The organism is Herbaspirillum frisingense GSF30 (assembly GCF_000300975.2).
Lineage (GTDB): Bacteria > Pseudomonadota > Gammaproteobacteria > Burkholderiales > Burkholderiaceae_D > Herbaspirillum > Herbaspirillum frisingense.
On record NZ_AEEC02000029.1, the window covers coordinates 1 to 57,465 of the forward strand.

The 57,465-nt window shown below is 59.4% G+C and carries 50 protein-coding genes and 4 tRNA genes (1 of these 54 only partly in view); 40 read left to right on the forward strand and 14 right to left on the reverse strand.

Annotation, left to right across the window (positions count from 1 at the left end; translation table 11 throughout):
• Positions 1–276 precede the first annotated feature (276 nt).
• On the reverse strand, positions 277–831 hold the full coding sequence (locus HFRIS_RS17830) for a DUF2242 domain-containing protein (RefSeq protein ID WP_006712670.1): 555 nt from the start codon (positions 829–831) through the stop codon (positions 277–279).
• A 369-nt stretch (positions 832–1,200) separates the two neighbouring features.
• On the opposite strand from HFRIS_RS17830, the gene HFRIS_RS25855 reads away from it, so the two are divergent.
• Entirely contained in the window at positions 1,201–1,344 is a 144-nt protein-coding gene (locus HFRIS_RS25855) for a hypothetical protein (RefSeq protein ID WP_233207655.1), read from the forward strand.
• Between the two features lie 138 nt (positions 1,345–1,482).
• Here HFRIS_RS25855 and HFRIS_RS17840 read toward each other — a convergent pair.
• Positions 1,483–1,575: transfer RNA gene (locus HFRIS_RS17840), tRNA-Leu, on the reverse strand.
• Positions 1,576–1,814: 239 nt separating this feature from the next.
• On the opposite strand from HFRIS_RS17840, the gene HFRIS_RS17845 reads away from it, so the two are divergent.
• The 6 genes from HFRIS_RS17845 (at position 1,815) to HFRIS_RS17870 (ending at position 6,465) form a co-directional block, all read left to right on the forward strand.
• On the forward strand, positions 1,815–2,681 hold the full coding sequence (locus HFRIS_RS17845) for an alpha/beta fold hydrolase (protein WP_006712675.1): 867 nt from the start codon (positions 1,815–1,817) through the stop codon (positions 2,679–2,681).
• A gap of 70 nt (positions 2,682–2,751) precedes the next feature.
• A complete protein-coding gene (locus HFRIS_RS17850) occupies positions 2,752–3,102 on the forward strand; it encodes a RidA family protein (protein ID WP_006712677.1) in 351 nt (116 codons plus the stop codon).
• Positions 3,103–3,108: 6 nt separating this feature from the next.
• Positions 3,109–5,361 (forward strand): RelA/SpoT family protein, encoded by a 2,253-nt coding sequence (locus tag HFRIS_RS17855; protein ID WP_006712679.1) that lies wholly within the window; start codon positions 3,109–3,111, stop codon positions 5,359–5,361.
• Positions 5,362–5,485: 124 nt separating this feature from the next.
• Positions 5,486–5,562, forward strand: a tRNA-Val gene (locus HFRIS_RS17860).
• 102 nt (positions 5,563–5,664) lie between these two features.
• Positions 5,665–5,741 (forward strand) — tRNA-Val (locus HFRIS_RS17865).
• Positions 5,742–6,057: 316 nt separating this feature from the next.
• Positions 6,058–6,465 (forward strand): response regulator, encoded by a 408-nt coding sequence (locus HFRIS_RS17870; RefSeq protein ID WP_006712681.1) that lies wholly within the window; start codon positions 6,058–6,060, stop codon positions 6,463–6,465.
• Positions 6,466–6,548: 83 nt separating this feature from the next.
• Here the strand turns inward: HFRIS_RS17870 and HFRIS_RS17875 are convergent, their stop codons facing one another.
• Positions 6,549–6,734 carry a hypothetical protein gene (locus tag HFRIS_RS17875; RefSeq protein WP_006712683.1) on the reverse strand — a complete coding sequence of 62 codons (186 nt, stop codon included), beginning with the start codon at positions 6,732–6,734 and terminating at the stop codon, positions 6,549–6,551.
• A 372-nt stretch (positions 6,735–7,106) separates the two neighbouring features.
• Here HFRIS_RS17875 and thrS point away from each other — a divergent pair, with 372 nt between their 5' ends.
• The 10 genes from thrS to HFRIS_RS17925 all read left to right on the forward strand — a co-directional run bounded on the left by thrS (position 7,107) and on the right by HFRIS_RS17925 (position 17,052).
• The gene (thrS, locus tag HFRIS_RS17880) at positions 7,107–9,014 is read left to right on the forward strand and encodes a threonine--tRNA ligase (RefSeq protein WP_006712685.1); all 1,908 of its coding nucleotides are present in this window, start codon (positions 7,107–7,109) and stop codon (positions 9,012–9,014) included.
• A 73-nt stretch (positions 9,015–9,087) separates the two neighbouring features.
• Positions 9,088–9,609 carry a translation initiation factor IF-3 gene (gene infC / locus HFRIS_RS17885; RefSeq protein ID WP_077237003.1) on the forward strand — a complete coding sequence of 174 codons (522 nt, stop codon included), beginning with the start codon at positions 9,088–9,090 and terminating at the stop codon, positions 9,607–9,609.
• 251 nt (positions 9,610–9,860) lie between these two features.
• Entirely contained in the window at positions 9,861–10,058 is a 198-nt protein-coding gene (gene rpmI, locus HFRIS_RS17890; protein WP_006712688.1) for a 50S ribosomal protein L35, read from the forward strand.
• A gap of 25 nt (positions 10,059–10,083) precedes the next feature.
• The gene (rplT, locus tag HFRIS_RS17895; RefSeq protein WP_006712690.1) at positions 10,084–10,446 is read left to right on the forward strand and encodes a 50S ribosomal protein L20; all 363 of its coding nucleotides are present in this window, start codon (positions 10,084–10,086) and stop codon (positions 10,444–10,446) included.
• 189 nt (positions 10,447–10,635) lie between these two features.
• Entirely contained in the window at positions 10,636–11,664 is a 1,029-nt protein-coding gene (gene pheS, locus HFRIS_RS17900; protein ID WP_006712692.1) for a phenylalanine--tRNA ligase subunit alpha, read from the forward strand.
• 66 nt (positions 11,665–11,730) lie between these two features.
• Positions 11,731–14,157, forward strand: coding sequence for a phenylalanine--tRNA ligase subunit beta (gene pheT / locus HFRIS_RS17905; protein ID WP_006712694.1), 2,427 nt, complete (start codon positions 11,731–11,733; stop codon positions 14,155–14,157).
• A 64-nt stretch (positions 14,158–14,221) separates the two neighbouring features.
• Positions 14,222–14,635 (forward strand): integration host factor subunit alpha, encoded by a 414-nt coding sequence (locus tag HFRIS_RS17910; protein WP_077237224.1) that lies wholly within the window; start codon positions 14,222–14,224, stop codon positions 14,633–14,635.
• Between the two features lie 3 nt (positions 14,636–14,638).
• Entirely contained in the window at positions 14,639–15,040 is a 402-nt protein-coding gene (locus tag HFRIS_RS17915) for a MerR family transcriptional regulator (protein WP_006712697.1), read from the forward strand.
• A 178-nt stretch (positions 15,041–15,218) separates the two neighbouring features.
• Complete coding sequence (locus tag HFRIS_RS17920) at positions 15,219–15,740, forward strand: GNAT family N-acetyltransferase (protein WP_006712699.1); 522 nt, start codon at positions 15,219–15,221, stop codon at positions 15,738–15,740.
• A 229-nt stretch (positions 15,741–15,969) separates the two neighbouring features.
• Positions 15,970–17,052, forward strand: coding sequence for a choice-of-anchor A family protein (locus tag HFRIS_RS17925; RefSeq protein WP_006712701.1), 1,083 nt, complete (start codon positions 15,970–15,972; stop codon positions 17,050–17,052).
• Between the two features lie 105 nt (positions 17,053–17,157).
• On the opposite strand, the gene HFRIS_RS17930 is transcribed toward HFRIS_RS17925, so the two are convergent.
• Positions 17,158–17,766: a phosphatase PAP2 family protein gene (locus HFRIS_RS17930; protein WP_006712703.1), complete on the reverse strand. Its 609-nt coding sequence runs from the start codon at positions 17,764–17,766 to the stop codon at positions 17,158–17,160.
• Positions 17,767–18,165: 399 nt separating this feature from the next.
• Between HFRIS_RS17930 and epsL the strand changes: the two genes are divergently transcribed.
• From epsL to HFRIS_RS17985, 11 genes are all read left to right on the forward strand, one after another.
• Positions 18,166–19,401, forward strand: a complete 1,236-nt coding sequence (epsL, locus tag HFRIS_RS17935) for an XrtB/PEP-CTERM-associated polysaccharide biosynthesis outer membrane protein EpsL (RefSeq protein WP_006712705.1) — start codon at positions 18,166–18,168, stop codon at positions 19,399–19,401.
• Positions 19,402–19,411: 10 nt separating this feature from the next.
• Entirely contained in the window at positions 19,412–20,821 is a 1,410-nt protein-coding gene (locus tag HFRIS_RS17940; protein WP_006712706.1) for an undecaprenyl-phosphate glucose phosphotransferase, read from the forward strand.
• 158 nt (positions 20,822–20,979) lie between these two features.
• Positions 20,980–21,882, forward strand: coding sequence for an EpsD family peptidyl-prolyl cis-trans isomerase (locus HFRIS_RS17945; protein ID WP_006712707.1), 903 nt, complete (start codon positions 20,980–20,982; stop codon positions 21,880–21,882).
• Between the two features lie 70 nt (positions 21,883–21,952).
• A complete protein-coding gene (epsE, locus tag HFRIS_RS17950; protein ID WP_081626883.1) occupies positions 21,953–22,747 on the forward strand; it encodes a polysaccharide export protein EpsE in 795 nt (264 codons plus the stop codon).
• 71 nt (positions 22,748–22,818) lie between these two features.
• The gene (epsF, locus tag HFRIS_RS17955; protein WP_006712709.1) at positions 22,819–24,216 is read left to right on the forward strand and encodes a chain length determinant protein EpsF; all 1,398 of its coding nucleotides are present in this window, start codon (positions 22,819–22,821) and stop codon (positions 24,214–24,216) included.
• A 51-nt stretch (positions 24,217–24,267) separates the two neighbouring features.
• Positions 24,268–25,146, forward strand: coding sequence for a chain length determinant protein tyrosine kinase EpsG (gene epsG, locus HFRIS_RS17960; protein ID WP_039876320.1), 879 nt, complete (start codon positions 24,268–24,270; stop codon positions 25,144–25,146).
• Between the two features lie 29 nt (positions 25,147–25,175).
• On the forward strand, positions 25,176–26,819 hold the full coding sequence (gene xrtB, locus HFRIS_RS17965; protein ID WP_006712711.1) for an exosortase B: 1,644 nt from the start codon (positions 25,176–25,178) through the stop codon (positions 26,817–26,819).
• Between the two features lie 128 nt (positions 26,820–26,947).
• Positions 26,948–28,420 carry an O-antigen ligase family protein gene (locus HFRIS_RS17970; RefSeq protein WP_006712712.1) on the forward strand — a complete coding sequence of 491 codons (1,473 nt, stop codon included), beginning with the start codon at positions 26,948–26,950 and terminating at the stop codon, positions 28,418–28,420.
• An 86-nt stretch (positions 28,421–28,506) separates the two neighbouring features.
• Complete coding sequence (locus tag HFRIS_RS17975; RefSeq protein ID WP_006712713.1) at positions 28,507–29,748, forward strand: glycosyltransferase family 4 protein; 1,242 nt, start codon at positions 28,507–28,509, stop codon at positions 29,746–29,748.
• Complete coding sequence (locus tag HFRIS_RS17980) at positions 29,745–30,803, forward strand: acyltransferase family protein (RefSeq protein WP_006712714.1); 1,059 nt, start codon at positions 29,745–29,747, stop codon at positions 30,801–30,803. Before HFRIS_RS17975 ends, HFRIS_RS17980 begins: the two co-directional genes overlap by 4 nt.
• Before the next feature lie 28 nt (positions 30,804–30,831).
• Entirely contained in the window at positions 30,832–32,871 is a 2,040-nt protein-coding gene (locus tag HFRIS_RS17985; protein WP_039876323.1) for an acyltransferase family protein, read from the forward strand.
• Positions 32,872–32,917: 46 nt separating this feature from the next.
• Here the strand turns inward: HFRIS_RS17985 and HFRIS_RS17990 are convergent, their stop codons facing one another.
• The gene (locus HFRIS_RS17990) at positions 32,918–34,321 is read right to left on the reverse strand and encodes an Atrophin-1 multi-domain protein (RefSeq protein WP_237022610.1); all 1,404 of its coding nucleotides are present in this window, start codon (positions 34,319–34,321) and stop codon (positions 32,918–32,920) included.
• Positions 34,322–34,767: 446 nt separating this feature from the next.
• Here HFRIS_RS17990 and HFRIS_RS17995 point away from each other — a divergent pair, with 446 nt between their 5' ends.
• The 4 genes from HFRIS_RS17995 to HFRIS_RS18010 all read left to right on the forward strand — a co-directional run bounded on the left by HFRIS_RS17995 (position 34,768) and on the right by HFRIS_RS18010 (position 39,810).
• Positions 34,768–35,958, forward strand: a complete 1,191-nt coding sequence (locus HFRIS_RS17995) for a glycosyltransferase family 2 protein (RefSeq protein ID WP_006712717.1) — start codon at positions 34,768–34,770, stop codon at positions 35,956–35,958.
• A 40-nt stretch (positions 35,959–35,998) separates the two neighbouring features.
• Positions 35,999–37,120, forward strand: a complete 1,122-nt coding sequence (locus HFRIS_RS18000; RefSeq protein WP_039876350.1) for a WecB/TagA/CpsF family glycosyltransferase — start codon at positions 35,999–36,001, stop codon at positions 37,118–37,120.
• 126 nt (positions 37,121–37,246) lie between these two features.
• Entirely contained in the window at positions 37,247–38,383 is a 1,137-nt protein-coding gene (locus HFRIS_RS18005; protein ID WP_006712720.1) for a nucleotidyltransferase family protein, read from the forward strand.
• Entirely contained in the window at positions 38,383–39,810 is a 1,428-nt protein-coding gene (locus HFRIS_RS18010; protein WP_006712723.1) for a mannose-1-phosphate guanylyltransferase/mannose-6-phosphate isomerase, read from the forward strand. The genes HFRIS_RS18005 and HFRIS_RS18010 overlap by 1 nt, the downstream gene beginning before the upstream one ends.
• 85 nt (positions 39,811–39,895) lie before the next feature.
• Here HFRIS_RS18010 and HFRIS_RS18015 read toward each other — a convergent pair whose 3' ends face one another.
• The 5 genes from HFRIS_RS18015 to kdsB form a co-directional block, all read right to left on the reverse strand.
• Positions 39,896–41,254, reverse strand: a complete 1,359-nt coding sequence (locus HFRIS_RS18015) for a capsular polysaccharide export protein, LipB/KpsS family (RefSeq protein ID WP_006712725.1) — start codon at positions 41,252–41,254, stop codon at positions 39,896–39,898.
• Positions 41,255–41,279: 25 nt separating this feature from the next.
• Positions 41,280–42,710: a lipopolysaccharide biosynthesis protein gene (locus HFRIS_RS18020; protein ID WP_006712728.1), complete on the reverse strand. Its 1,431-nt coding sequence runs from the start codon at positions 42,708–42,710 to the stop codon at positions 41,280–41,282.
• Positions 42,711–42,813: 103 nt separating this feature from the next.
• On the reverse strand, positions 42,814–43,653 hold the full coding sequence (kdsA, locus tag HFRIS_RS18025) for a 3-deoxy-8-phosphooctulonate synthase (protein ID WP_006712729.1): 840 nt from the start codon (positions 43,651–43,653) through the stop codon (positions 42,814–42,816).
• A gap of 92 nt (positions 43,654–43,745) precedes the next feature.
• Positions 43,746–44,693, reverse strand: coding sequence for a KpsF/GutQ family sugar-phosphate isomerase (locus HFRIS_RS18030; protein ID WP_174616859.1), 948 nt, complete (start codon positions 44,691–44,693; stop codon positions 43,746–43,748).
• A gap of 30 nt (positions 44,694–44,723) precedes the next feature.
• Positions 44,724–46,004: a 3-deoxy-manno-octulosonate cytidylyltransferase gene (gene kdsB / locus HFRIS_RS24975; protein ID WP_006712733.1), complete on the reverse strand. Its 1,281-nt coding sequence runs from the start codon at positions 46,002–46,004 to the stop codon at positions 44,724–44,726.
• Positions 46,005–46,654: 650 nt separating this feature from the next.
• Between kdsB and HFRIS_RS18045 the strand changes: the two genes are divergently transcribed.
• A complete protein-coding gene (locus tag HFRIS_RS18045; protein ID WP_006712736.1) occupies positions 46,655–47,185 on the forward strand; it encodes a serine O-acetyltransferase in 531 nt (176 codons plus the stop codon).
• Positions 47,186–47,361: 176 nt separating this feature from the next.
• Here HFRIS_RS18045 and HFRIS_RS18050 read toward each other — a convergent pair whose 3' ends face one another.
• Both HFRIS_RS18050 and HFRIS_RS18055 read right to left on the reverse strand, forming a co-directional pair.
• Positions 47,362–47,916 carry an FxDxF family PEP-CTERM protein gene (locus HFRIS_RS18050; RefSeq protein ID WP_006712738.1) on the reverse strand — a complete coding sequence of 185 codons (555 nt, stop codon included), beginning with the start codon at positions 47,914–47,916 and terminating at the stop codon, positions 47,362–47,364.
• Between the two features lie 669 nt (positions 47,917–48,585).
• Positions 48,586–49,746 carry a glycerate kinase gene (locus HFRIS_RS18055; RefSeq protein ID WP_006712740.1) on the reverse strand — a complete coding sequence of 387 codons (1,161 nt, stop codon included), beginning with the start codon at positions 49,744–49,746 and terminating at the stop codon, positions 48,586–48,588.
• A gap of 312 nt (positions 49,747–50,058) precedes the next feature.
• Between HFRIS_RS18055 and HFRIS_RS24980 the strand changes: the two genes are divergently transcribed.
• The 5 genes from HFRIS_RS24980 to HFRIS_RS18075 all read left to right on the forward strand — a co-directional run bounded on the left by HFRIS_RS24980 (position 50,059) and on the right by HFRIS_RS18075 (position 53,313).
• Positions 50,059–50,313, forward strand: coding sequence for a hypothetical protein (locus HFRIS_RS24980; protein ID WP_077237027.1), 255 nt, complete (start codon positions 50,059–50,061; stop codon positions 50,311–50,313).
• A gap of 588 nt (positions 50,314–50,901) precedes the next feature.
• Complete coding sequence (locus tag HFRIS_RS25860) at positions 50,902–51,351, forward strand: hypothetical protein (RefSeq protein ID WP_006712742.1); 450 nt, start codon at positions 50,902–50,904, stop codon at positions 51,349–51,351.
• 155 nt (positions 51,352–51,506) lie between these two features.
• Positions 51,507–51,583, forward strand: a tRNA-Pro gene (locus tag HFRIS_RS18065).
• A gap of 218 nt (positions 51,584–51,801) precedes the next feature.
• Positions 51,802–52,899, forward strand: coding sequence for an acyltransferase family protein (locus HFRIS_RS18070; protein WP_006712743.1), 1,098 nt, complete (start codon positions 51,802–51,804; stop codon positions 52,897–52,899).
• A gap of 171 nt (positions 52,900–53,070) precedes the next feature.
• Positions 53,071–53,313, forward strand: coding sequence for a hypothetical protein (locus HFRIS_RS18075; protein ID WP_039876334.1), 243 nt, complete (start codon positions 53,071–53,073; stop codon positions 53,311–53,313).
• A 114-nt stretch (positions 53,314–53,427) separates the two neighbouring features.
• Here the strand turns inward: HFRIS_RS18075 and dmeF are convergent, their stop codons facing one another.
• Both dmeF and HFRIS_RS18085 read right to left on the reverse strand, forming a co-directional pair.
• On the reverse strand, positions 53,428–54,420 hold the full coding sequence (gene dmeF, locus HFRIS_RS18080; RefSeq protein ID WP_006712745.1) for a CDF family Co(II)/Ni(II) efflux transporter DmeF: 993 nt from the start codon (positions 54,418–54,420) through the stop codon (positions 53,428–53,430).
• A 9-nt stretch (positions 54,421–54,429) separates the two neighbouring features.
• A complete protein-coding gene (locus HFRIS_RS18085) occupies positions 54,430–54,705 on the reverse strand; it encodes a metal/formaldehyde-sensitive transcriptional repressor (protein WP_006712746.1) in 276 nt (91 codons plus the stop codon).
• Positions 54,706–55,036: 331 nt separating this feature from the next.
• Between HFRIS_RS18085 and HFRIS_RS18090 the strand changes: the two genes are divergently transcribed.
• Positions 55,037–56,683, forward strand: coding sequence for a methyl-accepting chemotaxis protein (locus HFRIS_RS18090; protein WP_039876355.1), 1,647 nt, complete (start codon positions 55,037–55,039; stop codon positions 56,681–56,683).
• A 195-nt stretch (positions 56,684–56,878) separates the two neighbouring features.
• On the forward strand, positions 56,879–57,465 hold the 5' portion of the coding sequence (locus HFRIS_RS18095; protein WP_006712748.1) for a CheR family methyltransferase. It continues 286 nt past the right edge of the window; only the first 587 of its 873 coding nucleotides appear in the window; its start codon is at positions 56,879–56,881; its stop codon lies beyond the right edge, outside the window.

Genomic DNA, 57,465 nt, shown 5'->3' on the forward strand with positions numbered 1-57,465 from the left:
ATTTTGCTTGGTTCTCTTCAAACCATCTGAAACCGTTCGGACTGAGTAGGCCCTTTAGGGCCGTATCGAAGGCGCTGCTCAGCTTGTGGTGCGCCTTCGATACGCGGCTACGCCGCTACTCAGGACGAACGGTCAGCGGTGGTGCAAACAAAGTCTGAGCGAGCTTTCGAGCTGGTAACAAGCTTAACTGAACGGCATTACGGCCGAGGCCGCCATTGTCGTATCCGCGATGTGAGCCGTGCGCCGGGCGTGGTGAGCTTAACGCCTGAGTCCGGCCTACTTCTTGGCCGGAGCGGCTTCGTCGTCGACGTCGACCAGCAGATAGCGCTCTGCCGCGCCGAAGAAGCGATCGTAGAAATCGGGCGAGCGGATGGTCTCGCTGGAGACGCGCACCATGGAGTCGTCGCTGGCGGCGAAGGGCATCGACACCGAGCCCAGCACGCTGACCCCGAGGCTGGCCGAACTGTTGCTCTTCTTGATGCCGTAGCCATCCTGGGTAGCGCTGGCAAACATGGTCGAACTCTTGCCGTTGCCATTGGAGGCGCAGACGACGTGAAAAGCGATTTCCATGTGCTTGTCGCTGGCCGGCTGGAAGCTCTTGTTGCCATCCATGGTGTTGTCGGTGGAACGGCTGATGACGTAGCCTTGGCCCAGTAGGGCGCGTCGAGCCGCTTCGCAGACGGCCTTTTCGCTACCGGGGAAGCTGCGCGAGAAGGCGCTGGTATCGCTGAATTCTTCCTGGTGGTAGAAGGCGGTCTTGCCGGTGGAGCAGGCGGTCAGTCCAAGGGCGAGGACCAGGGTGAGCGGGACATAAACACACGGGCGCGACATGCAGCTAATCTCCGGCGACAGAAAATGGTGGCTGAATTGTAAAGGATTCGCCTGACGCAGGGTTTGGGCAGATGGTAAAGATCGGTAACAGAAGGCTTATCGTCGAGTGAGAACAGATGTGAAGAGATTCGCAAGTCCCTTGCGTGAAGGTAAAATCACTTGTGAAATTGCCTGACTGAAAGTATCTTTAGGTGAGTCAAGAAAGTGGCGTTCGGGAGTGGTCTTCCATCGGGACGATCATGAATCTGCGCAGCGAGCTGGGCAAATTCGCATACGGCCTCGTCAAGGATAATGGATAAAAATCAGAAAGCGGAATTGGCGCGCATCCAGAAGGAACTGGTGGATGCACACAATAAGGCTGCGTGGCAGATGGCTGCTACGATCATCAAGGCTTCGCTGGTCAAGAATGGCATGGATCAGCCGCCCACCGCTGCTGAACTGGCCGACCTCAATGCCACCATCACCAATCTGCGCAGCGTGGCCGAGGATGCGCTGGAGTTGCTCAAGCGCTGACCGGTGACCAGGGCAATACAAGCTCGTCCGGCCATGCCGATCACGGGGCATGCCACACCAGGAAAAATTCGTAGCAGGAAATCGATAACTGAAGATGGAAGCGAAGAACCGGCACGACGTGCTGTCATCGCATTCTTCTGGTGCCTGAGGCCGGGGTCGAACCGGCACGCTCCCTTCCGGGTAGGCGGCGGATTTTAAGTCCGCTGTGTCTACCAATTTCACCACTCAGGCATGAGGATGCCGGCGAGGGTCGCCGGAAAAGGGACGCATTATAGCAGCGACTTGCGCAGCTTCATCTGTTTTTTGCTGGGGAAAAGGCAGGATGTCCTGATCATCCTTGCAGCGCGGCGCGCGCTCCGGTTTAGTCCTGTCATGCAGAGCGTTTTAAGTCCATGGGGCAGTCCATTTCCGGGTGATAAATCGGTTCGGGATAGTAGAATGACGACTTCTTTCACCAGAAAGCCGTCATCATGACTGAAGCCGTAGTCAAGACAGTGCAATGCATCTCGCCCGCCGGGCTGCATACCATGGCCTACAAGGAATGGGGCGATGCCCGCAATCCCAATGTGCTGGTGTGTGTGCACGGGGTGACCCGGGTCTCCGACGATTTCGACCGCATGGCCCGTGAGCTCTGCGATACCTATCGCGTGATCTGCCCCGACGTGGTCGGTCGCGGGCGCTCCGGGCGCCTGGCCAATCCGCAGTTCTATACGGTGCCGCAGTACGTCAGCGACATGGTCACCCTGCTGGCGCGGGCCGATGCCGAGATCGTGGACTGGTTCGGCACCTCCATGGGCGGACTGATCGGCATGGCGCTCGCGTCGCTGCCGGGTAATCCCATCCGGCGCCTGGTGCTCAACGATATCGGCCCCTCCATCAATGGCGCGGCGCTGGCGCGCATCGGTGACTACATCGGCCAGGATGTGCGTTTCGACAGCTTCGAGGAAGCTGCGCAGTACATTCGTACCATCTCGGCCAGCTTTGGTCATCACAGTGATGAAGAGTGGCACAAGCTGGCCAGGGACGTGCTGCGCCAGAATGAGGATGGCAAGTGGGTGCGCCATTACGATCTGGCGCTGGCGGTGCCGTTCAAGCTGACCACGCCGGAAGCGGCCAGTGCCGCCGAGCAGATGCTGTGGGCTGCCTATGACGCCATCACCTGCCCGACGCTGCTGGTGCGCGGCGCCCAATCCGACCTGCTGCTGCCCGAAGTGGCGCAGGAGATGACCCGTCGTGGCCCCCAGGCCAGGCTGGTGGAATTCCCCGAGGTCGGTCATGCGCCGACCTTCATGCATGCCCCGCAAATCGAGGTGGCGCGTCAGTTCCTGCTGGATTGAACGTTCAATCCGGTAAATTTTTGTCATGTGCCGGTTGCTGCTGAGCCGGCTTACCTATAAGGAAAATCCCATGCCCATTCAACGCCTGCACGTCGGCAAGCGCCTCTCCGAAGTGGCCATCCACAACGGCACCGTCTACCTGGCCGGCCAGATCGCCGAAGACGCCACCCAGAACATCGAAGGCCAGACCCGTGAAGTCCTGGGTCATATCGACCGCCTGCTGGCCGAAGCCGGCAGCGACAAGACCAAGATCCTGTCGTGCCAGATTTTCCTGTCCGATGTGAAGGATTTTGCTGGCATGAATTCGGTCTGGGACGAATGGGTCGCCCCCGGCAACGCGCCGCCGCGCGCCACCGTCGAAGCCAAGCTGGCCCGTCCTGAACTGCTGGTGGAAATCATCATCGTCGCCGCACAGAAGTAATCGTTTATGGTTTCGGTAGCAAGTACACAGGGCGAAGGCCTGGCGGCGATCACCGCCGGCCTCGCCCCCGAGGATGTGACGCGGGTCGAGCAGGCGCTGGCCGAGCTCGAACCGTTGTATGCCGACAGGCAGATCCTGTCTGGGCAGAACGCCTTGCAATTCGCGGTTTCCGTGGCCACCGTGCTGACGGCGCTCAATGTCGATGCGGCTACGCGTATCGCCGGCCTGGCCTTCGAGGCGCAGATGCTGCATCCGGAGCTGGAAGAAAAGCTGGAAGAGCGCTTCGGCAAGGAGATCGCCGAGCTGGTGGGTAACGTGCGCCAGTTGATGCGCTTCCATAGCCTCAGCTTCCAGCCGCAGAACCAGGAGGTCCTGCGCGGCAAGAACGCCGCCCAGCAGGCGGCTGCCCAGGTGGAAACACTGCGCAAGATGCTCCTGGCCATGGCCACCGACATGCGGGCGGTACTGGTGCGCCTGGCCTCCCGCGTGGCGACCTTGCGCTACTTTGCCGAAACCAAGCAGGAGAACGAGGCCAGTGCCCAGTATGCGCGACAGACCTTCGACCTCTATGCGCCGCTGGCCAACCGCCTGGGCATCTGGCAGCTGAAGTGGGAGCTGGAGGATCTGTCGTTCCGCTTTCTGGAGCCGCAGACCTACAAGCGCATCGCCAAGATGCTGGAAGAAAAGCGCCTGGAGCGCGAGGCCTTCGTGGCCAGTGCCATTGCGCGCCTGCGCTCGGAAATGGCGGCCCAGGACATCCGGGCCGAGGTCAGTGGCCGGCCCAAGCACATCTACAGCATCTGGAACAAGATGCGCGGCAAGTCGATCGACTTTTCCGAGCTCTACGATGTGCGCGCCTTCCGGGTCATCGTCGACGACGTCAAGACCTGCTACGCGGTGCTGGGCATCGTGCACGATATCTGGACCCCGATTCCCGAAGAGTTCGACGACTACATCTCGCGCCCCAAGCAGAACGGCTACCAGTCCCTGCACACGGTGGTATTGGCCGAGGACGGTCGCGCCCTGGAGGTGCAGATCCGCACGCACGAGATGCATCACTTCGCCGAGTACGGCGTGGCGGCGCACTGGCGTTACAAGGAAAGTGGCGGCTCCAATTTCTCGGCGCAGAAATACGACGAGAAGATCGCCTGGTTGCGTCAGCTTCTGGCCTGGAAAAATGAAGTCACCGACGCCGTCGTGGATCAGGAAGAGGTCCGTCGAGACTGGGTGCAAAAGCTCAAGTCGGCCACGCTGGATGAGCGTATCTACGTGCTCACGCCGCAGGCGCGGGTGATCGAGCTGCCAAGCGGCGCCACGCCGATCGACTTCGCCTATCACCTGCACAGCGATGTCGGCCATCGCTGCCGCGGCGCCCGCGTAGATGGGGTGATGGTGCCGTTGAATACGGTGCTCAAGAACGGTCAGACGGTGGAGATCATCACGGCCAAGAGTGGCGCCGGTGTCGGGCCGTCGCGCGACTGGCTGAGTCCCGGTTATGCCGCTAGCTCACGCACCCGGTCCAAGATCCGCGCCTGGTTCAATGCCATCGAGCAGCAGGAAACCCTGTCGGTCGGTCGCGGCCTGCTGGAAAAGACCCTGCAGCGCGAGGGCAAGACGGCTGTCAACCTGGAAGAGCTGGCGCAGAAGCTGGGCTTTGCCAAGGTGGACGACCTGTGCCTGTCGTTGGCCAAGGAAGAGTTCAGCCTGCGTCATGTCGAGCAGGCTTTGCATGAAGGCCAGGACAAGAAGCCCGAGATCGATGACGAGGCGCTGATTACCCGCAAGAGTCGCGCTTCCAGCATCGTGCAGGGTGCCAAGTCCGGCGTGCTGGTGGTCGGCACCGATGGTTTGCTGACGCAACTGGCGCGCTGCTGCAAGCCGGCGCCACCGGATGTGATTGCCGGCTTCGTCACGCGCGGCAAGGGGGTGTCGATCCATCGGGTGAACTGCAAGAATTTCGCCGAGATGGCCTCGCATGCGCCCGAGCGGGTGATCCAGACCACCTGGGGTGCACCGGCGCGGGATACGGTCTATCCGGTCGATATCTTCGTGCTGGCCAGTGATCGTCAGGGTCTGCTGCGCGATATCTCCGATATCTTCCTGCGAGACAAGATCAATGTGATCGGGGTGAGCACGCAAAGCGTGAAGGGACATGCACGCATGGCCTTTACCGCCGAGATCGGTTCAACCGAACAATTGCAGAAAGCCCTGACGGTGATCCGCGATGTGAAGGGTGTGATCGAGGCCAAGCGGCAGTAGCGGGTTCGGGCGGAGCGGGATTGCGCGGGCGAGGAGGGTCAGGAGGTATGGAAATTATTTTAATTTTTCATCATTTACCTCTTGGCAAATTTTGAAAAGCCTCCTATACTCTCGCTTCTTCGTTAGGCGCGTAGCTCAGCTGGTTAGAGCACTACCTTGACATGGTAGGGGTCGTTGGTTCGAGTCCAATCGTGCCTACCAATCTTTCTTCCTTTCTGGGGATGTTGGGTTGGGGCGAAGCCAACTGAAAAGGAGGCGCATTCTTGGCTTCCTTTTTTATTTTCTCATCGGTAATTCTTCGATAGGCGCGTAGCTCAGCTGGTTAGAGCACTACCTTGACATGGTAGGGGTCGTTGGTTCGAGTCCAATCGTGCCTACCAATTCTTCTGTTGCAGTATCGAACGGGTGAGTTGGCGAAGATAAAAACGCAAAAGGAAGCGCATCGGCGGCTTCCTTTTTTGTTTTGTGGCCCCACATTGACATCTCCCATTGTTTCCATCTTTCTTTCCCGTATTGCGGGAGACTTGGGGTATGGCTGTTACGCTGTTTGGGCATAGCAGGGCGGAAGAGGGTGTTTTTACGTGTTTGCGTGACATATGTTTCGCGAAAGCATCTAAAAATGCTTTACACTTGCGTCGAATTTTTTGTGAGTTTGCTCCTCAAACTCATATTCTCTACGGATGAACGAATTTTCCTATGGCAGCAGATGATCAGTATTTCCTCGTGGTTGATGACTTTTCGACGATGCGTCGTATTGTCAGCGGCCTGCTGAAGGAGCTTGAATACACCAAGATGGCGGAGGCTGACGACGGTACGTCCGCCCTGAAAATCCTGGAAGCAGGTGCCATGCCGATCACGTTCGTGTTGACCGACTGGAACATGCCCGGCATGGACGGCCTGACGCTGCTCAAGAAGATTCGCGCCACGCCATCCATGGCGCATCTGCCGGTGCTGATGATCACGGCCGAAGCCAAGAAGGAAAACATTGTCGAGGCCGCTCAGTCGGGAGCCGATGGTTATATCGTCAAGCCCTTCAATGCGGCGACGCTGAAGGACAAGATCGAGAAGATCCTGGCGCGACGCGCCAGCCTGGCCAAGGCCTGAGGCTGGTAGGTGGTCGGTGAGCAAAAAACGGCATCTGCGGATGCCGTTTTTGTTTTTTGGTGCGGAGGATGGAGGGGCGGGATTCAGGCCAGGCCGAAGTAGCGGGCCACATCGCCGCGCGTCCAGGATTTGATGACATCTCCGTCAAGTAGTACGCGGTACTCCTCATGGCGCTCGCCGTTCTCCAGTTCCACGGTGCGACTCTGCAGGGTGTATTCCCGGTTGTTGATCACGGTCTGGTGCTCGGTGTGATTTTTCTGGTCCGACATGATGCTGGCCTCCCTCTATGGACTTGGATGCTAGCACGGTGGCGCCCCTCTGCGTACGCTGCGGCAAGGGTAAGTTGTGTCGATGGTCGAGGGAATTTGCTATAATAGCTAGCTACGGTCGAGGTCACCTGTCAGTGGCGGCCTCCCGAATATCGATTCATTCCAATCTGTAAGAGCGAGAAAGGCAATCCGGTTATGACACCGCGAACTACCACCGAGGTTTTCACGCGACGCTAGTCGGGTTCTTTTTCGTCCTTTGAAAAAGCGCGGCTGGTCCGCGTTTTTTTTCGTCCGTCTTTTCGCCATTTTCCTTGGCGACCCTCTTTTACCCTCAATAGGCAAGGCAGTCACGCTGCCGACATGGAGTGCACAATGGTTTCAGTTCGTCTTCCCGATGGTTCGCAACGCCAGTTCGACAACCCGGTCACGGTGGCGCAGGTCGCCGCCAACATCGGCACCGGTCTGGCCAAGGCAGCCCTGGCTGGCCGCGTCGATGGCAAGCTGGTCGATACTTCCTACCTGATCGACAAGGATGCCGAGCTGGCCATCATCACCGACAAGGATCCCGATGGCCTGGAGGTGATCCGGCACTCCACCGCCCACTTGCTGGCATACGCGGTCAAGGAGTTGTTCCCGGACGCCCAGGTCACCATCGGCCCGGTCATCGACAACGGTTTCTACTACGACTTCTCGTACAAGCGCCCCTTCACTCCGGAAGACCTGCAGGCCATCGAAAAGAAGATGGCGGAGCTGGCCAAGAAGGATGAGCCGGTGACCCGCAAGGTGTTGCCGCGCGACGAGGCAGTGGCCTATTTCAAGTCCATCGGCGAAGCCTACAAGGCCGAGATCATCGCTTCCATTCCGCAGAACGAGGATGTCTCGCTCTACACCGAGGGTAGCTTCACCGACCTGTGCCGTGGTCCGCACGTGCCTTCCACCGGCAAGCTCAAGGTATTCAAGCTGATGAAGCTGGCCGGTGCCTACTGGCGCGGGGACTCCAACAACGAGATGCTGCAGCGGGTCTATGGCACCGCCTGGGCCAAGAAGGAAGACCAGGAGGCCTACCTGCACATGCTGGAAGAGGCGGAAAAGCGCGATCACCGCAAGCTGGGCCGTGCGCTGGACCTGTTCCACTTCCAGGATGAGGCGCCGGGCCTGATCTTCTGGCATCCCAAGGGCTGGACCATCTGGCAGCAGGTCGAGCAATACATGCGTCGCGTCTACCAGGACAACGGCTATCAGGAAGTGAAGGCGCCGCAGATCCTGGATCGCTCGCTGTGGGAAAAGACTGGTCACTGGGAAAACTATCGTGAAAACATGTTCACGACCGAGTCGGAAAACCGAGCCTACGCGCTCAAGCCGATGAACTGCCCGGGCCACATCCAGATCTTCAACTCCGGTCTGCACAGCTATCGCGACCTGCCGCTGCGCTACGGCGAATTCGGCCAGTGCCATCGCAACGAGCCCTCGGGCGCGCTGCACGGGATGATGCGCGTGCGCGGCTTCACCCAGGACGATGGTCACATCTTCTGTACCGAAGACCAGATCCAGGAGGAAGTGGCTGCCTTCAACCGCGTGGTGCGCGAAGTCTACGATTGCTTCGGTTTCAAGGAAGTGGCGGTGAAGCTTGCCCTGCGCCCGGAAAAGCGCATTGGTGCCGAGGAAGTCTGGGACAAGGCCGAGAACGCCCTGCGCGAAGCCATCCGTGCCTCCGGTTCGGAGTGGGAAGAGCTGCCGGGTGAGGGCGCTTTCTATGGTCCCAAGATCGAATACCACCTGAAGGACTCCATCGGTCGCTCCTGGCAATGCGGCACCATGCAGGTGGACTTCTCCATGCCGGCCCGCCTGGGCGCCGAGTATGTCACTGAAGACAACAACCGCAAGGTGCCAGTGATGTTGCACCGGGCCATCGTCGGTTCGCTGGAGCGTTTCATCGCCATCCTGATCGAAAACCACGCCGGCGCAATGCCTTTGTGGCTGGCGCCAACACAAGTTGTCATCCTGAATATTTCCGACGCGCAAGCGGATTATGTGCAAAACGTTGCACAAACGCTGAAAAAACAAGGGTTTAGGGTCGAGACCGATTTGCGCAACGAAAAGATTACCTATAAAATACGGCAGCATTCTATTCAGAAGCCGCCCTATATCCTGGTTGTCGGCGATAAGGAACGGGATGCAAACACTGTGGCCGTGCGTGCGCGGGGCAATGTCGATCTGGGCGTCATGTCCATCGACACCTTGGTGGAGCGCCTCAAGGATGAGGTTGCCGCCAAAGCCTGAGTCGGGGAAGCCTAGGGCTTCCTCCCAGCGCAAGAGCACGGCTTAATTTATTGGATTTTAAAAGGAAACTGCAATAGCTACTGACAAGTCGCATCGCCTCAACCGCGAGATCACTGCGCCGGAAGTACGCCTTTCGGGTGTTGAAAACGAGCCTCTGGGCATCGTCAGCCTGGCTGAAGCCTTACGTCTTTCCGAAGAGGCCGAAGTCGATCTGGTCGAGATTGCGCCGACCGCGCAACCTCCCGTCTGCCGCCTGATGGACTACGGCAAGTTCAAGTACCAGGAGCAGAAGAAGGCGCATGAGGCCAAGCTCAAGCAGAAGGTCATCCAGGTCAAGGAAGTCAAGTTCCGCCCGGGTACCGATGATGGCGATTACAACATCAAGCTGCGCAACCTCACCAAGTTCCTGGAAGACGGTGACAAGACCAAGATCACCCTGCGTTTCCGCGGTCGTGAAATGGCTCACCAGGAAATCGGCATGCGTGTGCTGGAGCGTCTGAAGGCAGACCTGGAACCTTACGGCCAGGTCGAGCAGTTTCCCAAGATGGAAGGCCGCCAGATGATCATGGTGCTGGCGCCGAAGAAAAAGAAGTAAATCTTTTTCTGTTGTTCAGTTTCAAGCAGTTAGCCGTATCAGGACGACATCTCTCCGGTGTCGTCCATGCCGCGAAAGCCGCGGCAGCGTAGGGCCGACAAAGGATTTGCAGGGCGCAGGCGACTGCGCCGGGCAAAAGCAGCGGGATTACCCGCTGTCAAATAAGTGAGAGCAGGCATCAAAGAGCAGCGAGTATTTGCTGCCACCTGCAATCATCAAAAAATGGAGCTGTCCGGAAGGACAGAGTTGCTATGCCTAAGATGAAATCGAAGAGCAGCGCGAAGAAACGTTTTCGCGTGCGCCCGGGCGGTACCGTCAAGCGCGGTCAAGCCTTCAAGCGTCACATCCTGACCAAGAAGACCACCAAGAACAAGCGTCAACTGCGCGGTACCGAGGGCGTCCATGAGACGAACCTGAATTCCGTTCGCGCAATGCTGCCGTTCGCTTAACCTCACCATACACTAAGGAGCTACTATGCCTAGAGTCAAACGTGGGGTAACAGCACGTGCCCGCCACAAGAAAGTCCTCGCACTCGCCAAGGGTTACCGCGGCCGTCGCAAAAACGTCTACCGTATCGCCAAGCAAGCAGTCATGCGCGCTGGTCAGTACGCGTACCGTGACCGTCGTAACAAGAAGCGCGTGTTCCGCGCACTGTGGATCGCCCGTATCAACGCCGCTGCGCGTTCGCACGGCGTGACCTACAGCGTGTTCATGAACGGCCTGAAGAAGGCTGCGATCGAACTGGATCGTAAGGTCCTGGCCGATATGGCTGTCACCGACAAGGCTGCATTTGCTGCCATCGTCAACCAGGTGAAGGCCAACATCGCTGCCGCCTAAATCGACAGCGCATGTGCGGTAGCCGGCCGCAACATCCACGACGCAAGTCAGACGAGCAGCCGGCGCTGCAAAATCCTGCGGGGCAGAGGTGTCACACCGATGCCCCGTATGTTTTTGATCCACGGTTTCGTGGATTTTTTTCCTTTTCGACTTCGTCGTCGGATTTTCGATTGGAGCGAGACTTACCGCATGAATCCCCTAGACCAACTCCTGGGCCAACTGGTCACGCAGGCGCAGGCTGATTTCGCCGCCGCGCCGGACGCCGCCGCACTGGAAAACGCCAAGGCCAAGTACCTCGGCAAGACCGGCCAGATCACCGAGCAGATGAAGGGGCTGGGCAAGCTGGCGCCGGAAGAGCGCAAGGTACAAGGGGCGATCATCAACGTCGCCAAGGAACAGATCGAAAACGCACTGACCGCACGCCGCGATGCTCTGGCCAATGCCCAGATGCAGGCGCGCCTGAATGCGGAAGCCATCGACGTCACCCTGCCTGGTCGTGGTCGCGGCGTGGGTGGTATCCATCCGGTGATGCGCTCCTGGCAGCGCGTCGAGGAAATCTTCCGTTCCATCGGCTTCGATGTCGCCGACGGTCCCGAGATCGAGACCGACTGGACCAATTTCACCGCATTGAACAGCCCCGAAAATCACCCGGCGCGCTCGATGCAGGACACCTTCTACATCGAAGGTCACGATACCCAGGGCAAGCCCCTGCTGCTGCGTACCCACACCAGCCCGATGCAGGTGCGCTACGCCCGCATGAACAAGCCGCCCATCAAGGTCATTGCCCCGGGCCGCACCTACCGCGTGGACAGCGATGCCACGCACTCGCCGATGTTCCACCAGGTCGAAGGCCTGTGGATCGCCGAGGACATCAGCTTCGCCGACTTGAAGGGCGTCTACCTCAACTTCGTCAAGGCCTTCTTCGAGACCGACGACCTGCAGGTGCGCTTCCGTCCTTCCTATTTCCCTTTTACCGAACCCTCGGCCGAGATCGACATCGCCTTCGGCAGCGGCCCCCTCAAGGGGCGCTGGCTGGAAGTCTCCGGTGCCGGCCAGGTGCATCCCACCGTGGTGCGCAACATGGGGCTGGACCCCGAGCAGTACATCGGTTTCGCGTTCGGCTCCGGCCTTGAGCGCCTGACCATGCTGCGCTATGGCATCAATGACCTGCGCCTGTTCTACGAAGGCGACCTGCGCTTCCTGAAGCAATTCAATTAATCCGATCAAGAAGGGCGCCGCGCCATGTCGCGACGCGCCTCTGGCTGATAGCTGAAAGTCTGAATCATGCAATTCTCTGAAAACTGGCTGCGTACCATGGTCAATCCGACCATGACCTCGGATGAACTGTCGCATCTGCTGACCATGTCCGGCCTGGAAGTCGAGGAAGTCGAACCGGTCGCGCCCCCCTTCACCAATGTGGTGGTGGGTGAAGTGCTGGAAGTGACCAAGCACCCGGATGCGGATCGCCTGAACGTATGCCGCGTCAACGTGCACACCGGCACCATCCTCAACATCGTCTGCGGCGCGCCCAACGTGCGTGCCGGCCTGAAGGTTCCTTGCGCGATGGTAGGCGCGGTGCTGCCCCCGGGCGCCGATGGCAAGCCCTTCGAAATCAAGGTCGGCAAGCTGCGCGGTGTGGAATCGCAGGGCATGCTGTGTTCCGCGCGCGAACTGAAACTGTCGGAAGATCACGGCGGCCTGCTGGAACTGCCGGACGATGCACCGGTGGGTCAGAATTTCCGCGACTACCTGCAATTGAACGATCTGAAGTTCACCATCAAGCTCACCCCCAACAAGGCGGACTGCCTGTCGGTGCTGGGCGTGGCGCGTGAAGTGTCGGCCCTGACCGGAACCCCCCTGAAGGCGCCGGTATATCAGGCGGCGACGGTCAATCTCGACGAGAAACTGCCCGTGCGCATTTCCGCGCCTGAGTTGTGCGGCCGTTTCGCCGGCCGCGTCATCCGTGGCCTCAATGCCAAGGCAGTCACGCCGCAATGGATGAAGCAGCGCCTGGAGCGCAGCGGTCAGCGCTCAATTTCTGCACTGGTGGATATCTCCAACTACGTGATGCTGGAGCTGGGTCGTCCCTCGCACGTGTTCGACCTGGACAAGATCCATGGCGGCCTGGATGTGCGCTGGGGGCGCAAGGGCGAATCGCTCAAGCTCCTCAACGGCAATACCGTGGAAGTCGATGAGTGGGTGGGCGTGATCTCCGACGACAAGGAAATCGAATCCCTGGCCGGTATCATGGGCGGCGACGCCACTGCAGTCTCGCTGGAGACCAGCAACATCTACCTGGAAGCCGCCTTCTGGTTCCCGCAGGCGATCCAGGGCCGAGCACGTCGCTACAACTTCTCCACCGATGCGGCGCATCGCTTCGAACGTGGTGTCGACTTCGCCACCGTGGTCGATCACATCGAACGCATTACTGCGTTGCTGCTGGAAATCTGCGGCACCAGCGACACCCGCGTCGGCCCCATCGACGACCAGATCGTCAACCTGCCCAAGCGTGAGCCGGTCACGCTGCGCACTGCGCGTGCAGCCAAGGTGATCGGCGTGGAGATCACCGATGAGATGGTCTCGGACATCTTCAAGCGCCTGGGCCTGTCCTTCGACTATCAGCCTGGCCTGTTCTCGGTCACGCCGCCGTCCTATCGCTTCGACATCGAGATCGAGGAAGACCTGATCGAGGAAGTCGCGCGCGTCTACGGCTTCGAGAACATCCCGGCGCTGCCGCCGGTGGCCGCCAATGCCATGCGCATCGCGCCCGAGAACACCCGCTCGCTGTTCGCCATCCGGCGTCTGCTGGCGGACCAGGACTACCAGGAAGTGGTCAATTTCAGCTTCGTCGATAGCGCCTGGGAAGCAGACTTCGGCGGCAACGCCGATCCGATCAAGCTGCTCAATCCCATCGCCAGCCAGATGAGCGTCATGCGCTCTTCGCTGATCGCCGGGCTGGTGGCCAACGCACGCTACAACGTCAACCGCAAGGCGTCGCGCATCCGCGTCTTCGAAGCCGGTGCGATCTTCCGCAAGAATGCCGATATCGCCGATGGCCCGCTGTCAGTGGCCGGTTTCGAGCAGCCCAAGCGCGTGGCCGCGCTGGCCTACGGCCCGGTGGCCGAGGAACAATGGGACCAGTCCAGCCGCAACGTCGATTACTTCGACGTCAAGGCCGATCTGGAAGCCTTGTTCGCACCGCGCACCCTGCGTTTCGTGAAGGCAGAACATCCGGCGTTGCACCCGGGTCGTACCGCCCATGTGCTGCTGGGCGAGCAGGTCATCGGCGTGATCGGCGAACTGCATCCGAAGTGGCAGCAGAAGTACGAGCTGCCGTTGGCGCCGGTGGTCTTCGAAGTCGATGCCGATGCGCTGCAGCAGCGTGACCTGCCGGTCTACACCGAGATTTCCAAATTCCCGGCCGTCAGCCGTGACATCGCACTGGTGGTCAAGCAGTCGATTGGCGCCCAGCAATTGCTCGATGTTTTCGCTGCCGAGAAAGAGGCCAACCCCGCATGCGCCATCTTGCAAGCCCTTGTTTTATTTGATGAATATCAAGGCAAGGGTCTGGAAAGCGACGAAAAAAGTCTTGCGTTCCGCTGCACCTTGCAAGATACTCAAAACACCCTTCAGGATGACAAGGTCGACCTTGCCGTGAGTGCGCTGGTGGCCGCTGCGGGCAGCAGGCTTGGCGCCAGGTTGCGTGCCTGACGTGATGTCCGAGAGCGAAAATAATTACAGACCGGAATCGGTTGAGGCCCAGTCATTCATCGCCATGAACAACGTGAATTCGAACGAATTTCAATCCGTGCTGGACGCCGACCTGCATCGTGCCGTGATGGAATCGCAGGCACGCTCGCAGGCCGATAAGAACCTGCCGACGCTGACCAAGGCCGAGCTGGCCGAACTTTTGTTCGAGCAGGTTGGTCTGAACAAGCGCGAAGCCAAGGACATGGTGGAAACCTTCTTCGACGAGATCCGCAACGCGCTTGAGCGTGGTGAGGCCGTCAAGCTTTCCGGCTTCGGTAATTTCCAGCTGCGCGACAAGCCGCAACGGCCTGGCCGCAATCCCAAGACAGGCGAGGAAATCCCGATCACGGCGCGCCGCGTCGTGACCTTCCATGCCAGCCAGAAATTGAAGGAAATGGTGGAACTCTCCAGCGGTAGCACCGTTGAAATGTCCGTCTAATCTATGAACGATCGTGTCAACAAGCCGGCAGCCATCGTGCTGCCGCCCATCCCGGCCAAGCGTTATTTCACGATAGGTGAGGTCAGCGAGCTGTGTGGCGTCAAGCCGCACGTGTTGCGCTATTGGGAGCAAGAATTTACCCAGTTGAAGCCGGTGAAGCGACGTGGCAACCGTCGTTATTACCAGCATCATGAAGTGCTGCTGATCCGTCGTATCCGTGAACTGCTCTACGAGCAGGGCTTCACCATCAGTGGCGCCCGCAACAAGCTCGATGGTACCCATGAGGTCGAACAACCGGAAGAGCCGCAACCGCCCGCCATCAGTCTGGACGAGGCCGCCATCGACAGCCTGCGTGCCGAGCTGCAGGCGGTTCTGGAGACGCTCAAGCCGGGTGCGGCAGCCTGATGGGCTGATGGGCGACGCTATTCGTATCGGGGCGTCCTGCCCCCGGCAATAGCCTTATCCCCGTTCCGACTGACATTGCAATTCGACGCGCCGCACGCTGGTCCTTATGGACCCCCGTGCGGCGCGTTTCCTTTCAGGCCCGCCATCGCGAGGATGCCGATGGCAAGGGAGATCAATCATGACCCATTACCAATGGCGTGCGATGAAGGTGGACGACTTGTCGCATGTGATGGAGATCGCAGCGCTGGTTCACGCCGGTTACTATGAGGCCCGCGAAGTCTTTGCCGAACGACTGGCCTTGTTTCCGCAAGGCTGCCGCATCGCCGCCCACATGACGCCAGCCGGTACCGAGGAAGTCATCGGTTATGCCTTCATGCATCCGACCCGCCATGGTCAACCTCCCGCCTTGAACCGCTTGCTGCTGGAGCTCGAAGAGCGGGCGGACTGCCTGCATCTGCATGACGTCGCCTTGTTGCCGCAAGCCCGGGGTTCGGGGCTGGGGCGCGCATTGGTGGAGGAAATCTGCCAGCTTGGTCGCGCCATTGGTCTGCAGCGCGCCACATTGGTGGCCGTCCATGATTCCGGAGTCTACTGGCGCAATGCCGGATTCGAGAGCGATGATCAGGCCCATCTGCAAAGCTCCGATGCAATCTCCAGCTATGGAGTTGGCGCTCGCTACATGTCCAGAACCTTGCGTTGACCACTCCGCTTCCATACGGTGGGAAACTTGATTATTGTCAATGTGGCAAAATTTTCACAAGGACGCGATACTTCATCTTCCTACTTGATCAAGTGACAACTAAACCCTTAGAATTGATAAAAAATTTACAACTATTTGTGTGAATTTACGCGGTGTTGGCCGCGATCAATTATTGCCTGTGCCAGTTGGGAGATCTGACCGGGCGTCACTTCATTGAATCGGGGGTTTCATGCTTGTCCGTTCCAAGTCGGTCCTGGCCACGTTTGCCATCGCGCCGTTGCTGTCGCTCGGTCTGTCCGAAGCCGCCCAGGCGGCCACGACGTCGCTGACTGGCGCCGAAGCGCTTCAGCAATTCAACCTGGTCGTGCTCGGTAGTGCCACGTCCAATTCCCACGTCGATGGTCGTGCCTGGATCGGCGGCTCGCTCACCGGTGGCGATTACGTGCAGCATGTCGGCGACACTCCGGCCTCCAACTATGCGGGCCTGACGGTCATGGGTACCGCGACCAACGTACACGTCAACGGCCTGGGCTCGACTATCGGCGGCTCGCTGGTCAATTCCACGGTCAACACCGGCTCCAGCTACATCGGCGGCTCCGTCTCCAATAGCAATCTGAACGGCCCGGCCTATGTGGTCGGCGGCAGCACCGGCAGCAATTTCAATGGCGGCCATCTGTCCGCGCCGTCCTCGCTGATGCAGACCAACTTCGATGCAGCGGGCTCCACCAATTTCGGTAGCACCCTCGGCGCGCTGTCCAACACCCTCAAGAGTGCAGTCGCCAACAGCACGGTTTCGCTCAGCGGCAACAAGGCGACCTTCAATGCCGTTGCCAATGCCAAGGGTGTGGCCGTCTTCAACCTGGATAACACGACCAGCGCCTCGGTGTTCTCGGCTGGCGAATTCTCTTTCGCCGCCAATGGCGCCAGCACCATCATCATCAATTCGAGCGTGAGTTCGGCAGTGATCGGTGCCAACTTCCTGGGCGGGCAAGCACAGTCGCTGGGCAAGTCCATCGTCTGGAATTTCTATAACGCCAGCAGCCTCACCATCAACAACCAGTTTGGCGGCTCCATCCTGGCCACGCATGCCAGCCTGACCAATAACCAGAACATCGAGGGTGGTGTCTTCGTCAACAGCCTGACCCAGAATGGCGAACTGCACCTGCAGTCCTTCACTGGCAACCTGGCAGCCGTGGCTCCGGTCCCGGAGCCTGAGCAATATCTGATGATGCTGTCCGGCCTGGTCATCGTCATTGGCGTGGCAGCGCTGCGTCGCAGGAATGTCCCGATGCCGGCGGCACTGGCTGCCTGAGGCCGCAGTCACCTAGCAGATAGACGTGATGCGCAAGACATGCCGTTCAGCGGATTGCTGAACGGCATTTTTCATGGTGAAGGGCAGGGCGCCGGCAGTGCCGGCTTACAACGGTTCGTGACGGAAATAGACCTCCGGCCGCCCCGACAGATTCTTGGCCAGTTCCTGCAGGAAGCTCTGTGTGGGCGCCGGTTTGTCGAAGCCGGTCATCAGCAGCGCAGCCGCCAGGCCCAGTGGCAGCAAGAGATGGCGCCAGGGAGGGGGGGCGCGATGCAGCGACAGGCTGAACGCCCAGGCCGCGCCGGCGCCAAGCAGCAGGCCCAGCAGCACCTCGGATTCGGAGTGCACCTTGATCATCAGGCGTGAGACGCCGATCGCAGTCACCGCCAGTGCCGTCAATGCGAGCACCAGCGAGCGGCGAGGGCGGCTGCAACCTTGTGTCAGCACCAGCGCAATGGACAGATAGAGTGCACTGGAGGAGGCGGTATGGCCGCTGAAGCCAGTGAAATTGAGCATGGGAGGGGCGATGTCCCACCCCATGAACAACAGCTTGCTGACGACGACGATGAACATTGCCGTGCCGAAACAGACCAGCCACGCCAGCATCGGACGCCACATCCTGTTCAGGCCCAGCCAGAGTGCAAGGATGCAGGCAGCCGGGATGGTAATGGCGCTGTCGCCGAAGAAGGTAATGGTATGCCAGGAGAGATTCATGGAAGACAAGGAGGTTTGCAAGGCAGTGCGGAGAGGATCTTATCCGCTAGAAGGGGGCTGCGAAAGCGCTGGGACGCTTGATAGGAGATAAACGTTCAGTTTTTGTTGCGTCGCGATATAAATAGTTTATGTTTTTTCTTGCGATAGTTATTAAAACTGAAATATCCCGTTTGTCCTACAAAGGCATCCGTCATTGTCTGATTGTCCCGATTCTAGGGGTGCGTATCCTTACCGCATTGTTTTCTGGAGGGCAATCTTCAGCACAAATTTTTGCCTAAATATCAAAAATGATGCATGATTGACTCTAAATTTTTTCGTGTTGCGATGCAGCAATTCGGATGCCAAATATTGCCATTGTTTTAAAAGTAAAACTAAAAAAAGAAAGGGCGCTGATTCGTGATGCCACGGCAGTTTCGCAATAGCAGCAAGCGCAAGACCCGGGTGCAAGTATGTGCGCTGCTGGTGTCCGTGACCTGCCCTTTGGCCTACGCGGCAGACCCCGGTCAGGTGGTTGTTCCGTATGTGCAGTACACCTATTTGCATGACGATAACCTGTTGCGGTTGAGTAGTCCGGAAGCGGCCCAAGCAGCGCTCGGCTCGTCCAAATTGTCGGACAACGTGCAGAGCCGGCTGGCCGGGATTCGTATCGACAAGAATCTCAGTCGCCAACACATCTATCTGGATGCGAGTGCGACCAAGAACACGTTTGATTATTTCAGGCAGTTCGACAACGACGCGCGTGATCTGAAAGCAGACTGGGGTTGGGCCCTCGGAGAGCGTTTCTCGGGCAACGTCGGTTACGTGTATTCGCGTTCGTTGACACCTTTCCAGAACTACCGGGTGCTGGATCTGAACATCCGCACGATGAGTACGAAATACGCGAACTTGGCATGGCAATTGCATCCCGATTGGACGTTGCGGGTCCAGGCATCGCGGTTTGGCTTGGCGTATGACCTGAGTACCCAGAAGGCAAACAGTTTTACCCAGAACCTGGCTGAAGTCGGACTGGACTACAACCCTGCCAGCGGCAGCATAGCAGGGGTGCAGGTACGTAAGACCACGGGCAATTATCCGTATGACTCCGTGGTCAGTACCGGGACGATCAATAACTCGTTCAGCCAGGAAGACTACAAGGCCAAAATTGTCTGGCTTTACAGCGGCAAGACCAAACTTCAGTTTCTGGGTGGTATCACCCAGCGTGAGCGAAATTCAGCCGCTGATGCCGGTTATCGTGGATTCAACGCTCGCCTGATTGCAGACTGGGCGGCCACTGGCAAGACCAGTTTCAAGGCCAATCTCTGGCGTGAGATCGGTGGCGTGAACGATGTGGATGCGAATTTCGCGCTGACCAATGGCGTCAGCGTGGCGACGACCTATTTGCCCACGGCCAAATTGCGCGTGGATGGTTTGATCGATTATGAAAAGCGTAATTATAACGGTGCCTCAATCGTGACTGGTGTGACACCCACGAATCGGCGGGACAACTATGAGAAGGCGAGCCTGAGTCTGACTTATTCGCCGACCACGTCCTTGTCGTTGATGTTGTCCATCTATCGAGAAAACCTGCAGTCGAACATCAATACCTTCAGCTACCTCTCCAACGGCATTTCCCTGACTTCGCGCTATGAATTCTGAGGCCCCCAAAATGAGTGACCTGCATGATGGCCTGCCGTTGGTCAACGTCAAGCCTAATACCATCACCATGGTATTCAAGCGCTTTGTCGAGCCTGCGCTGATCGTGGCCTACCTGTGGGTTCTGGTCCGCCTGCATGGTCACACCTTTACTGGCGACTACTGGGTGCTGGCCATCATGGCCTTTTTCCTCTCGTCTTATTTCTTCACCGAATTACATCAGCGTCGCTTGCGCCGCAATCCTAAAGGCCCCTCCGCGCTGGCGCCGGTGCTGGACTGGATGGCAGTGGCTGCGGTGCTGGTCCTAGTGGCCTATATCTGCGAGTTCTACCAAAGCTTCTCGATGCGTGCGATCTTCTTCTGGGTGGTCAGCACGCCCATCGGTCTGATCATTTCGCAGCATGTGCAATCACGCGTCCTGCGCGACCTGCATACCAAGGGCGAGGTACGCAAGGCCATCATCATTGGTGTCAATCCGGCTGCGCTGAAGCTGGCAGACCGCATGGAGAAGTATCCCTCCCTGATGATCAAGCTCATGGGCTTCTTCGATGACCGCGAGTTGAATCGCCAGCCGGCCGGTACCTATACCCCTCTGCATGGCAAGATGTCTGATGTTGCTGCCTATGTCCGCCAGCACAACATCAACATGGTCTACATCAGCATGCCGATCTCCGCCCAGCCGCGCGTGCTGCAGATGATCGACGAATTGCAGGACACAACCGCATCGATCTATTTCATCCCGGACATCTACATCTTCAACCTGATCCAGGCCCGCTTCGACTATGTGGGCGGGATGGCGGTGATGGCGATCTGCGAAACACCCTTTACCGGAACCAACAATCTGGTCAAGCGCGTGAGCGACGTGATTCTGGCCTCCGCCATTCTGCTGATGTTGTTGCCAGTGATGATGGTCATTGCCATCTGCGTCAAGCTCACCTCGCCGGGGCCGGTCATCTTCAAGCAGCGCCGTTACGGCCTGGATGGCGAAGAAATCGTGGTCTACAAATTCCGCTCCATGACGGTGATGGAAGACGGCGGCAAGGTCACGCAAGCCACCAAAGGGGATATGCGACTGACCAAGATCGGCGGCTTCCTGCGCTCCAGCTCCCTTGATGAATTGCCCCAGTTCTTCAACGTCCTGCAGGGTCGTATGAGCATCGTCGGACCGCGTCCACATGCGGTGGCCCACAACGAGCTGTATCGCAAGCAGATCAAGGGCTACATGCTGCGCCACAAGGTCAAGCCGGGCATCACGGGCTGGGCCCAGGTCAATGGCCTGCGCGGCGAGACCGAAACACTGGACAAGATGAAAGCCCGTATCGAGTTCGATCTGGAGTATCTGCGTCGCTGGTCGCTGGTATTCGATCTGTGGATCATCTTCCAGACCGTACGCATGGTAGTGAAGCGCGACAACGCCTATTGATGGGCGATGCTTCTTAACCGGCGAGTGCGCTCGGTATGAGGTGTACCGGCGCCTGGGCAACAAGTGGTAGCGAATAAACAGAATGAAAAAATCGAGAGCTTGGTGAAATGAAAATCGGGAACGAAGCGGTGATAAAACATAACAAAATGGCGACCAGGATGCTCGTCTCGACCATGCTCTTGATGGGCCTTGCTGCCTGCGGCGAGAAAAAGCCGGCTGCGGCGTCCTCCAGTCAGGTAGTAGCCATCGTCGATGGTCAGGAAATCACGATCCACCAGGTCAACAATGAATTGGCCAAGACCGGTGGTCAGCAGGTCACCAAACAGTTGCTTGATGGCCTGGTCGCGCGCCAGCTATTGATCAATGCCGCCAAGAAGGACAAGCTCGATACCGATCCGGCCGTGCTGGCCGACATGGAGCGCGCGCGCAATCTGGTGCTCGCCCAAAGTTATGCAGCCACCAAGGTGAAGGCGCCTGCCCGGCCCCTGGATCAGGACATCGACGACCTGTATCGCAAGAACCCGGACTGGTTTGCGCAGCGCCGCCAATTTGAGTTCGCACAGTTGATCGTCGCTGGCTCCAGTGTCACACCCGAGCTGCGTGAGTTGATGGATCAGCGTGGCAAGAGGCTTGAGGACGTCGTGGCCTGGCTGGACGCGCATCGCGTCCAGTACGTCCGCCAAAACGTCATCAAGACCTCGGCAGACCTCCCGCCGCAGATGAATGCCACCCTGAAGAACATGGAGCGAGGAACACTGTTCATCGTGATCGAAGGTCAGACCTCGATCCTGACCTCGTTGCAGGACGTCAAGAATGCGCCCGTATCGTTGGCCGTGGCGACACCTCAGATTGTGCAATATCTGGTGACGCAGAAGCAGAATCAGGCCTCTGAACAATTGCTGGATCGTCTCAAGAGCGAGGCCAAGATCGAGTATTCCGAGCAGGCGAAATCGTTCAAGGATTTGAGTGTCGCGAGCCCTGCTGAAAAGGACGATGCCGGGAAGACAGCCGAGAGTGTCAAGAACGATGCAATATCGCGCGGCGTGGCCAGTTTCAAGTAAGGAAGTATTGATCAACATCCGGGCGTCCGACGCCTGAATCAAGAACCTGATGTACTGCGGAGTAATGACAATGATGAGAAAAATGGTATTTCTGCTGGTCGGCCTGTTGCTCGCCAGCACCAGTCTGTTTGCCAAGGCCGATGACATCCTGCTGGGTGCGGGTGACGTCATTCGCGTCAAGGTGTATGGCAGCGACGACCTGAGTCTGGAAACCCGGATCAGTGAAGCCGGTGTGATCAGCTATCCGCTGGTGGGCGAAGTCAAGGTTGGTGGCCTGTCCACGGCGCAGGCGGAGACCAAGATCGCCAGTCTGCTCAAGAACGGTGGTTACCTGAACAATCCGCAGGTCAACATTCTGGTTACCGTGCCGCAAAGCCAGATGATCTCGGTGCTGGGCCAGGTGACCAAGCCGGGTCGTTACCCGCTGGATGGTCGACGCAACGTGGCTGACGTGATTGCCTTGGCTGGCGGCGTCACCCCCGACGGTGGCGATGCCGTGACCATCGTGCGCCCGGATGGTAAGGGCGGTGTTACCAAACAGCTCGTCGATATCTACACCATTACCCACAGTGGTGATACCACTTCTCTGCCGGGTGTCGGCGCCAATGACGTGGTCTATGTCGAACGTTCACTGCGCTTCTACATTTACGGTGAAGTGCAACGTCCCGGCATGTACAAGCTGGAACGCAACACCACCGTGTTGCAGGCGTTATCCGTGGGTGGCGGCCTGACCCAACGGGGTACCGAGCGTGGTCTGCTGGTCAAGCGTCGTGATCCCGAGGGCAACCTGCAGGAGGTCCCCGTCAAGAAGGACGACCTGCTCCAGGCCGACGACATCGTTTATGTGAAGGAAAGCTGGTTCTAACCAGTCTGTCCGACATCGTAGAAGTGCGTTTTTTTAGTGAATGAAATACGCCAACCAGGAGGCGTGATCCTATGAACCTATCCCAATTTCTTCTGATCCTTCAGGCGCGTCGCAAAGTGATCCTGCTCATTCTGGCGGTCACGGTGGTAGTGACGCTGGCGGTTAGCCTTGTACTGCCCAAACAATACAAGGCGACATCGTCCGTGGTGCTCAACTACAAGGCTTCGGACCCGGTCACCGGTCTGGTGGTCTCGCCTCAGGCGCTACCCGGTTTCATGCCGACGCAGGTGGCCATCATCAACAGCCCCTCGGTGGCGCTGGCGGTGGTCGACAGCCTCAAGCTGACGCAGCAGCAGGCCGTCAAGGATGCCTATGAGGCCGATGATCACGGCGAACTGGACATCCGTAACTGGCTGGCTGCGCTGCTGCTGAAAAAGCTTGATGCCGTTGCCTCCAAGGAGAGCAGCGTGATCGATATCACCTACAGGGCAGAAGATCCGCAGTTTGCCGCGCTCGTTTCCAATGCCTTCGCCGCTGCCTACCAGAATGTGAGCATGCAGCTGAAGCTGGACCCGACCCGCAAGGCCTCGGTCTATTTCAACGATCAGGTCAAGGTTCTGCGCGACGCGTATGAGCAGGCTCAAACCAAGCTGTCCAAGTACCAGGAAGAGCACGGCATCACCAACCTGGACAACCGTACCGACGTCGAAAATAATCGCCTCAACGATTTGTCGACCCAGCTGGTCATGGCTCAGGGGGCTCTGGCGGAAGCCCAGTCCCGTCGCCGTCAGGCCAGCGGTGGTGGCGCCGGTGAATCGCCGGACGTCAACTCCAACGCCTTGATCCAGAACCTGCGCGCTAATCTTGCCAGCTCGGAAGCACGCTTCGAGCAAGCCGCCAAGCGACTGGGTACCAATCATCCGGACTACCAGTCGGCCAAGGCCGAGCGCGACGGTCTGCGTGCCCAGTTGGCTGCTGCCACTTCCTCGATCTCGGCTTCGGTGGGCAGCAATGCGACCATCCTGGCCAAGCGCGAGGCAGAAATCCGCGCCGAGTTCGAAGCCCAGAAGCGCAAGGTCCTGGAGATGAATCGCACCCGTGACGAACTGTCGGTGCTTACCCGCGAACTGGAAAGTGCCCAGCGCGCCTACGAGTTGACCACCCAGCGCTTCGCACAGACGAATCTGGAGGGGCAGTCCAACCAGTCGGACATTTCCCTGCTGTCGGCAGCAGTGCCGCCTGCCAATCCCTCCAGTCCCCGTATTTTTGTCAACCTGGTGCTGTCGATCTTCGTCGGTACCATCCTGGGCGTGATGGCAGCCCTGGGTCTGGAACTGACCAATCGTCGTGTGCGTTCGGAACATGATCTGGTTGAAGAACTGGGTCTGCCGGTGCTGGGTGCCATTACCCGCCCCGTCGCTGCGACACGTCGCGGCCGGTTCGGCTTTGGCCGCTCCAAACCAGTGTGAGTGCGGACTGCTCTCGTTCATCGATAAAAAATATGAATCCCCGGGAATAACATGACTACTGCAACGTTGACCTTCAATGAAGGCGCATCCCTGCCGAACCGCTCCATCGGTGCGATCCTGGTCGATAGCGGCAAGCTCTCCCCCGAGAACGCGGAACGTATCCTGCGCCTGCAGCGCGAGCGCGGTTTGCGCTTTGGGGACGCGGCAATCCAGTTGGGACTGCTGACCCAGTCCGATATCGATCAGGCGCTGTCGCGCCAGTTCGACTACCCCTATCTGCTCAAGGGCGAGAGCAAGGTCAGCGAGAAAGTCGTTGCCGCCTACAACCCGTTCAGCAAGCAGGTCGAAGCCCTGCGGGCGCTGCGCAGCCAGTTGATGGTGCGTTGGTTCGACGTCGACGGCAAGCACAAGTCCCTGTCGATCGTGAGCCCGGAGAGCGGGGAAGGGCGCAGTTTCATTGCCTCCAACCTGGCGGTGGTGTTCTCGCAGCTGGGCGAACGCACCTTGCTGATCGACGCCGACATGCGTCATCCTTGCCAGCACGAATTGTTCGGACTGGACAATCGCAATGGTCTGTCGGGCGTGATCGCCGGTCGTTGTTCCGCAGCCGATGCGCTTCAACGCGTGCCGGATCTGCTGGATCTGTCGGTGCTGCCGGCGGGTCCTACGCCACCCAATCCGCAGGAGCTGCTGGGACGTCCGAACTTCACGCAGATGCTCACCGACCTGGCGCAGGAGTTCGACATCATCCTGGTGGACACGCCCTCTGGCGCCCAATACGCCGACGGCAACATGATCTCGGCCCGCACCGGTGCCAGTCTGGTGGTGGTGCGCACCAATGTGACCCATATTTCTGCGGTGCGTACGTTGACGGATAACCTGACCAGTGCGCATGTGGCCGTGGTCGGCAGTGTCGTCAACGAATTCTGACGGCTGTTTATCCGCCGGAGAAAGTCCAGATGACTGCAGAGACCGTCCGCCCGATGCCCGAACCACGATTTTCCGGCCTGCCCTGGCTGGTGATCGCGGCAGGTCTGGCGGCGATGTACATTCCAAGTTTCATCGATCTGTTCCATGGAGTGTGGGGGACCGAGCGTAACGCACACGGTCCGATCGTTCTCGCTGTCGCCTGCTGCTACCTGGTGGTGCGGGTCCGCCAACTGTTGCAGGAAGGATTGATCGAACGCCGCCCTGCGCCAATCCCGGGCATGGCGTTTCTGTTGATCGGGATACTCAGTTTTGTACTCGGGCGGTCGCAGACGGTACTGTTTCTGGAAGCCGGCTCCCTGATTCCTATCCTCATGGGAATCGTGCTGCTGCAATTTGGCGTGCGTACCTGTCGTCGGCTGTGGTTCGCGTTTTTCTTCATGCTCTTCATGGTGCCGCTGCCCGCCTCGGTGGTCGATCTCCTGACGCAGCCGTTGAAGATTGGGGTGTCCTATGTGTCGGAGCAGGTGTTGCGCCTGCTCGGCTACCCCATCGCACGCAGTGGTGTGATTCTCTACATCGGCCCATACCAGTTGCTGGTCGCCGATGCCTGCGCCGGCCTCAATTCGCTGTTTACGCTCGAGGCACTGGGACTGTTGTACATGAATCTGGTGCGCCATCAGTCACTCCTGCGAAACGTGTTGCTGGCGGTTCTGATCGTGCCGATTTCTTTCACCGCCAATACCGTGCGCGTCATGGTGCTGGCACTGATCACCTACTATCTGGGCGATGCCGCAGGGCAGGGCTTCCTGCATGGCTTTGCCGGCATGCTGCTGTTCCTGGTGGCTCTGGGACTGATCATTGCATTAGATGGACTGCTACGCTGGATCGCTGCGCGTCATGCAAACTGGAAGGGTCGGGCCGCGCCGATGCCAGTGCAACGCGAGAGGGTGGACACCAGCCAAGCTGTCCGCGACAAGTTCGTCATGAACATTCGTCTGGCCGTACCGGTGGCCATCGTCATGGCAGTGTCGGTAGCAGTCGCAGGCCTGCTGGTACCCCATGAGATGCAGACCGTGAAGGCCGCCAAGCTGTCCGCCGTCGTGCCGACCCAATTCGGCGACTGGCGGGAAATGCCGTCGCCTTTCTTGCAGGTCGACGTCGGACTGGATGACGGGACCGGTCGCAATTCGGATCAACCTTACGACGATGTGCTCAGCCGCACCTACGTCAACAGCCACGGTCAGATGGTGATGCTGGCTCTGGCCTATGCCAACGAGCAGACCCAGGACGTCAAGATCCACCTGCCCGAGGTCTGCTACGTCGCCCAGGGATTCAAACTCAGGGATGAGCAGCGGGTTGAGATGCCGATGCGCGGACAGGATCATCCGATTGCCGCTTCGCGTTTCGTGGCCACTCAGAAGAATCGTGTCGAGGCGGTCAGCTATTGGGTGCGCATCGGTGATGGTTTCCCCAATGGGGGCCTGGCTGCGCGATGGAAGATTTTCAAGGATGGCATGGCAGGTCGGGTCTCGGACGGCATTCTTGTGCGGGCCTCCAGTTTGATGGCGGAAAAGGATGACGAGGCCGACGCCTTTGCCTTGCAGCAGAAGTTCCTGCAAGACCTGGATGCCGCTGTGCGCGTTGGCCAACCTGGCCTCTTGGTGCCGGTCTGAATTTGGCTGGCAGTCAGACCGATGGGGAGTTTCTCCTGATTCGCCGGCGGCTCCAGCCCCAATTGCAAATGGGCGGATGGTCCCGGTGAAACCGAGGCAGATGCGTACTGCCTGGGCAGACATGATGATTGATCGAATGGCCGGTATGGCAGCCATTCGCCAAGGAAGAAATGATGAGAAGAATCAACCTCCCACCCTCTGAGCTGAAGTTCCTGCTCGCCGCCTGCGTCATTGCAGCCATGGCGGGTCTGGTCCTGCCTGTGGTAGCCGGCCTTCTGGAAGGTAGCTATGCACGCCTCGCTGCATTGCCGGCACTGCTGATCTTCGGGGGGCTGTTCCTCTTCAACAAGCGCCTGCTCTTGTTGATCGTGCTTCTGCTGCGTGCTTCCGGGGACATCGTGCTCGAGTCCACGCGTGTCGGTTCCGGCGGTAGTCTGTCGCTGGGTCTGGGCGGGGCTATCAACGGCTTGATCATCCTGATGGCTTTCCTGTTCTTTATCGAGAAGCCCAAGCTGCTGCCGCGCAAGGCATGGCTCTACTGGATGATATTGATGGTCGTCGCCTTTGCGGGTATGGCCGTCTCGCCCGACAAGGGGGCGGCACTCAAGATCGTTCTGGGCCTGTGCTCCTATTTTGCCGTGTTCGTCTGCGCGTTCTACCTGGTGCGTACGCCTGAGGAATTCAGATCGATGGTCTTGTTGATCCTCGCGTCTTCACTGATTCCGGCAGTCTACGGCCTGGTCAGCACCGCGCTCAATGCACGCGGTGGACTGAGCGGATTTCGCCTGCAAGGTACCTTCGGTCACCCCAATATCTTCGCTTTCTATCTGACCCTGGTCATCGCGCTGGGCCTGTATGTGATCAAGAGTGCCGAATTCAAGCTCGACCAGTTCAAGCGCTTCGTACTGGCGGGCTATCTGGGCGTGCTCTTCCTGCTGTTGTTGTTGACGCAGACCCGTAGCGCCTGGGTGGCGTGTTTCCTGATCTTCTTCCTGTACGGCGTGAAGTTCGAGCGGCGCTACCTGGTGTACATGCTTGTGCTTGGCACCTTGGCGCTGATGGTCCCCAGTGTGCAGGAGCGTATCCTGCAACTGGATTCGGGCAATACCGTCACGACCTACGCGAAGCTGAATTCCTTCGCCTGGCGAACTTATCTCTGGCAGTCGGGATTGAACTGGATGACGCCTTCGCACTACATCTTTGGCTACGGGGTCGAAGCCTTCCCCTTCTATTCGGGTATGTTTTTCCCCCTGGCCGGCGGCGTAAAGTGGGGGGCGCACAGCGTGTTCGTGCAGTGGTTCTTCGATACGGGATTGGCGGGTATGGTGGCCTATCTCGCCATCTTCTATCAGGTCATGCGGGTGCTCATTCGCTATTACTCGGTGGACAAGCTCGGCGCCGTGATCCTGATCTGTACGCTGATTGAATACTTGGTCGTTTCGGCGTCGGACAACATGCTTTCCTACCTGGCCTTCAACTGGTATTTCTGGTTGGTGATGGGCATGGGCTGGTCGGTCTATGCCAACAGCGAGGCCGGCAAACAGGAAGCCATGAAGAAGAAACGCACCGCGCTGCAACCGGTTCCCGCCGTATCTTCCTGAAACCAGGTTCGGTCGCTCCATTCCGAACCATCGATATTCGTACTCCGGCCTCGCCGCCGGGGCATGCACTCGCCATCGAATCTGTCATGACAAAAAAAATCGCCTATTTCATCAACCAGTATCCCAAGGTCAGCCACAGCTTCATCCGCCGTGAAATCGCTGCGGTGGAACTGCAGGGCTTTGCCATCGACCGCATTGCGCTGCGTGGCTGGGACGCCGAAGTGGTGGATGAAGACGATCGCGCTGAACGTGACCGCACCCGCTATATCCTCGAGCGAGGCGTGTTTGCCTTGCTGGCGCCGATGCTGCGCCAGGTGCTGAGCAACCCCAAGGGCGCGCTGGCCGCACTGGGCCTGGCTTTCAAGATGGCGCGTCGCGGTGAGCGTGGGCTGATCTATCACCTGGTGTACTTGCTGGAAGCAGCCCAGGTGGTTGAATGGACTCGGGATTTTGGTGCCACTCACATCCACGCGCATTTCGGCACCAATTCCACTGAGATCGTGATGCTGGCGCATTGCCTGGGTGGCCCGACCTACAGTTTCACCGTGCACGGCCCTGAAGAATTCGACAAGCCACTGGCATTGGGCCTGGACGAGAAGATCCGGCGTTCAGCCTTTACAGTGGCCATCACCTCGTTCTGCCAGAGCCAGTTGTATCGCTGGGTGGAGCAGAGCGTGTGGTCCAAGGTGGCCATCGTCCATTGCGGACTGGATCGCGGTTTCTATTCGGATGCGCCGGCACAGGCTCAGGCTGCGGCGCGCCTGGTGTGTGTCGGACGCCTATGTGAACAGAAGGGGCAGTTGCTGCTGGTCGAGGCCGCAGCAGCGCTCCATCGCAAAGGCCTGTCCTTCGAGCTGGTGCTGGCCGGCGACGGTGAGATGCGCCCGCAGATCGAGGAGCGTATCCGTCATCACGGACTGCAGGAAAAAATCCGTATTACGGGATGGATCAGCAGTCGCCAGGTGCGCGATGAATTGCTTGCCGCCCGTGCCATGGTTCTGCCCAGCTTTGCAGAGGGATTGCCGGTGGTCGTGATGGAAGCCATGGCGTTGCGCCGGCCCGTGTTGACGACTTTCATCGCAGGCATCCCCGAATTGGTGATCGATGGAGAGAACGGCTGGCTGTTCCCGGCAGGTGACGTGGAGCGCCTGGTGAATTCCATGCAGGCCTGCCTGCAAGCTTCGCCTGAACAACTGGAACGCATGGGGGAGGCGGCCCACGTCCGTGCAGTGGCCCGTCACTCCATTGATACGGAGGCGGCCAAACTTGCGGCTTTGTTCTCCGGCCATTCCGGGCAAGCAGTCGCTTCCCAGGGAGCAGTGGCATGAGCATGGTGCATACCAAGCATCAGGACATCGCTTCGCTGGACGGGTGGCGTGCTGTTGCCATCATCATTGTCGCAGCCAGTCATGCGGGCCTGGGCAAGATCGTGCCGGGCGGTCTGGGTGTGACCATATTCTTCTTCCTGAGTGGCTATCTGATCACGACCTTGCTCCTGCGGGAATATGCCGCCAGCGGTGCGATCAACATCAAGCATTTCTATCTGCGCCGCTTGCTCCGTTTGACGCCCCCCTTGCTGCTGGTACTGGTGGTGACGTACCTGTTGACCTACTTGGGGTGGTTCAAGGGGTATGCAACCTGGCAGGGTTTTTTTGCACAGCTTTTTTATTTTGCCAATTACTACGGCTTGTTCTTCGACGCCGCTCATACGGTTCCATTGGGGACGGGCGTGTTCTGGTCGCTGGCGGTGGAAGAGCATTTCTATTTCTTCTTCCCCGCCTTGCTGCTGCTGATGCTGCATCGGGCCCAGCGAAGACATATCCCGGTCTACCTGGCAGTGGCGTGCTTGTTGTTCCTTGCGTGGCGCTGCTATCTGGTCCTGGGTGTGGGCGTGTCGGTCGAGCGGACATATTACGCCAGCGATACCCGTATCGATTCCATGCTGTACGGCTGCATTCTGGCCACCGTGCAAATATCCGAGCGCTGGCAGCAGACATTGCAGAGGCCAGTGGTTCGTCATGTTGCCGTGTTGTCGGGGCTGATTTTGTTGTTGGCTTCGCTGGTTGTGCGTAATGATGCTTTTCGCGAGACCATTCGCTATTCCCTGCAGGGTATTGCACTGCTTCCTCTGTTCTATTATTCGGTCAACAATCCTGGAATCTGGCCGTTTCGCTGGCTCAATATCGGGTGGATACGCCGTATCGGCATCTATTCCTATTCGATCTATCTGGCCCACTACGTCATGCTCAACAACGTTGACTGGATCTCTCGTCACGCTGTAGTCAACGTCCTCGTTGCACTGATTATTTCCTGCCTGTTTGCCATCGCGGTAGATCGCTTTGTCGATGCTCCATTGCGCGTGCTCCGAGCGCGGCTTCGTTAGTCCGGCACTGGTCGAGAAAGCCCATCACATGGTCACACACAACGAAAATCCTGTTATTGAGAAAGACGCGGCGGATTTGTCTGCGCCTCCCATCACATCGGGTTCCGCCTTGCCCCAGCTGCACCCCAAATACCGCGCCGATATCGATGGCCTGCGTGCTATCGCCGTCGGTTCGGTAGTGATCTTCCATGCCTTTCCGGAGTGGTTCAAGGGGGGCTTCATTGGCGTGGATATCTTCTTCGTCATTTCCGGTTTCCTCATTTCGCTGATCATCTTCAATAATCTGGAGCATGATCGCTTCAGCATCGTCGATTTCTACATCCGCCGTGTCAAACGTATTTTCCCGGCATTGATGACGGTGATGGTCCTGTGCGCGGTGGTCGGTGGCATCATTCTTTTTGCCGATGAATACCGTCAGCTTGGCAAACACCTGCTGGGTGGCTCTACCTTCATTTCCAATATCCTTTTCTGGCGCGAGAGCGGTTATTTCGACAACTCCGCCGAAACCAAGCCCTTACTCCATCTCTGGAGTCTGGCCATCGAGGAGCAGTTCTATCTATTCTGGCCGCTCCTGCTGGCTTTCGTGTGGAAACGCAAATGGGGCTTCCTGCGCATCATCGGCGTGATCGCACTGGCATCCTTTGTGGTCAATCTGTATCTGATCGGACATGACCAGACAGCCGCCTTCTATTCGCCCTTCGCCCGCTTCTGGGAATTGATGGTGGGTGGGGCCTTGGCGTATATCAACCTGCACAGAGCTGATCTCAATGCCCGCTACAAGGATGTGCAGTCCTGGCTGGGCGTGATCTTCCTCGCGGTGGGGTTCGTGCTGCTCAACGCGTCGCGCAGTTTCCCCGGATGGTGGGCGCTACTGCCGTGCGTGGGGACCTTCCTGCTGCTCTCTGCCGGTCCGGGCGCCTGGTTCAATCGCAAGGTGTTGGCCAGCAAACCGATGGTCTGGATCGGACTCATCAGCTACCCGCTGTATCTCTGGCATTGGCCCTTGCTGGCCTTCGCCGCGATTATCGCAGGGGAGACCGCCCCACAGGAGTGGCGGCTGATCGCGATGGTCGCTGCAGTAGCACTGGCCTGGATTACCTTCCTCTTCATCGAACGACCGTTGCGCCATGCCCGCGGGACCAAAGTGGTACTGGTCTTGCTGGCTGTCAATGTGATCGTCGGCGCCGCAGGTGCGGCGATCTACGTCAATGGTGGTTTCCCGCAGCGGGCGATCAATGAAAAGCTCGACTATCTGGCACGTGCTGATGTATTCGAAGGTTCGCGCAACTCCGATGGTAGCTGCGCACGCCTGAATCAACTGAGCGAAGTCAGCGAAGAGGTGTGTCTATCCAACTCTGCACAGCCGGAGGTACTTTTCGTCGGTGACAGCCATGTGATGGCATTGCACTCGGCGGTCTTCGACCGGCAGTTGGCGCTTCCTTCCATCATGGTCGCAGGGCACGCCTGCCGCGTCTATCCCAATTTGCCCTACGAAGCTGCCAACGTGCGGCGCTGGTCCAATAACTGCACTGAAATTGCGAAGCAGGCCATCATGGTCGGCGCCAGACTGCCGTCCATTCAGACGGTGGTTATCAGTGGCGCCTATCCACGCGGCAATCTGGACTCGCCGTCCCAGTACAAGGTCAATGGGCATACTATCTCGCAGCGCGAGGCATTCATGGCAGGCTACGGAGCCTTGATCGAAAGCTTTATCGCACAGGGCAAGCGTGTGGTCTTCGTCGCTGATGTGCCCTACCTGAAGCTGGACCCGCACTCTTGCGTCAATCGGTTCGGTACCGAGCCCACGCGCGAATGTGCGTTCACACAGGCCGAGCATGAGCAGATACGCAAATCTTATGACGCGGCGGTAGCCGAATTACGCCAGCTGCATCCGAAGGCAACGGTATTCGATCCGGTGTCCCTGTTCTGCAAACAGGGTAAGTGCCAGGCCAAGATCGATGGCGCTTATCTCTACAACGATGATCAGCACATCAGCCTGGCTGCATCGAAGTACTTGCTGCAGTCGATGCAACATGACGGCTTGTTGCCGCCAACGTCGTCCAAATAGAAAAGCCGCCGTCGGTACGACGGCGGCTGAGTGAACATGGCGTTCGTCAGTTGGCTTTGAGAAGCTGACCGCCTACGGCAGTGCTGTTGCCCACACCGCTTTGCGCGTAGAGCGCGAGGCGAGGCGAGTTTGCATTCCAGGTAAAGGTCTTGCTTTCGCCGTTGGCCAGATAGCCGCTGTCGAAAACGACTTTGCCCGCCAACTGGTCATAGATGCTCATGCGCAGTTTGCCGCCGTTGGTGGTACGGGCGGTGAGCGTGTAGCTGGCGCCCATGACCGGTTTGGCCCAGGTGACGGCATTCATGCCGCGGTTGCTGTAGTTGACCACCTCCGAGACCGAACTGGTTGCCGGGAAGACGACTGCCTGGTCCCAGGAACTGAACTTGCCCAGGACGCTTCCCGACTGCTGAGTCCAGTTGCCGCGCATGGAAAGCAGGTTGAGGTTCTGGTTAGGCGTGAATTTGTTGCCGTTGCCATCGACCCAGCTTTCTGCGCTGATCACGCGGCGCAGGCCAGCTCGCACGGACTGCAATTCGTTGGCGACGGTGTTGTTCCAGCCACTGGGCGAAGGGTTGGCATCGGAGCCGATTTCGGCGTAGATGACGAAGGGCGTACCGATGTTGGCATCGACGATATAGGCGCCATAGCGCTTGAGCGTCTCGGCGATGCGGCGCACTTCGGCATTGCTGATACGGCTGGTGTCGAAATCCGGTGGCAGCATGACCAGGCTGCCCTCAGGAATACTGCCTTTGTTGCGTGTGGCGGCATAGGTATCGGCCGAGGTCGCCGGGAAGACATAAGCTGGATTGGGGCTCAGCCCCGAATAGCTCAGGGACATGGCCAGGGCGTGCTTGTAGTACTCAGGCTTCTGCGCTGCTTCGTGGGTACGGATGATACCTGCCGCAGCCGGCACACCCGTGGCGCGCGCGCCCTGGTAGTAATGGCCGGGTTCCGGCCAGCCGCGGCCGTCGATCCTGGTCCAGGCATACATGGCAGCGGTCCACTGGGTGCCTTCCTGCTTGAGCTTGAACAGCGAGTGGACGATGCCTGTGGTCGGGTCGACGATGTCGGCATGGCCGTCGGTGCCCGGCGCGGCGCGGGCCGCAGCGGGCCAGTGTGGGATGGTGACGTCGTGGTAATTCTCGTCGTCGGTATTGAACAGCCCCTTGCTGCCGGTGAGCCCCTTGACGGTCACCGGTGGGTCATCGGGCGAGGCCAGAAAGATGCCGGTGGAATAGGTGTTGTTGGTCACCGCCGGGAAATACGTGTCGGTCGGTATCACGAAATTATCGAATACCGGATTGACCGGGCGGCTGTTCCATAGCGAGTCTGCAGCGAATGGCTTGAGGTAGCTGCCCCATTCCTGCGCCCAGGTGGGTGAGGTCGAAAGCAGGGCGGTCATCGCCAGGGTAAGTTGAAGACGCCGTAGCGTTTTTTGTGGCCGTTGCATGGGCAGCTCCTGTGAGGGTGGAATAGCGATGATCTGGGTCGGAAGATTAAGTTCTACTCAACTGGAAATGTAAGTAGTTTTATGGAAGAGCTGAAAAGTATAGCGAGCATTCCCGCGAAGTATTGTCAAAAAGCGCAAGTGCTCAAGCTTTTTGCTTCAAAATTTCCACGAAAAAGGTGAAGGAAAATTTTTGAGCGCTGAGCCAGATAATAATTGTCGCGATGCAGCAATTTTGTGATTGCGTGTCGCATAATGGAGTCGGCAGAGTTGCGTTACTGTGCGGCAGAGCAGTCGGTGCTGCCCAATGGTAATTGAATTCCGGCAACTGGGCGCTGTGGCGAACCAATTTGCCCAACGACCAGCCTTGCAACTTGCTGCGAGGCAATTGAAATGCGAGCTTATGTTTTCCGCCGCGCCTCCGGTTTTACTTGGAAATGGAAATATTGATGATCATCGTGCTATTGCAAATGATGCTATTGGCGGGCCTGGTACTCCTGGCTGTACCGGTACTGGTGTTGCTGGTACAGGTCCTCTGTGCCCGCTGGGCTGCCCCGCGCTCTGCGGCATTGAGTGCGACGCGACCGCGTATCGCTGTGCTGGTGCCAGCCCACAATGAAGCTGGTGGGATTGGCGAAGTGGTAGCCGGTATCCGCCGTCAGTTGCTTGCCGCCGACCGGGTCCTGGTGGTCGCGGACAATTGTTCTGACCATACCGCTCACATTGCCCGCGAGGCCGGCGCAGAAGTCACTGAACGCTTTCACGATGAATTGCGCGGCAAGGGTTATGCACTCGACCACGGTATTCGCCAATTGGCTGAGGATGCGCCGGACGTGGTCATCATCGTCGATGCCGATTGCTATCTGGGCGCGCAGGCGCTGGAGACGATTGCGCGCTCCTGCGTGCAATCGAATCGTCCTGTGCAGGCGCTCTACCTGATGCATGCACCAGAAGGCGGGGGCCCGATGCGCAAGATCGCCGAGTTCGCCTGGCTGGTCAAGAATCTGGTGCGTCCGCTCGGTTTCCAGAAGCTGGGCCAGCCTTGCCAGCTGATGGGCACTGGCATGGCCTTCACCTGGCAGCAGATCAGCCAGGCCAATCTGGCCACCGGTCATATCGTGGAAGACATGAAACTGGGCGTGGACCTGGCCGAAGCCGGCCAGCCGCCACTGTTCTGTCCCGAAGCCATGGTCTACAGTTTCTTCCCTTCCAGCGACAGCGGAGTCAGCACCCAGCGTACGCGCTGGGAACATGGTCACCTGAGCGTGATCCAGTCTTACGTGCCGCGCTTGCTGGGTGGCGCTGTGACGCATCGCAACGCTGCCCTGGCGGCATTGGCTCTGGATCTGAGCGTGCCGCCGCTGGCATTGCTGGTGATGCTGGTGGTGCTGGCATGGGGTGTGAATGCGATTATCTGGCTGGCATGGGGCCTGGTATGGCCCTTGCTGCTGGCTAGCCTGCTGGTGGTGTCGATCGCTGTCTCGGTCTTGCTGGCATGGTCGGGCTATGGTCGCAAGGTCATCGGCCTGGGCGAATTGCTTGGTGCGTTCGGTTATGTAGCGCGCAAGCTGCCTCTGTATGTCAAATTTCTCTTCAACCGCCAGGTGGCATGGGTAAGGTCAAAACGTGACTCAGAATAACGTCTATCAGATTGCACCGGACACGGTCTCGCATGCGGCTATCGCGCATCTGCCCGATTTCAACCGTGATGTCTTCTGTATCCTGGGCCTGCCGTTTGACCGGGTCAGCCTGGCCGATGCCGAACGCATCACGCGCACTGCGGTGCTACAGCGACAGCGCTGCTTCCTGTCCACTCCCAACCTGAACTTTGCAATTGCCTGCCTGGAAGACCCGCAGTTCCGCCTCTCGGTCATCCAGAGCGATCTCTCCATCGCCGACGGCATGCCGCTGATCTGGATCGCGCGTGCTACCGGCTTGCCGATCAATGAACGGGTCGCCGGCTCCTCGCTATTCCAGAGCCTGCGCCAGGCAGCGCTGCCGGCCGGTGGCGAAGCGCTGCGGGTGTACTTCTTCGGCGGCCCTCCAGGCGTGGCCCAGGCCGCCAGCGAGAAGCTCAACGCCAGTGCCTCGTCAATGACGGCCGTCGGCTTCGACAGCCCCGGCTTCGGCTCCATAGAAGAAATGAGCGACCCCGTCAGTATCGAGCGCATCAATGCCAGTGGTGCCGACTTCCTGGTCGTGGCGCTCGGGGCCAAGAAAGGCCAGGCATGGATCCAATACAATCTGCCCCGGTTACGCGTGCCCTTGGTCAGTCACCTTGGTGCGGTCGTCAACTTCGTCGCCGGTACCGTCTCGCGGGCGCCGGTCTGGGCGCAGAAGACCGGCCTGGAGTGGCTCTGGCGCATCAAGGAAGAACCCAAGTTGTGGCGTCGTTATTGGGATGATGGCGTCGGCCTGCTCACGCTGCTGGTCGATCGCGTCATTCCTCTGGCAATGGCAGCTCGGCGGCAGACGCCGGTGGCCACCCAGTTCGAAGCGGCACACATGGCAGTGGAAGAACGGGAGGGCGATTGCATACTGCGCCTGTCCGGCGCCGTGGGGCAAGCCAACATCGGACGCTTGCGTGCACTGCTGCCGGAGGCGGCCCGCTCATCAAGCCCGCTGGTGGTGGATTGCACCGGTCTGGGCCATCTCGACAGCGCAGCCCTGGCGTCCCTGATGCTGTTGTATGGCGCATGTCATGCCGCCAAACGACCGTGGGCCGTACTGGGTGTGTCGCCGGAACTGCGCAAGCAGTTTGGGCTGCACTGCGCTGAATATCTGTTACAGCCGTCGGCATGAGCGGTCGCCGTTTCGCATAGACCGCGAGCGCAGCGGGTAGCCGGCACTTGGTCGGCACCTGTTGGAGTCGTCTACCTGAGTAGCACCGAACACCTATCGTCAATAGAAGAGGCATTCATGAAAGCAATGATTCTGGCAGCCGGCAAGGGAACCCGGGTTCGCCCCCTGACCTATGCGCTGCCCAAGCCGATGATCCCCATCCTGGGCAAGCCGGTGATGGAATACCTGATCGAACACCTGGTGAAGTTCGGCGTCCAGGACATCATGGTCAATGTCAGCTACCTGCACGACCGCATCGAAAATTATTTCGGCGAAGGGCAGCGTTTTGGTGCGCGCATCGGCTATTCCTTCGAAGGCTATGTGGACGACGACGGCCAGGTCTTCCCCAATCCCATCGGCTCGGCCGGTGGCATGAAGAAGATCCAGGAATTCGGTGGCTTCTTCGACGAAACCACCCTGGTCATCTGCGGCGATGCCCTGATCGACCTCGATCTGCATTCGGCATTGTTCGAGCATCGCCGCAAAGGTGCGCTGGTGAGCGTGATCACCAAGGAAGTGCCGATGGAACAGGTGTCCAGCTATGGCATCGTGGTCGCCGAGCCGGACGGCAAGGTCAAGTCCTTCCAGGAAAAGCCCATCCAGGAAGAGGCACTGTCCAATCTCGCCAGTACCGGTATCTACATCATGGAACCGGCGGCGCTGGACCTGATCCCCAAGGACAAGTTCTTCGACATCGGCGCCGACCTGTTCCCGCTGCTGGTGGAGAAGAAATTACCGTTCTACGCCCAGAAGCGTTTCTTCAACTGGATCGATATTGGCAATGTCACCGACTTCTGGTCGGTGCTGCAAAGCGTGCTCAAGGGCGAAGTCGCGCAGATGTACGTCCCCGGTACCCAGATCCAGGAAGGCGTCTGGGTGGGCTTGAATACCCGCATCGACTGGGAAGGCACGACCATTGAGGGGCCCGTCTACATCGGCGCCGGCTCCCATGTCGAGGCCGGCTCCAGGATTGTCGGCCCGGCCTGGATCGGTCACGGCAGCCACATCTGCAGTGGCGCGGAAGTGATTCGCAGCGTGCTCTTCGAATATACTCGCGTAGCCAGCGGCACCAGGTTTGAAAACAGCGTCGTCTACGGTGCCTACAGTGTCACCCACGACGGCGAAATGAAACATACGTCCGATCAGCCGGACGAACAATGGAACGATGCACGGGACCGCCGCCTCAAACCGCGCAGTGAAATCAAGGAAACAAGGAGTGCCTAATGTCTAATACCAAAATCTATCCCGTCATTTTGTCCGGTGGTTCGGGTACCCGCTTGTGGCCGCTTTCGCGTGCGGCTTACCCCAAGCAGCTGCTGCCGCTGGTGAGCGAGCAGACCATGCTGCAGGAGACCGTGGCCCGCGTGGGTAGCTGGGCCGAGGTACAAGCGCCGCTGATCGTCTGCGGCAACGAACATCGTTTCATGATCGCCGAGCAGATGCGCGAGATCGGGGTACGTCCCCTGAGCATCATGCTGGAACCGCAAGGCCGCAATACTGCGCCGGCGGTCGCTGCCGCGGCACTGCATCTGCAACGCCTGGACCCTGAGGCCGTCATGCTGGTGCTGCCGGCCGACCACGTCATCACCGATGTCCTGTCTTTCCACGAAGCCGTGCGACGCGCGCTGGTGTCGGTGCAGCAAGGTGCGCTGGCGACCTTCGGCATCGAGCCGACCCAGCCGGAAACCGGTTACGGCTATATCCTGCGCGGTGCTGCGCATGCTGCCGAGGGTAGCAACTTCATGGTGGATCGTTTCGTCGAGAAGCCAGATCTGGCCACCGCCACCGGCTTCCTGCAACAAGGTGGCTACTACTGGAACAGCGGCATGTTCCTCTTCAAGGCCCGTGATTACCTGGCGGAACTGGAAGTGCACCGTCCGCTCATCGGCGCTGCCGTCAAGGACGCCGTTGCCAAGGCCTACAATGATCTCGATTTCTGCCGTCTGGACGAGGCCGCATTTGCTGCATCCCCCTCGGAGTCCATCGACTATGCCGTGATGGAAAATACCTCGCGCGCGGTGGTGGTGCCGGCCAGCATTGGCTGGAGCGATGTGGGTTCCTGGAGCGCATTGCATGAAGTGCTGCCAGCGGACGCCGAGGGCAACGTGGTGCGCGGTGACGTGCACCTGAACCAGGTCAAAAATACCCTGGTGCGTGCTGAGAGTCGCATGGTCGCGGTGCTGGGCGTGGAAGACCTGGTCGTGGTGGAGACCGACGATGCCGTGCTGGTGGCGCATCGCGACAAGGTGCAGGACGTCAAGTCCTTCGTGGACACGCTCAAGAGTGCCAAGCGCACCGAACACGTCCATCACAAGCGCGTCTTCCGCCCCTGGGGCAGCTACGAAAGCGTCGATTCGGGCGAGCGCTTCCAGGTCAAGCGCATCATCGTCAAGCCGGGCGAGAAGCTGTCGCTGCAGATGCATTACCATCGCGCCGAGCACTGGGTGGTGGTCAGTGGATCAGCTCTGGTTACACGCGGCGAGGAAGTGACGCTGCTCAGCGAAAACGAATCGATCTACCTGCCCATCGGCGTCACCCATCGTCTGGAAAACCCGGGCAAGCTGCCGCTGCACCTGATCGAGGTGCAATCAGGCAGTTATCTGGGCGAGGATGATATCGTGCGCTTCGATGACGTCTACAAGCGCGCCTGAGGTAGCGGTCGCGCAATGAAAAAAGGAGAGCATTCGTGCTCTCCTTTTTTTGTTCTCGCCACCCGTGTTGTCTGGGGGGGGCGATTCAACTGTTGGCAACGGACCTGGTGGATATGGTCTCTGCGCTTGCACTGCTCGCGTGCAGGGCCACAAGTCGCTCAGCCAGCGCTGGTCCGGCCTGGATGCAGGCTGGGTACTTCCATGTACCTTTTACGAAAAGGGTGCGATCCAGTGCCTCCAGGAAGCGATCGATACGCGCCGACATCATCTCATCCACCCCGCTGGTCGCGCGCTGCACGTTAGCATCAAGCTGGGACAGGTCCTTGACCACGAAAGCGATCTCCGGCTTGGAATAGAAGGACTCCCCCAGCACCACGGTCGGCTTCTTGCGGCGTACGGCCTGCAAGCCCACCGACGAGTTGATCACGAACACCATGGTGGCGCGATCCAGCAGCAATTCGATGTCGAACTTGCGCAGCCAGATCACGTCCGGGTATTTCTGGCGTAGTTCACTGTAGTCGTAGCGCCCCAGGTCTTCCGGGTGCTCCTTGACGATGATGGGATAGTCCGGTCCACAGGTCCGGCGAATGGCGGCATGAACGGTCTCGAAGAACTCCTCCACCGAATGTACCAGCCTGGAGTTGAGCAGCACCTGGGTATCGTCGTGGACCTGCAGGGGGACGAAAGCAAAGTGTTCGGGCAACGTGACCTGGTCGTTCGGGATGGCAGCGCGTTCACGCTTGATCTGCCAGGTCTTGATGCGGCTGGAACCGCGTTGTTCCGGATACTGGGTGTAGTAGCCGAGATTGGCGCGATGGGCCAGCGCGATGGCCGCCAGTTGGGTGCGGGTCAGGGGGCGGATTTCGAGCGCCGGGGCCGTCTGGACATCATTGCCGGACGTAGGCTGGGACTGGGCTTGTGCAAGAACGGCATCGTAGTCCAGTGCCGCCAGGGTGGCCGAGGCATTCACGCCGGCCAGGTCGGCTTGCAGTGTGTTGGCGAAGTAACCGTTCTCCAGGTAGACCACCGGAATATTTTTGCGTCGGCACAGGACGCTGATGACCTGGCCGATGTGATCCTGGCCATTCCAGACCACGAACAGATCAGGTGCCTCTGCATCGACGAAGCGCTGTACGTAACGTGCCACCGCATTGACCCGCCCATGCCACTCGGTCAGGCTGCCACCGTGCTTGAGTTGCATGAAGTTGACCATGTCCTTCACGTCGTCCTGCTGGAACAGAATGTTCTGCTCCTGGGCGCTGCCGTCGAGTGTTTCCAGATCGCGCGGGAAGAGCTGCTCCGTGTTCTTGGATAGCAGCTTGTGGTCATGCGGCAGGAAATTCAGGTAGCGTACCTGGTGGCCATGGCGCTGTTCCAGGCAGTTGCCGGTGCTGAGCATCAGCGGCACGAACATGTCGGCCAGGACAAAGATGGCAATTTTCATCGAGGATACCCGTTCGGAAGTTGGATCATTTCTTGATTCGTTTGAAGGCCAGGCGGAAGAACTCCTTGGCCGCGGCCCGCTGGAACAGGGCTACCGTGATCAGCCAGAAGAGCGCGCCGGCCCCAGCCAGCAACGTAAAGAGCAGCGTTCCCGTGGCCGGGATGCGGTCGCGGCAGAACATGACAAAGAGCATCATGCCCACGCCGGAAAGCAGCGACGGCAGCAGCGCAACCAGAAAATCCTTGAGACCCACGGCAATAAGCCGGCATGCGAAATAGAAGGTGGGGAAGGCCATCACCACCGACACCGCAAGGTAAGCCAGCGCCAGGCCTTGAACGCCATCCTGGCGCGCACCAAGCACGAACGCCAGTACATACAGCGGCGTGCCGATCAGCGACAGGCGAAGCATCCAGCCGGTCTTGCCCAGGGCCATGAAGACCGGAGCAGCCACACTGGTGATGACCTGCAGATAACCGACCAGGCCCAGGAACAGCAGGATGTCGCCCACCAGTGCCCATTTGGGGCCGAGGAAGACCGCTACGAACAGGTGCGACAGACTGGCTACCCCGAACATCATCGGCGCGGCTACGAAGGAAATCAGGCTCAGGGAGCGCAGCGACAGACTGGACAGATAGGCGCGATCGTCCTGGCGCCGGCTCATGACCGGGAACAGCGAGCGCACCGCCACCCAGGAGATGTTCTGTACCGGGAACAGCATGAGTTTGTAGGCCAGCGAGTAATTGCCCAGGACGGAGGCGCCCAGCATCTTGCCGACCACGAAGCTGTCGGCATTGCGAAAAACGTAGGCTGCCATCTGGTTGCCAGCCATTGCCCCGCTGAAGGAAAAGACGCTGCGAATCGATGCGCGGTCGAAGATCATCTTCGGTCGCCACGGTGAATAGCGCCATAGCAGCAGGGTCGTGCAGACTGCCGTGATCACCGCCTGCGCCGTCAGGCTCCATACGCCGGCGCCCTGGAAGGCCAGGACCAGCGCGATGGCCAGCGACAGCAGCGAGGCCGCCGATTCGATCCCGGCAATGAGCCGGAAGCGCGACACCCGCTCCAGCAGAGCCTGATGCACCATCGAACTGGCCGCCACCGGGAAGGTAATGGCCAGTACCCACAGCACATGGGTCAAGCGTGGCTCACCGAAGGTGGACGACATGAAAGGCGCCGCCAGCCACAGCAATAGCATCAGCACCATTCCGCCGATCATGTTCAGCCAGAACACGGACGAGCTGTCGTTATCGTGCAGCTCGGCCTTCTGGATGATGGCGGCGGCGGTACCCATATCGCGCAGGATGAACGCCAGATTGGTCGCGATGCCGGCCATGGCCATGAGGCCGTACTCGGAAGGGGGTATCAGCCGCGTCAACACGAACATGTTGACCAGCTGGGAGCCAATCTTGACGAACTGCGTTATCGCGATCCAGCGGACATTGGAAGCAGCGCTCATGCCGCTCCCCGGAACGCCAGGTGGCAAGCCCGCAGGCCAGCGATGGACGCCGACAACGCCGCGCCCGGTGAAAGCTTGGCAGCCTCAATGGGAGCGGCCATGCTCAATGCGTATCCAGCTCAGGCAGGCCCTTGATCAGATCGTCCACTGCCTTGACCTGCTCCAGGAAGGGCTTCAGCTGCGACAGCTTCAGCGCGCTGGGGCCGTCGCACAGTGCCTTGGACGGATCGGGATGCGCCTCCAGGAACAGCCCCGCCAGACCCAGTGCCATGCCGGCGCGGGCCAGTTCGGTGACCTGGCCGCGACGACCACCCGAAGCGGCTGAGCCGGATTCACGCTGTTGCAGGGCATGGGTCACGTCGAAGATCACCGGCTTGTTGCCGCTGACCTGCTTCATCACGCCAAAGCCCAGCATGTCCACCACCAGGTTGTCGTAGCCGAACTGGGCGCCGCGGTCACACAGCATGACGTTGGTGTTGCCGCCTTCTTCGAACTTCTCGACGATGTTCTTCATCTGCGGCGGGCTGACGAATTGCGGCTTCTTGATATTGATCACCTTGCCGGTCTTGGCCAGCGCGATCACCAGATCGGTCTGGCGTGCCAGGAAGGCGGGCAGCTGCAGCACATCGCAGACGCTGGCCACTTCGGCGGCCTGGTAGGGCTCGTGCACATCGGTCAGCACTGCCACGCCGTGCGCCTTCTTGACGGCTTCGAAGATCTTCAGGCCGGCGTCCAGGCCAGGGCCGCGGTAGCTCTTGATGGAGGAACGATTGGCCTTGTCGAAGGAGGCCTTGAACACATAGGGGATGCCCAGTTCCTTGGTGACGCGCACGTATTCACCGCAGACGTCGACGGCGAATTGTTCGGATTCCAGCACGTTGATGCCGCCAAAAAGGACGAAGGGCAGTTCGTTTCCAACCTCGATATCAAAGATCTTGATCATGTTCCGTTTCCTCATGCAGGAGGTGATTGTTCAAATTACGGCGTCGACCGGGTCGCGCCTGGAGGGGGAGAATACTTCGGTTTGCGCCGAAATCACAGACGCTTGGCGTCCAGCAGCTTGAGTACGCCCACCACGTGCTGTTCCTGGTTCAGGGCCACCAGGGCAGTGATGTTCAGTTCCAGCATCTTGGCTTCGGCGTCGACGAACATTTCGCTTTCCGGGACGGTCTTGGGCGAGCGGTTCATCAGGTCGGCGGCGGTGATGTGATAGATGTCCTTGCGGGCGGCCAGGGCGCGGCGCAAGTCACCGTCGGTGATCACGCCACTCAGGGTCTGGCGCTTGCCGTCATCGCTGACCAGGGCCATACCCAGGCCACCTTCAGTCATCTGGCCGATCACATCGATGAGGGGGGTGTCTTGCATGACCCAGGGCACCTGGGTGTGCATCACATCCTTGACGCGGGTGAGCAGGCGCTTGCCCAGGCTGCCGCCCGGGTGGAAGCGGGCGAAGTCGTTGGGTTTGAAATCACGCTTCTCGATCAGTGCCACGGCCAGGGCATCGCCCATTACCAGGGTGGCGGTGGTGGACGTGGTCGGGGCCAGGTTGTTGGGGCAGGCTTCACGCGGTACCGAAACATCCAGGACCACATCCGCATTCTTGCCCAGGGTCGAATTGCGCTTGCCGACGATGGCGATGATGCGCAGGCCGAAGTGGCGCAGGGAGGGAATCAGGCGGATCACCTCTTCGGTCTCGCCGCTGTAGGAGATGAGGATCGCGGTATCGGCCTCGGTGAACATGCCCAGGTCGCCGTGATAGGCCTCACCCGGGTGCACGAAGAAGGACGATGTGCCGGTGGAGGCGAGGGTAGCGGCGATCTTGCTGCCGATGATGCCCGACTTGCCCATGCCCGAGACGATCACGCGACCGCGGGTGTTGTACATCAGCTCGACGGCCTGTTCGAATTCGTCGGCCAGGCGCTCGGCGATCATGTTCAGGGCTTGCGCCTGTTCCTGGAATACCCGGATACCGGTTTTTCTCATGGTGTGCTCACTTGTTTCTGTTGGGGCGGGTCACTGCGTCATGCGGCTCATGGCCTGGGCATAACCAGCAACGCTGTCATAGATGGCAGAACGGTTCTGGGCGTTCAATACACTGTCGGAAAATTCCCGGAAAGCGCCGTGGCCGCCGGGCTTGGCCAGCACGATGCGGGCATGGCGCTTGACGTAGTCAGCTGCGTCGCCGACGGCCACCGGCCAGTCGCAGGCGGCGAAGCCGGGCAGGTCGATGCTGTCATCGCCGATCATGGCCGTGGCTTCGCGACCGACGCCGTATTGCGCCATGATGTCCTGGCAGGCGGCGGCCTTGTCCTTGGCGCCGAGGTGGAATACGGTGATGCCCAGGTCGGCCAGCCGACGGCGCAGCGTGGCCGAATCGCGGCCGGAGATGACGGCCACGTTGACACCGGCTTCCTGCAGCATCTTGATGCCCATGCCATCACGCACGTGGAAGCGCTTGAGGCATTCGCCGCTGTCGTCGTACCAGATGCCGCCGTCGGTGAGAACTCCGTCGATATCGGTAATCACCAGCTTCAGGTCCGCCAGGCTGCCGGCTTTGAGCGCTGGATCGGGCAGGCCAGCCATCAGGGCACGTACGCGCTCCAGGCAGGCCGGCGTATCCACGCCAGTGGCGGCGTGATCGACTTCGATGACGCGGATCTGCCAGCCGGCATCCATGATGCGCAGTTGTTCCAGCATTTCCGCGCGCTCCAGCTCGCTGGCCGGCAATTCGGGGAAAGCCGCCAGCAGTTCGGCACGATAGGCGTAGACCCCGATGTGCTTGAAGTAGCGTGTCTTGCCGGTGGACTCGCGTTCAAAGGGAATGCGTGCGCGGCTGAAATACAGCGCGTCACCTGCACGATTGCGCACGACCTTGACGGTATTGGGGTTCTCCGCCTCGCTGGCGCTGATCGGGTGACAAAGGGTGCCGACCTGCACCTGCGGTGCGCCCAGCATGGCTTGCAGCAGGCTGCGCAGGTGCGCCGGATTGACCAGCGGTTCGTCACCTTGCACGTTGAGATAGAGATCGGCCGGATGGTGTTGCATGACCTCGCGCAGACGATCGGTACCGGAAGGATGGTCAGGCGAAGTCAGGACGGCCTTGCCACCGAAGGCGGTGACCGCGGCCACGATGCGTTCATCGTCGGTGGCCACCACCACATCGGCCAGTTCTTCGAGAGTCTTCACGCGTTCGTAGACATGCTGGATCATCGGTTTGCCCAGGATGTCGGCCAGCGGTTTGCCGGGCAGGCGGCTGGAGCCAAAGCGTGCCGGGATGACAGCGATACAGCGCATGCGGGACCTCAGCCCAGCGCCGCCGGCCGGGGCGCCAGCGTGTTCGTCATGTCGGGGCGGTGCGATACGTTGGTCATGGAAGTGCTTTCATGTGAGGGAGTTCGGTGCCCCATGGCTGGGTGCCTGCCGCGCAGGGAGGTCATCCTGGTCATCAGCTACGCTTCGGTTGCGGCTCAGGTGTGCCGATCGCTGCCACTGCTCGTGATTTTGGTAACCGCAGAGGCGGGCAGGTCGGTGACATCGATACGACAGTTTCAGCTGGCGGCATTTGCTCTTGTCATGGTGGACGTTGCGACGTCGGGTTCACGTGTCCCCGACGTCCGCCTGGTAGGCAAGGCGCGAGGAACTGTGATGTTCTTATCTGGCCAGGTGCAAAGATTCAAATATGAAAGAAAAAGTTCCGCAAAAATTTGCTGAGTGGAAATTTCCCGGCATTTGCTTGCAGTTACTGGCTTGTTCGACAAATTTATCATATTGTTGCGCTGCACAGTCGCATTTTTGCCTGAAATGCCGCGCTGAATAGGTGCATACTTTTTGTTGTCATTGAGTGAACTTTTATTCGCAAATAATGACAAGACGTCAAGATAGCGTTTGATGCTGATTGATGCCGAGAGAAGATTGAATAATCAGTGATTTTGAGAGGAAAAAAGATGTCGCGGGACCCTGACTGGCTGGCCGATCTGGAGCGCTATAACTTGCGCCGTCCGTTTCTGAAAGAACAATCGATCTGGGCCATCTGGGTCTATCGCTGGGGGCGGCGCATCGAGGCAAAACCGCCCGGTCTTGCCCGCAAGCTGCAGAACGCGCTGTATTGGCCGCTGTTCCGGCTGACCGAAACCGCTTCCGGCATCAGTCTTCCACGTGGCGCCAGGATCGGTCCCGGCCTGCGTATCTGGCATTTCGGCAACATCTTCGTCAATGAGCAGGCTGTCATTGGCGCAGGCTGCACCTTGCGACAGGGCGTGACCATCGGCAATCGCCATGCAGGCGGTCCGTCTCCGGTGATCGGCGATGATGTGGAGTTCGGCGCCTATGCGCAGGTGCTCGGTGGCATCCGTCTGGGAGATGGCTGCAAGATCGGGGCAATGTCGGTGGTGTTGCACGACGTACCTGCCGGCGCCACGGTGGTCGGGGCGCCGGCTCGCGTAGTTTCGACGGCAGTGAAGATCGACGAAGTCTAAGCGCTCTCGTTTTTGTCGTTCGTTCCGCCAGGCCCGCGCATAACGCGGGCCATTTTTTTGAGCCCGCGGCCGGGACGGAGCAGGATATTTGCCTGCAGACTTGCATGAAGCTCGCCCCCAAATGAAAAAACGCCCGATTGCTCGGGCGTTTTCTCTGCGTATTGCCTTGCTGCTGATCAGGCGGCAGTCATGCCCATGGGCATGGACAGCTTCTGGTCGCCGCGACGGCGACGCCACGCCATCATGCCCACGAAGGCCAGGCCGCCCAGCATCATGCTGGTGGTGGATGCTTCGGGAACCGAGGAGATCAGGGTAAGGTTGCCGCCATAGGAGCCGTTGCCGGTGACGGTCAGCTTGTAGAGGCCGGCCGCCAGCGAAGTGGCCAAAATGCCGTAAGTCGTCTCGTACTTCTTCACGCCGTTGGTGGTGGTGATGCTGGTGCTGGCAGAGCTGGTGTAGGTGGCGCCAGTTGCAATGCTGGTCAGCAAGAAGCTGGTCAGCGTGGTCGGAGCAGTGTTCGAACGGGTAACGATGGAAGCCGTCACCGAAGACGACAGATCCGACAGGTTGCTGATCGTGAAGTTGTAGGTATCGCTGAAAGCGCCAGTATGGGAGGCGCTGAAGCCGACCTGATCGTGGACCAGAGTCAGTGTGGTGACGTCTGCATGGGCTGCGGTGCCAGCCATGGACAATACCAGCGCAACAGCGGAAGCGGCGAGAAGTTTTTTCATGGGATCAATCCTTTAGGTTCACATCTTATTTATGACGAGGATTGCGCGTGGCGCTCTCCATTCAAAAGCAAATCAACTCACTTTGATGCTGGATTGCCCTGGGACAGCTTCGTCGCAGTCAATCTTTTTGTTGCCAAAAAATCATCTCATCCTGACAAAAACTGACAGGATTTAACAAATAATGTGTTGATGTCGGAAATATAACATTGCGTTCACTGGCTGAGCAATAAAAATCAGCCCGAAATCAGCTTTTTTTTGAATTTTCTTATCGCCTGAAACCCGCTCCAGTAAAGGATTACGAGAGTTTCTGCCAGGGAATTGATGAGCTTTATTGCGGTGCGGTAACGAACAAATCCACGGGGCAATTTATTTGTCGAATTAATAACTAAAATCGCCTAAAAATAGATAAAAAGATAATTTTTTTCGCGAAATTAAATTACATTTTTTGCAATTTTAAATTGCCGCACTTTACATTTGCCTGGCGGTAAAAATTGGCGTGAGTTTATTGACACATTGTGACCCGCTGTCTTGTCCGAAAAATGTTGCGGATACGGGTCGAGAAAAAGACAAACGACCTGATGCGCAATGCCATGCCGCATCAGGTTGCTTCGGTGGAGGGGGGCTGGGTGATGGAAGCTGATCCCGCAGGAATCTGCGGGGTGGGGGATGTCAGCAGCTACGGCCGGCTTGCCACAGGCGCGCCAACTGCTCGCCGCTGTCGCGTAGCAATCCCGGCGCCTGTGCAATGGCGTCTTGCAGGCTCATGGGGCCGAAGCTGATGGAAAAGCAGCCGGAAAACCCGGTCTGCAGCTTTTCCAGCGACGTTCTATCAATGCCTCCGGAGAGCAGAGTTGTGGGGACGCCCGCGCGGCGCGCGCGCTGGCTTGCGATGAAGGGGGCCTTGCCGTGCAAAGTCTGGGCGTCGCTGCGACCTTCGCCCGTGATGAGCCAGTCGGCACCTGCCAGCGCATCATCCAGTCCGATATGGTCGGCCACCGTTTCTGCGCCCGAGCGGAATTGCGCACCCAGCATCAGCAGTGCATACCCCAGACCACCCGCGGCCCCCGCGCCCGGTTGATCCGAGGCCCGGCGGCCGAGTGCCGGCTCAAGGACGCTGGCGAAATGTCGCAAGGCGCTGTCTATAACCGCAACCTGGTCAGCTGTCACGCCTTTTTGCGGTCCGAAGACCGCCGTTGCGCCCTCTTCGCCGCACAGGGGATTATCGACGTCGGACATGGCCACGAAATGGGCTTCCTTGATGCGGGGGTCCAACGCGGACACATCAATGCTGACTACCCGGTGTAGCTGCGCGGGTTGCGGTGGTATCGCCTCGCCGGCACCATCCCGCAATACCGCGCCCAGGGCCACAAGCAGGCCGGCGCCGCCGTCATTGGTGCTGCTGCCGCCCAGCGCAACCAGGAATCGGCGCGCGCCGCGATCCAGGAGGCTCTTGATCGCGTCGCCTACGCCCAGGGTGGTGCGCAATTGCACCGCTACGCCTGTTCCTGCCGGGTCGGTCAGTCCGACGATGGCAGCCGATTCCACGACGGCACTGCCATCCTTGAGGATGCCCACGGGTGCGTTCGCGTCTTGTCCGGCGGCATTGCGGCAATTGACGGTGAAGCGTTCGCCGCCCGCATGCATGAGCGCATCGAGCGTGCCTTCGCCACCGTCGGCGATGGGGCAAAGCCGGACTTTGGCATCAGGAATTGCGGCCGAGATCCCGGCGCCGATGGCCGCGGCGACTTCTTCAGCCGAGAGAGAGCCCTTAAACGAATCGGGCGCGATGACGATGATGGGTTTGGGCAAGGAGGGGCGGGCAGAGGTCATGGTGGGTTCGTAGGCTCAGGCCATGCGCATTGCGGCGTCAGGCGTGTTGGAAAGGTCTCGTGATGTTTTGTGCAGCGGACAGTCGGCGTTGCTGTTGCTGGCTTTGGCGTGATTATATAAGCTGGGTACGGTTTGATTATGGCCTTGCAGGTATAGACAGTAGCAACGGTGGCAAAAGCCGCAGGGCTGAAGATTTCTTCGTAGACTGTCAATTGAGGCTGAAGCGCGTAACAAAAGGTAAGGAGGGTGGCTGGTCAGAAGCGACTGAGCGATAGTGCGATGTTGGCAAACTGCGCCCAAGGAGTAATGCCTATGAAGCCCTCTGTCCGTGTACCGCTCTATCGCGGTCTTCTGCTGGCCGCCTTGCCTGCCTCCTTGTTGCTGGGCGGCTGCGTGGCTGTGCCCGTCAGTCCATACAATGGTGCTGCCGTCTATCCCGCCCAACCGGTTTATTCCCCCTATTACGCTTATCCATCCTATCCCGCGTATCCGGCGTACAGCTATCCGTCGTCTTCCTTCTACTTTGGCTACAGCAATGGCTGGGGTGGGCGAGGGCGCTGGCGTTGAGCTGCATGGTAAGCAGTATCCGTGGCTTGAACTCGCTGTGTCCATGGCAAAACCGGCTAGAATGTTGCCTTCCTTGATAGATGGGCCTGACAGGGTGGGTGTAGGTTGGGGCGCATGGGCGTTTCATCCGTAGCGTAATGGCATCGACCGCAGATCGGCCGCCCACTGCTGTCGCCACATGGTATGAGTTTTAACGTTTCGTCGACCCGATCAGATATTATTTCCCGCTCCCGGCGTCGCACGATGCTGGGTATCGTGTCGTCCGTACTTGTCCATGCGGCGGTATTCATGTTTGTGCGGGCCAAGCTCAATGAGGCGCCGCTCAAGCTGGAGTCTCCAGGTCGACCCGATGCCCCCTTGCAGGTCAGCTTCGTACGTCCGCCAGCCCCGGTGCGCGTGGAGCAACCGGAGCCCCCCAAGGCTGTACCGGAACCCAAGAAAGTCCAGCCTCCCCCCAAGAAGCCGGTGGCCAGGTCGGTACCCCGGCACAGTCCGACACCTGGGCGCCAGGCGTCGCCGCTCCCAACGGCGCCCACGCCCAGCAGCAATGCATCCGCGTCGGTTCAGGCAGCACCTGCCGAAGACTTCATGACTTTCGCCAATCGCAATCGCCAAAGGCGTGAAGAAGCAGAGCAGGCGGCAGCGCAGGAGAATGCGGCAGCGCGAGCTGCCGAAAACCCTTCGGCCAATGACATTGCCCGCGCCAACATCGCCTTCCAGGACAAACGGGGGCGCGGCACGAACGGCGTCTTCCAGATCATCAGCATGGGGCCGCGGGTAGCGCAGTACAGTTTCCGCGGCTGGACCACGGATCAGCGCCGGAGCCAGAATCAGTTGATCGAAGTGGATGCCGGCTTTGGCGGCAATGTGCAGCTGGCTGTGGTCGACAACATGATTGCGCTCATCCGCCGTTACTATCAAGGCGATTTCAATTTCGACTCGCAGCGACTGGGTAGAGTGGTGACGCTTTCTGCCCGGCCGGAAGACACCAAGGGCTTGCAGAATTTCTTGCTCAACGAGTTCTTTGGCGGTCGCTGAACGAATACGGCAGCGACGCTGCGGGATCGCGGTTGAGCAGTGTGTTCGTGCGATCCGGAATGATGCCCTCGCGAAGCTGCCCGAAATATTTAAAAATGTTTTTGAGAAACAGTTGAATTAATAACATATTCGCTGCTATAATCTTTGTCTTCAGTCGGGGCGTAGCGCAGCCTGGTAGCGTACTTGCATGGGGTGCAAGGGGTCGTGTGTTCGAATCACACCGTCCCGACCAATCAATTTGAAAGTGTGACGAAAGTCACGCATAAACAGCACTGTGATTAGGCGAGAGCTTGATTCCAGTGCTGTTTTTCTTTGCTGCCTCACTTTTGATGCCCCCGGTTCGGCCCGAATAAGGCATGGCGCTTTGTGCTGTGCGAGAAAAAACTCCGAATTACTGCAACCGCATCGCCTTGCGCGAGGTCTCTACAGAATTTGCGGAGTGACCTCGCGATGAACCAGTCAAATCAGCCCGGGCAATCTACCCAAGCCCATCGGCGCTATCACGACGTTGATATCCTTCGTTTTTGCGCCGCAGTCGGTGTCATGCTGCTGCATTATCTGGTCCGCGGTTTTGCACAGGGGGATGATTACTCTCCAGTGTTCTATGGCGAGGTTGCCAACTTCGTCAAGTACAACTACCTGGCAGTCAATCTGTTTTTCATGATTTCCGGTTTCGTCATCTTGATGAGTTCGGAGAACGTCACGCCTCGTGTCTTCCTGCGCTCGCGCGTGCTGCGTCTGTATCCTGCGTACTGGTTCTGCTGCACAGTCAGCTTCGTTCTCACCTATATCTTCATCAACCATATCTTTCATCTCACCGTGCCGCGATATGTGTTGAACATGACCATGCTCAACGGATTCTTCGGCATCGGTTTTGTCGATGGGGTCTACTGGACGTTGCTCGTGGAATTGAAGTTCTATCTTCTGGTTCTTTTCGTCCTGTTCCTGGGGCAGATGGCAAGGATTGAATGGGTCTTGGCAGCTTGGTTATTGTTGTCGATCCTGCAGATCTTTTTGAAGAGCGAGCTGGTGGAAAAGTATTTCATTACCAATTTCGCCAGCTTTTTCATCGCCGGTTGTCTCTTCTATCGCATTTCCAAGCGAGGTGTTACGTGGTTCCGGCTCGCGCTACTGGTATTGACCCTACCCGTGGGCATCCACTATGAGCTTCTGGACCTGGTGCGGCGGGCCGCCCATTACACGGGCCTTGCCTACTACAATGAATCGGTTGTCGTCATTTGCACGGCGTTCTACCTGCTGTTTGTCGTGGTCATCACCCGTCGATCGACCTCTGCCACCTATGCAGGTGTTTCACGCCTGCTAGGCAGTCTGTCCTACCCGATCTATCTGATCCACTTGAACGTCGGGCTGGTGCTCTACAACCTGATCGGTAACAGGCTGGACAAGTGGCTGTTGTTGGCGCTGGTTTGCGCCACGATGATCGTTTTTGCCTACCTGATCAACCGGTATGTCGAACGCCCATTGGCTGGTTTCATGGGGCGAAAGATTCCATCAGGTTCGACCCGCGCGAGCTCTTCATTGGCGTGATCGATTTTGCGTGGGGCTTGAGCCTGGCGGGAAGGGGGGGCGAGGTTACATAAACACACAATTCCGCGTCCGCCCGTGCTTAACCCCATCCGTTATCTGATCACCACTTATAAGTGGCAGCCGGCCAACCCTAGCCGGTACATTCCGCCAAACAAGATCAGGAGCGCAAGCATGAAATCCCTACTATTGATTCCGGCCGTGGCCGTGGTCACGGCCCTGAGCGGCTGCGTGGTCGCACCGCCTACCGTGCGGCCCGCCTACGTGGCACAGCCGACCTACGTTGCGCCCCCGGGTGTGGTCTACGTGCAGCCGACCTACGCTTCACCCGGACCCGGCTGGGTCTGGGAATACCATTCCTATTACGGCTGGGGCTGGCATCATCCGCACTATGGCTGGCATCGCGGCTGGCGCTGATTGATGCCGAATGCTGCATATAGGTGTAAGAAAAGCGGCACATAACGCGAAAACAGCGGCCTACGCCGCTGTTTTTCATTTCTGTGTGTGTGGGGGGGGCTCACCACGCCGGTATCAGCGCAGTCTCAATTCCAACGTGAGATGTCGCAGGCCGTCCACTTCCGATAATTTCTGACGAAGCAGGTCTTCAGAAGCCGCCTTCGCGGCGGATACGCTCACAATTGCCGCCCGCGCAGTCGGTCCAATGCGCCAGACATGCAGGTCATCGATCTGTACCTCCGCGCCGGCCAGCGCCTGCTCTATGCGGGCAGCGACCTGGGCATCGGTCACGTCGAGCAGCACCGCCGCACTGGAGCGCAGCAGGCTATACGACCAGCGTGCAATGACCACGGCACCCACCACGCCCATCAAGGGATCCAGCCAGGTCCAGCCCAGATAGAGACCAGCCAGCAAGGCAGCAATGGCCAGCACCGAGGTCAGGGCGTCGGCCACGACGTGCAGATAGGCCGAGCGCAGATTGTTGTCGTGTCCATGGTGATGGTGGCCGTGTCCATGCCCGTCCTGAGGATGGGCATGGTGTTCATGCGCATGCCCGTGATCATGATCGTGATGACCCGGATGACCGTGATGGTCGTGATCCCCATGATGCCCATTATGCCCCTCCATCAGCAGCCAGGCGCTGGCGATATTGACGATCAGTCCGACCACGGCGATCGGGATGGCTTCGCTGAAATCGACCGCACTCGGGCTGGCCAGGCGCCACAGGGATTCGCCGCCGATGCCGATGGCAATCACCGCCAGTACCAGCGCGGAGGCGAAGCCGGCCAGGTCGCCGACCTTGCCGGTGCCGAAGCTGAAGCGCCCATCATGGGCATGGCGGCGGGCGAATACATAGGCGCCGGCGGCAATGGCCAGCGCACCAGTGTGGGTCGCCATGTGAAAGCCGTCGGCCAGCAGTGCCATCGATCCGGTCAGGTAGCCTGCAGCGATTTCGGCCACCATCATCACGGCGGTGAGGGCGACCACCCACAGGGTGCGGCGGGTATTGCGGTCGTGGTTGGCGCCAAGATAGACGTGGTCATGGCGCAAGGGGGAGGTGCTTGGCATGTCGTTTCCTTATTTGGCGTAGCGGCGGATGGCTTCCAGGACTTCTTCCAGTCCTTGCTTGCGTTCCTCGTCGGTCAGCCCGGGGCGGGCCACATGTTCGCGGGCATGGGCTTCGATCAATTCGTCCATCAGGCCGTGCACCGCGCCGCGGATGGCGGCGGCCAGGTGCAGGGTGCGGCCACACTCGGCGTCACCTTCCAGTGCGCGTTCCAGGGCCTGGACCTGGCCGCCGATGCGTCGCACACGGTTGAGCAGGGCATCCTTGTCTTGCTTCAGGTGTGCCATATACCATACCCCCCTATCCTATAAAGCCGCCATTATAAGCTGTCCCGGGCTGCATGAGGTGAGGGGCGTTTTGCCGCAATCCGGGACACTGCATGCATTCCCATGCTGTGAAAAAATACTTGCCCATGTGCAGTTTTATTCAGTTATACGTAAGCTCTGCGCTATAGCCTCGGGACAATGCGGCGTGTTGCGTCATGTTTCGTCCGCAGCCAACTCTGCCCAGGGCGGAAATAAAAGAAGCGGGGCTACCCGCAAGGAGACATCGATGGCGAAGAACAAAAGTGCGCGGGCGGCCGGCGCCGGGGTGACGTCGCAGGCCTGGCAGGTGGCATTGCCCTGGTTGGCCGGGCTGGTACTCGGTGGCGGTGCGGCGCTGGCGTTGGATGCCATGGGGGCAGGGCGCTGGCTGGCGGCACCTTTGGTCAGTTGCGTGGCCGTGCTGCTGGGCCTGGTCGGTTTTGCGCTGGCGCGCGGCCGTGGGCAGCCTCGTGGCGATGCGATGGTCGACAGGATCAGCGGCGAAATTGATCACATCATGATCGGTGCAGCTGAAACCTCGTTCTTCGTCGATACCATCAAGAACAAGATCAGCAAGGACGTGGGAGCGGCCGATCGGATTGCTGCCAGAGCCGAGCAGAATGCGGCCACCACCGAGCAGATTGCCGCCAATGCGGAGCGCGCCTCGGCGATCGCCGCCGAAGTGCGTACCGAGAGCGTCAGCGGCCGGGCCGAGGTCGATCGCGGCCTGCAGCAGATCGGGCAGGCGCGCACCGACGCCCTGTCGGCATCGTCGATGATGGCGCAACTGCAGGAAAAGTCGCGCCGCATCCATGGCATTACCGAGGTCATCAGTGAAATCGCCGCCCGTACCAATCTGCTGGCATTGAACGCGGCCATCGAGGCCGCGCGCGCCGGCGAGCAGGGGCGCGGGTTTGCGGTGGTGGCAGGGGAGGTGCGGCAACTGGCCCAGCGCACCAAGGAAGCCACCGACGACATCGGCGTCATGGTGCGCGCCATCACTGAAGAGGCCGAGCGGGCGGCCTCGGGGATGAACTCGCTGAGCAGCAAGGTGTTGGAGGCGGCCCAGAACGTGGAGAAGGTGCATACGCTGCTCAACAGCATCGAGCGTTCTTCCAGCCAGTCGCAGGAGCAGATCGAGGAAATCGCTGTGGCCTCGCGCGAACATGTCCAGACGACCCAGGAAATCGCCGAGGCCATCACCGACATCCGCAACGGTATGCTGCAGACCGACGGTGAGCTGCCCCGCGTGGCGGCGTCGGCGATGCTGCTCTCAGAGCGGGCGGAGGCGGTATTCGAGGCCATCGTCGATGGCGGTGCGCGCAGCGGTCATGATGAGATCCGCGAGGCCGCCTCAGAAGCCGCGCAGGCGGTGGGGAGCCTGTTCGAAAAGGCGATCCGCGCCGGGCAGATTTCCGAGACGGCGCTCTTCGATCGCACTTACAAGCCGATTGCCAATACCTCGCCGCAAAAACACTCCAGCCAGTTCGACGGCTTTACCGACCGCGTATTGCCCGCACTGCAAGAGGCGCTGCTGGAGCGCATGCCGCAACTGGCCTATGCCGGTGCGGTGGACAACAACGGCTACTTTCCTACTCACAACAAGAAGTTTTCCCAGCCGTTGACTGGTAATTATGATGTCGACCTGGTCAACAATCGTACCAAGCGCATCTTCAGTGACCGCACCGGCAAGCGCTGCGGGGCCAATACCAAGCCTTTCCTGCTGCAGACCTACAAGCGCGATACCGGTGAGGTGATGCACGACCTGTCGGTGCCGATCTATGTCAATGGCAAGCACTGGGGCGGCTTCCGGGTCGGCTATCGGTCCAGCCATGCGGCTGCGCCTGCGGCGGTACCGGTGGTCTCGACTACTACGTCTGCCACCCCGGCGCCGTCCACTGCAGTACGGGCGTCGGCCGCCCCGCGCGGGGCAAGGCCGGTGAGGATTTCCAAGGTTTGAGAAGGGTATGCATGCCCGTGTCGGATTGACTTGTCGCAATAGGGGGGTAAAACCATTTCATTTCCGAGGCTGATTCGCTTGACCCCGTCCGGCGCCTGTTAGATTATTCGACGAGGGGACGCTCGCCCGCATGGGACGGGCGATAGACAGCAAGTGGCCGGCCTGCGAGCGGGCTGCGCGAGGGAAGGAAAGACAGTGAAGCCTACGGTGCCAAGCAAGGGCGAATCATCCGGCAAGGAGTTCGATTTCAATAGCCGTGATTTCGAGCGCGTGCGTGGCCTGATCTACCAGCGGGCCGGGATCGCCCTGGCCGACAGCAAGCAGGAGATGGTGTACAGCCGCCTGGCGCGGCGCCTTCGGGCCACCGGCATCACTTCCTTCCAGCAGTATCTCGACATGCTCGAACGCACCCACGACTCCGACGAGTGGGAAGCCTTCACCAACGCCCTGACCACCAACCTGACCTCGTTCTTCCGCGAGGCTCACCATTTCCCCATCCTGGCGGATTTCCTCAAGACCCTGAAGGAGCCGGTCACCATCTGGTGCTCGGCGGCTTCTACCGGGGAAGAGCCCTATACCATCGCCATGACCGCCTGCGAGGCCTATGGCTCGATGACGCCACCGGTGCAGATCGTGGCCACCGACATCGATACCAATGTCCTGGCCACCGGCGCCAATGGCGTCTATCCCATGGAGCGCATCGAAAAGATGTCGCCCGAACGGGTCAAGAAGTTTTTCCTGCGCGGCAAGGGTAACCATGAGGGTTACGTGCGCGTGCGCCC

Bases quoted from the DNA above. Each gene is read 5' to 3' on its own strand.
- HFRIS_RS17875 (WP_006712683.1), bottom strand. From the start codon at position 6,734: ATGTCGGACCAGAAAAATCACACCGAGCACCAGACCGTGATCAACAAC.
- HFRIS_RS17920 (WP_006712699.1), top strand. From the start codon at position 15,219: ATGACCCATTACCAATGGCGTGCGATGAAGGTGGACGACTTGTCGCAT.
- HFRIS_RS17930 (WP_006712703.1), bottom strand. From the start codon at position 17,766: ATGAATCTCTCCTGGCATACCATTACCTTCTTCGGCGACAGCGCCATT.
- HFRIS_RS25860 (WP_006712742.1), top strand. From the start codon at position 50,902: ATGACTTTCGCCAATCGCAATCGCCAAAGGCGTGAAGAAGCAGAGCAG.
- HFRIS_RS17990 (WP_237022610.1), bottom strand. From the start codon at position 34,321: ATGCAACGGCCACAAAAAACGCTACGGCGTCTTCAACTTACCCTGGCG.
- rpmI (WP_006712688.1), top strand. From the start codon at position 9,861: ATGCCTAAGATGAAATCGAAGAGCAGCGCGAAGAAACGTTTTCGCGTG.
- HFRIS_RS17855 (WP_006712679.1), top strand. From the start codon at position 3,109: ATGGTTTCGGTAGCAAGTACACAGGGCGAAGGCCTGGCGGCGATCACC.
- epsG (WP_039876320.1), top strand. From the start codon at position 24,268: ATGACTACTGCAACGTTGACCTTCAATGAAGGCGCATCCCTGCCGAAC.
- epsF (WP_006712709.1), top strand. From the start codon at position 22,819: ATGAACCTATCCCAATTTCTTCTGATCCTTCAGGCGCGTCGCAAAGTG.
- HFRIS_RS17915 (WP_006712697.1), top strand. From the start codon at position 14,639: ATGAACGATCGTGTCAACAAGCCGGCAGCCATCGTGCTGCCGCCCATC.
- HFRIS_RS18085 (WP_006712746.1), bottom strand. From the start codon at position 54,705: ATGGCACACCTGAAGCAAGACAAGGATGCCCTGCTCAACCGTGTGCGA.
- HFRIS_RS18075 (WP_039876334.1), top strand. From the start codon at position 53,071: ATGAAATCCCTACTATTGATTCCGGCCGTGGCCGTGGTCACGGCCCTG.
- thrS (WP_006712685.1), top strand. From the start codon at position 7,107: ATGGTTTCAGTTCGTCTTCCCGATGGTTCGCAACGCCAGTTCGACAAC.
- HFRIS_RS18010 (WP_006712723.1), top strand. From the start codon at position 38,383: ATGTCTAATACCAAAATCTATCCCGTCATTTTGTCCGGTGGTTCGGGT.
- kdsA (WP_006712729.1), bottom strand. From the start codon at position 43,653: ATGATCAAGATCTTTGATATCGAGGTTGGAAACGAACTGCCCTTCGTC.
- HFRIS_RS18055 (WP_006712740.1), bottom strand. From the start codon at position 49,746: ATGACCTCTGCCCGCCCCTCCTTGCCCAAACCCATCATCGTCATCGCG.
- HFRIS_RS18020 (WP_006712728.1), bottom strand. From the start codon at position 42,710: ATGAGCGCTGCTTCCAATGTCCGCTGGATCGCGATAACGCAGTTCGTC.
- HFRIS_RS25855 (WP_233207655.1), top strand. From the start codon at position 1,201: ATGGCTGCTACGATCATCAAGGCTTCGCTGGTCAAGAATGGCATGGAT.
- HFRIS_RS18015 (WP_006712725.1), bottom strand. From the start codon at position 41,254: ATGAAAATTGCCATCTTTGTCCTGGCCGACATGTTCGTGCCGCTGATG.
- rplT (WP_006712690.1), top strand. From the start codon at position 10,084: ATGCCTAGAGTCAAACGTGGGGTAACAGCACGTGCCCGCCACAAGAAA.
- HFRIS_RS17870 (WP_006712681.1), top strand. From the start codon at position 6,058: ATGGCAGCAGATGATCAGTATTTCCTCGTGGTTGATGACTTTTCGACG.
- epsE (WP_081626883.1), top strand. From the start codon at position 21,953: ATGATGAGAAAAATGGTATTTCTGCTGGTCGGCCTGTTGCTCGCCAGC.
- pheT (WP_006712694.1), top strand. From the start codon at position 11,731: ATGCAATTCTCTGAAAACTGGCTGCGTACCATGGTCAATCCGACCATG.
- HFRIS_RS17925 (WP_006712701.1), top strand. From the start codon at position 15,970: ATGCTTGTCCGTTCCAAGTCGGTCCTGGCCACGTTTGCCATCGCGCCG.
- HFRIS_RS17995 (WP_006712717.1), top strand. From the start codon at position 34,768: ATGATCATCGTGCTATTGCAAATGATGCTATTGGCGGGCCTGGTACTC.
- xrtB (WP_006712711.1), top strand. From the start codon at position 25,176: ATGACTGCAGAGACCGTCCGCCCGATGCCCGAACCACGATTTTCCGGC.
- HFRIS_RS17830 (WP_006712670.1), bottom strand. From the start codon at position 831: ATGTCGCGCCCGTGTGTTTATGTCCCGCTCACCCTGGTCCTCGCCCTT.
- HFRIS_RS18050 (WP_006712738.1), bottom strand. From the start codon at position 47,916: ATGAAAAAACTTCTCGCCGCTTCCGCTGTTGCGCTGGTATTGTCCATG.
- HFRIS_RS17940 (WP_006712706.1), top strand. From the start codon at position 19,412: ATGAGTGACCTGCATGATGGCCTGCCGTTGGTCAACGTCAAGCCTAAT.
- HFRIS_RS18030 (WP_174616859.1), bottom strand. From the start codon at position 44,693: ATGAGAAAAACCGGTATCCGGGTATTCCAGGAACAGGCGCAAGCCCTG.
- kdsB (WP_006712733.1), bottom strand. From the start codon at position 46,004: ATGCGCTGTATCGCTGTCATCCCGGCACGCTTTGGCTCCAGCCGCCTG.
- HFRIS_RS18005 (WP_006712720.1), top strand. From the start codon at position 37,247: ATGATTCTGGCAGCCGGCAAGGGAACCCGGGTTCGCCCCCTGACCTAT.
- HFRIS_RS17975 (WP_006712713.1), top strand. From the start codon at position 28,507: ATGACAAAAAAAATCGCCTATTTCATCAACCAGTATCCCAAGGTCAGC.
- HFRIS_RS17850 (WP_006712677.1), top strand. From the start codon at position 2,752: ATGCCCATTCAACGCCTGCACGTCGGCAAGCGCCTCTCCGAAGTGGCC.
- epsL (WP_006712705.1), top strand. From the start codon at position 18,166: ATGCCACGGCAGTTTCGCAATAGCAGCAAGCGCAAGACCCGGGTGCAA.
- HFRIS_RS17985 (WP_039876323.1), top strand. From the start codon at position 30,832: ATGGTCACACACAACGAAAATCCTGTTATTGAGAAAGACGCGGCGGAT.
- HFRIS_RS17945 (WP_006712707.1), top strand. From the start codon at position 20,980: ATGCTCGTCTCGACCATGCTCTTGATGGGCCTTGCTGCCTGCGGCGAG.
- HFRIS_RS18070 (WP_006712743.1), top strand. From the start codon at position 51,802: ATGAACCAGTCAAATCAGCCCGGGCAATCTACCCAAGCCCATCGGCGC.
- HFRIS_RS17980 (WP_006712714.1), top strand. From the start codon at position 29,745: ATGAGCATGGTGCATACCAAGCATCAGGACATCGCTTCGCTGGACGGG.
- dmeF (WP_006712745.1), bottom strand. From the start codon at position 54,420: ATGCCAAGCACCTCCCCCTTGCGCCATGACCACGTCTATCTTGGCGCC.
- HFRIS_RS17910 (WP_077237224.1), top strand. From the start codon at position 14,222: ATGAACAACGTGAATTCGAACGAATTTCAATCCGTGCTGGACGCCGAC.
- HFRIS_RS24980 (WP_077237027.1), top strand. From the start codon at position 50,059: ATGAAGCCCTCTGTCCGTGTACCGCTCTATCGCGGTCTTCTGCTGGCC.
- HFRIS_RS18045 (WP_006712736.1), top strand. From the start codon at position 46,655: ATGTCGCGGGACCCTGACTGGCTGGCCGATCTGGAGCGCTATAACTTG.
- pheS (WP_006712692.1), top strand. From the start codon at position 10,636: ATGAATCCCCTAGACCAACTCCTGGGCCAACTGGTCACGCAGGCGCAG.
- HFRIS_RS17845 (WP_006712675.1), top strand. From the start codon at position 1,815: ATGACTGAAGCCGTAGTCAAGACAGTGCAATGCATCTCGCCCGCCGGG.